Source organism: Pseudomonas sp. FP215 (assembly GCF_030687795.1).
In the GTDB taxonomy this organism is placed as follows: Bacteria; Pseudomonadota; Gammaproteobacteria; order Pseudomonadales; family Pseudomonadaceae; genus Aquipseudomonas; species Aquipseudomonas salmasensis.
In genome coordinates this window covers 2,521,760-2,579,430 of sequence record NZ_CP117447.1, presented here as the reverse complement: position 1 = coordinate 2,579,430, position 57,671 = coordinate 2,521,760, and the positions used below count along the sequence as shown (strand labels likewise).

Genomic DNA, 57,671 nt, shown 5'->3' with positions numbered 1-57,671 from the left:
CGGTATCGAGGATTTCATACTCGGTATCCGTCAACCCACGACGGGCGTTTTCGGCGATCAGGTCGGCGTACGGAAAGGCCGCATGGGGGTATTTGTAGAGCATGCGCATGTAGGCATGGCTCGGCACGCCATCGACGAAAAAGTACAGTTCCTTGACGTCTTCACCGTGGTTGCCTTCGGCGTTGTTGAGGCCGAACAGGCGCTCCTTGAGGATTGCGTCGCGCTCGTTCCACAACGCAAGGCCCAGGCACCAGCGTTGGGCCTTGTCACTGAAACCGGCCAAGCCGTCCTCGCCCCACCGATAGGCGCGGCTGCGTGCATGCTCATGGGGGAAGTAGGCCCAGGCGTCGCCGTCGGCGCTGTAGTCTTCGCGCACCGTGCCCCATTGGCGTTCACTCAAGTACGGGCCCCACTCGCGCCACCGCTCGGCGTGTTGCGTTGCCAGGCGCTGGCCTTCAATGGTGCCCAGCAGGTTGGTTGCGGGTTTGGCCGTCATCGGGTCCTCCTTCACCTACACAGTGAGGCGCAGTGTAGAGCGCAATGACGCCCGCTTGCACATGAAGACTTGGACGCAGGGTCAACTCATTCATTTGCAGAATGAAGTCCAGAGGAATCTTCGTTTGCAAGCCAGCCGGCGGCTCAACAAAATCAGGCAAAGGCCACGTTCATCGCTCCAGTCATCAGGAATTTTTCTATGCACGCCACCGCCCATGTCAGCCCCGATGAGATCCGCAAGGGCTTTTCAAAGGCCATGTCCGACATGTATCGAGATGAAGTGCCCTTGTATGGCGCGCTGCTGGAGTTGGTGGCCGAGACCAATGCCCGCGTGCTCGACAGCGAACCGGCCCTGGCGCACCACCTGCAACGTACCGGCGAAATCCAGCGCCTGGACATGGAACGCCACGGCGCCATCCGCCTGGGCACCGCTGCGGAACTGGCAACCATCAGCCGTTTATTCGCGGTGATGGGCATGCAACCGGTGGGCTACTACGACCTCACCCCCGCCGGCGTGCCCGTGCACTCCACCGCCTTTCGCGCCGTACATGAACACGCGCTGCAAACCAGCCCGTTTCGCGTGTTCACCTCATTGCTGCGCCTGGAACTGATCGAAAACCCCGACCTGCGCACCTTCGCCGAAAACGCCCTGGCCAAGCGCTCGGTCTTCACCGCCGAAGCCTTGGCCTTGATCGAACAAGCAGAGACCCAAGGCGGCTTGAATGCCAGCGACGCCGAGGCCTTTATCCGCCAGGCCTTGGAGACGTTCCGCTGGCACCACACTGCCACGGTCACCGGCGCCCAGTACCAGCAACTCAGCGACCAGCACCGCCTGATCGCCGACGTCGTCGCGTTCAAGGGCCCGCACATCAACCACCTCACCCCACGCACCCTGGACATCGACCAGGTACAGGCCGCCATGCCCGGCAAAGGCATCACCCCCAAAGCCGTGATCGAAGGCCCACCCCGGCGCCAGTGCCCGATCCTGCTGCGCCAGACCAGCTTCAAGGCCCTGGACGAACCCATCGCCTTCACCGACGCCCACGGCAGCCACAGCGCGCGTTTCGGCGAAATCGAACAACGCGGCGTCGCGCTCACGCCCAAAGGCCGCGCCCTGTACGACCAACTGCTGAACGCCGCCCGCGATGAACTCGGCGCGTTTCCCACTGAGGCCAACGCTGAGCGCTATGTGCAATTGATGGAACAGCACTTCCAGGCCTTCCCCGATAACTACCCGCAGATGCGCGAACAGGGCTTGGCGTATTTTCGCTACTTCGTCACCGACAAAGGCCTGGCAGCACGCGGCCAGGCCCGCACATTGGAGGCGATGGTCAATGCCGGCCATGTGGCGGTGGAACCGCTGGTGTACGAGGATTTCCTGCCGGTCAGTGCGGCGGGGATTTTCCAGTCAAACCTGGGGGATGGTGCGCAGAGTCACTACGCGGGCAACTCCAACCGAGCGGCCTTCGAACAGGCGCTGGGGCGCAGGACGATTGATGAGTTGCAGTTGTATCAGCAGACGCAGCAGCGCTCTATGGATATATGCGTTGAAACGCTGTTGAAATGACTGAACGCCAGGCGCCACGGCCTTAATGGTAACCACGATGCGAAGCGAGTCGCTCTTGATCTGGCTCTTGATCTGCTCGTGATCTTGATCTCAGGCGCCCCGTTAAACCACGCTGGCCGGAATTCGACAGGGATTTGGGGGGTAAACCGGCAGGGATGCCGGTTTAGCCGCCCCGCGCCATGGATGGCGCGTGGCGGCGGCCCCCCAAATCACTGGCGGATTACGGGCACACCGAGCCTAAGCGAGGTGCCGAGTGGTGGGGCAAGAGCGTTTTGCTTACTTTTGCGCTTTTCAAAAGTGAGCCGCCGTCAGGGCGGAACCCTAAGCGGCCGTTACCGCAGCAATGGATATACACACAATCCAACTGTGTCGCCTGTCAGGCCGCCTTCGCGAGCAAGCCCGCACACAGTTTGATTGTGGGGTGCCAGGTGGATAGGCGTTGGCTGGAAGGCCGCCATCGCAGGCAAGCCAGCTCCCACAGGCAGCATTTGCAGCCGACCGATTCAGCCCTGTGTTGCATGAATTCTGAGGATGCCCACCCGGCTCAACAACGCAATCCTTGCGTCGCAACAAGCCCCAGAGCCGAGTGGACGGGGCGCATCATAAGGAGTGAAACGGCACTTGTCCTCCAGACAATTCTGAACAAATATGCACATTCCAAATGTATGACGAGGGATTACTCAACCCAGCCGCCCCACAATTTCGTCTTTGACCAATAGCCGTTTCTTCTTCAGCTTTTCCACATCCTCATCGCTGGCACTGGCTTTTTCCGCTTTTAGCACCTCAGCGTCGGCGTCGTCGTATTGAGTGAGCAGCGCATCCAACCGTTTGTCCTGCGCCCTGCGTTCGTGAACAACTTCCTTGCTCAACCCCAAGTCCTGATACAGGTCGTGTTTCACTGGCATGGCGTACCTCCACAGATTGATCGATGGTCTACGCCCTTGAAGCTAGCCCATTCCAACCGGTCTTGTCATGTTCGGGGTCAATACATTCCCGTTCGTCGCAGCGCACACGATAGGATCAAACCTTTGCCCCACCCTGCCCTCCACTGTAGATCGCCATCCCAGGGAGAACGGTTTTATGAATCACGTTGCCACTGCTGCCGACACCCAATGCATCAATACCCTGCGCACCCTGGCCATGGATGCCGTGCAGAAGGCCAACTCGGGGCATCCGGGCACGCCCATGGGCCTGGCGCCGGTGGGTTATACGTTGTGGAGTCGCTTCCTGCGTTATCACCCCGAGCATCCCGACTGGCCCAACCGTGACCGTTTTGTGCTGTCGGTGGGGCATGCCTCGATGTTGCTGTATTCGCTGTTGCATTTGGCCGGCGTGGTGGAGATCGATGCCCACGGCCAGCGTTCGGGCCAGCCGGCCGTCAGCCTGGACGATATCAAGCAGTTCCGGCAGATCGGCTCCAAGACCCCAGGCCATCCCGAATACCGCATGACCACCGGCGTGGAAACCACCACCGGCCCGTTGGGCCAGGGCTGCGCCAACAGCGTAGGGATGGCCATGGCCGAGCGCTGGCTGGCTGAGCGCTTCAATCGCGACGGCCAGGTGCTGTTTGACTACGATGTCTACACCCTGTGCGGTGACGGCGACATGATGGAAGGCATCAGCAGCGAAGCCGCGTCCCTGGCCGGGCACTTGAAGCTCGATAACCTGTGCTGGATCTACGACAACAACACCATCAGCATCGAGGGCCACACCGAGCTGGCGTTCAGTGAAGACGTGATCCAACGCTTCCAGGCTTATGGCTGGCACACCGTACACGTCACCGATGCCAATGACTTGCAGGCGTTGAGCGTGGCGCTGGAAACCTTCAAGGCCAATACCGGCGCCCCCACCTTGATCGTGGTGGACAGCGTGATCGGCTACGGCTCACCGCACAAACACAACACCGCGGCGGCCCATGGCGAGCCACTGGGCGAGGACGAGATTCGCCTGACCAAGGCCGCCTATGGCTGGCCGCAGGATTCAAGTTTTCTGGTGCCCGAAGAGGCTCGCACAGTGTTGCGCGACGCCCTTTACGAACGCGCCGAGCCGCTGTACGCCGAATGGAACCAGACCCTGGCGGCCCTCGACCCGCAACGGGCCGATGAACTGCAACGCATGCGCGCCGGGAAAATGCCCGAACAATGGCAAACACACCTGCCAAGTTTTGCCGCCGATGCCAAAGGCGTCGCCAGCCGCGCTTCGGGCGGCGAGGTGTTGAATGCCTTCGCCCAACAGATCCCCTGGCTGCTGGGCGGTTCGGCAGACCTGTCGCCCTCGACCAAGACCAACCTCACCTTCGACGGTGCCGGGCGTTTCAGCGCCGATGACTACAGCGGGCGCAACCTGCACTTCGGTATCCGCGAACACGCCATGGGCGCGATTGCCAATGGCATGGCGCTGTCCTACCTACGCCCGTACACCTCGACCTTCCTGGTGTTCAGCGACTACATGAAACCGCCGATCCGCCTGGCGGCGATCATGGAGTTGCCGGTGATCTTCGTGTTTACCCATGACTCCATCGGCGTCGGCGAAGATGGGCCGACACACCAACCTATCGAACACCTGACCCAATTGCGCGCCACCCCGGGGCTGTTGACCCTGCGCCCAGGCGATGCCAATGAAACCCTGGAACTGTGGAAGGTGGCACTGGCACAAACCCATCGGCCCAGCTGTATGGTGTTATCGCGCCAGGCACTGCCGACCCTCGACCGCAACCACTATGCCGCTGCCTCCGGTGCGGCCAAAGGTGCCTATGTGTTGGCCGGCGCGGATCAACCGCAAGTCATCCTGATCGCCACCGGCAGCGAAGTCAGCCTGGCGGTGGCCGCGTATGAGCAGCTCAAAGACCAAGACATTGGCGCTCGCTTGGTGTCGATGCCCAGCTGGGAGCTGTTTGAAGACCAGGATCAAGCCTACCGCGACAGCGTCCTGCCACCGGCGGTGAAAGCCCGCGTAGTGGTGGAACAGGCAGGGCCCTTGGGGTGGGACCGCTACGTCGGGCAGACCGGCGCCAAAGTGGTGATGAACAGCTTCGGCGCCTCGGCCCCGTTGGCCAAGTTGCAGGAGAAGTTCGGGTTTACCGTGGAGAATGTGGTGAAGCTGGCCAAGGAGCAGATCCAGCACAACAAACGTATGTAAGGGGAACACCACAATCCCCTGTAGGAGCGAGCTTGCTCGCGAGGAACTCAAAGGCGCCGCGTTCATTCAGGCAGCGCGCGTTATCGTTGACGTTTTTCGCGAGCAAGCTCGCTCCTACAGGCTAGATAAGGCGCGGTGCGGCTGTGTGTGCTCTTGGCAACCTGGTGGGGCGTGCCACACGCCACCACCGTTCCGCCCAGGTCCCCGGCCCCCGGGCCGATATCAATCACCCAGTCACTCTGGGCCACCACGCGCATTTCATGCTCCACCACAACCACCGTATGCCCTGCCTCCACCAAGTGATTCAACTGGCTGAGCAAACGATCGACGTCCTTGGGGTGCAAGCCGGTGGTCGGTTCGTCCAAGACATACAAGGTGGCGCCCCGGGCGTTGCGTTGCAGCTCGGTAGCAAGCTTGATGCGTTGGGCTTCACCGCCGGACAGCTCGGTAGCCGGCTGCCCCAGGCGCAGATAACCCAGGCCGATATCGCGCAGCACGACTAACGAACGCAGAATGCCCGGTTGCTCGGCGAACACCTGCACCGCCTGCTCCACCGTCAGCCCCAGCACCTGGGCGATGTTCAAGCCCTGCCATTTGATCGCCAGGGTATCGGGGTTATAGCGCGCGCCGTGGCAGGTCGGGCATGGCGCGTACACGCTGGGCATGAACAGCAATTCAACGCTGACAAAACCTTCACCCTCACAGTTCGGGCAACGGCCCTTGGCGACGTTGAAGGAGAACTGCCCGGCATCGTAGTCGCGCTTCCTGGCCGCTGGCGTGGCGGCGAACAGTTTGCGCACGTTGTCGAACAGCCCGGTGTAGGTCGCCAGGTTGGAGCGCGGCGTGCGGCCGATGGGCTTCTGGTCCACCTGCACCAGGCGCTGGATGTGTTCCAGCCCGGCGCTGATGCGCCCGCCACTGGCTTGCGGTGCGGCATCCTCCAGGCTCGGTTCGTCGTCGCTTTCCAGCACGCCCCCCAGGCCCGTGCCCACCAACTCCAACAGCGCCTGGCTGACCAGGCTGGATTTGCCCGAGCCGGAAACTCCCGTCACCGCGGTGAAACAGCCCAGCGGGAAATCCACGTTCAAATTGTTCAGGTTGTTTCGCGTCACGCCCTCCAGCTTCAGCCACCCGGCCGGCTCGCGGCTTGGCGCATTGGTCGGGCCAGGTTGGGCAAACAGGTATTCGCGGGTCTGCGAGGCCTCGACATCCGCCAACCCTGCGGGCGGCCCGCTGTACAGCACTTGCCCGCCATGCTCGCCGGCAGCCGGGCCCACGTCGATCAGCCAGTCGGCGCGGCGCATGGTTTCCAGATCATGTTCCACCACAAACAGCGAATTGCCTGCGGCTTTCAAGCGATCAAGCGCAGTGAACAATGCCTCGCCATCGGCCGGGTGCAGACCCGCCGAAGGCTCATCGAGCACATAAATAACGCCGAACAACTGCGAACCCAATTGGGTGGCCAGGCGCAGACGCTGCAGCTCGCCGGACGACAAGGTCGGCGTGCTGCGCTCCAAGGACAGATAACCCAGGCCCAGCTCGATCAACGTATTGACCCGCTCGAGCAAGTCCTGGGCAATGCGTTGGGCCGCCAGGCGTTTTTCCTCCGACAGCTTCATGGTGTCTTGCCCCGCTGCCACCGGCCGCAGCAAGTCAGCCAATTGGGCCAGGGACAGTTGCGATAACTCGCCGATATCCACCCCGGCAAACTTCACCGACAGCGCCGCCTGGTTCAGGCGTTTGCCCTCGCACAATGGGCAAGCACTGCCTTGCATGAACTGCGATACACGCTTTTTCATCAGCGCGCTTTGGGTGTGGGCGAAGGTGTGCAGGATATAGCGCCGGGCGCCGCTGAAGGTGCCTTGGTAACTGGGCTCCAACTTGCGTTTCAACGCCTCGCGGGTCTGTTGCGGGGTGAAGCCGGCGTACACCGGTACGGTGGGGGTTTCTTCGGTGAACAGGATCCAGTCGCGCTGCTTTTTCGGCAAGTCGCGCCATGGGATGTCCACGTCATAGCCCAGGGTCACAAGGATGTCGCGCAGGTTCTGGCCCTGCCACGCCAACGGCCAGGACGCCACTGCACGCTGGCGGATGGTCAACGAAGGATCGGGCACCATCAGCGCCTCGGTCACTTCGTACACACGGCCCAGGCCATGGCATTGCGGGCACGCGCCTTGAGGCAGGTTCGGCGAGAAGTCCTCGGCGTACAACATGGCCTGCCCTTTCGGATAACGGCCGGCGCGGGAGTAGAGCATGCGGATCAAGCTCGACAAGGTTGTGACACTGCCCACCGACGAGCGCGCACTGGGTGTACCGCGTTGCTGTTGCAGGGCCACAGCAGGCGGCAAGCCTTCGATGCTGTCTACATCCGGCACGCCGACCTGGTCGATCAGGCGCCGCGCATAGGGCGCCACCGATTCGAAATAGCGGCGCTGGGCCTCGGCGTACACGGTAGAAAACGCCAGGGACGACTTGCCGGAGCCAGACACGCCGGTAAACACCACCAGGGCGTCCCGGGGAATATCCACATCGACATTACGCAAGTTATGTTCACGGGCGCCACGCACCCTGACGAAGCCCGTTTGCTGGGCGGTGAGCGGCGGGATGTTGCGCTGTGATGTCATGGGCAACCTTGTCTTGCGCTTAGCACCCTGCGCACGCGTTGGGTCAGGGCATCGGGGCTGTAGGGTTTGCTCAGCAGGTGGATATCGGCGCTGAGCAGATGATTGGAAGACAGAATGTCGCGGGTGTGGCCGGAGGTAAACAGCACCGGCACCGGCGGGTTCTGTGCGCGGGCCCAAGTGGCCAGGTCGGTGCTCTTGACCCGGCCGGGCATCACCACGTCGGTAAAGATCAGGTCCGGCGACACGCCGCGCTGCAACACTTGCATCGCGCGGTCACCATCCTCGGCGGTCAGTACGGTATAGCCCGACTGCTGCAGCAACTCGACCACCGTCAGGCGTACGCCTTCATTGTCCTCGACCACCAGGATGGTTTCCTGGCCGCTGCCTTGCGGATCCGCATCACTGTCGTCGTCGAAGCATTCAGGCTCCAGGCAGTGGGGAAAATACATCTGCACCACCGAGCCCTTGCCCTCCTCGCTCCACATGTCCACATGCCCGCCGCTTTGGCGCACAAAACCGAACACCATGCTCAGGCCCAGGCCGGTGCCGTGGCCTTCGCGCTTGGTGGTGAAGAAGGGTTCGAATGCACGCTTGAGGGTTGCCTCGGACATGCCCACGCCGGTGTCGGCCACTGCCAGGCGCACGTACTCGCCGGGCTTGATGCTTTTACCCACGCAATCGTCCGGGTTGAGGATGACGTTTTCCCCGGTGATACGAATCACGCCCTCGCCCTGCATGGCATCCCGGGCATTGATCGCCAGGTTGAGCAGCGCATTTTCCAGCTGGTTGCGGTCGACATTGATGCACCAGGAATCCTGGGGCAGTTGCACGTCGATATGAATGGTTTCCCCCAGCGCCCGTTGCAACAGCTCGCCCAGGCCGGCGTAGATGCGCTGCGGGTTGTACACCGCCGGCGACAAGGGCTGGCGACGGGCAAAGGCCAACAATTGCGAGGACAGCTTGGCCCCACGTTCCACGGCGGCGATGGCGGCGGTGACGCGACGTTGCACCTGGGGGTTGTCCGGTTCATGCCGGGCGAGCAAATGCAGGTTGCCGGCGATCACTTGCAGCAAGTTATTGAAGTCATGGGCCACGCCACCGGTCAGACCGCCAATCGCTTCCAGCTTCTGTGACTGGCGCAACTGGTCTTCGGCGGCCGACCGCGCCTGCACTTCAGCGGCCACGCGTTGCTCCAGATTATGGGTGAGCTCCTGGCGCACCCGCTCGGACTTCACCAGCTCGGTGGTTTCCACCACAATCGCCAGCACCCCGGCCGGCTGCTGGTTGTCCCCGGCCACGGGGCTGTAGTAGAGGTCCAGCCACGCGCTTTCCGGTTGGCCGTGACGCGATAACACCAGCTCCTTGTTATTGAACGACAAGGTGCCGCCCGCCAGGCACGTATCCACCACATGTCGATTGAACTCGGCCACTTCCGGCCAGCCCAGTTCTACCGGTGTGCCCAACAGGTAGGGATGGCGCCCGCCGGCAAATACCGAATAGCTGTCGTTGTAGATCATGTACCCCGCCCGCCCCCACAGCATCACCATCGGCACGGGTGAGGCCAGCATCATTTGCACGGTGCACGCCAGGCTCGTGGACCACTGATCCAAGGGGCCAAGGTCGGTACTGGACCAGTCAAACGTGCGAATCCGCTGGGCCATTTCGCCGGCCCAGCCTTCACAGCCGTGGGGGTTGGATAAAAATTGCATGATTGGGCTCTGTGCGGGGACAAGACAGTCGCAAGTTTTGGAGCGCGCCAGCGGTGGATGGTTTCATCTTGAATACACAGGAATACAGAAACTACTGAACTCAATGAAAATCCCGGCTGCGCACCACAATCCCCTCCAGCAGCGGCGTCAAATCGGTGAGGCGCCCCGCGATCAAATGCCGCACCTCGCCCACCGCCTCCCAACGGCCGTCCACCTTGAGCAAACGCGAGCCCACCAGCGCCTGGCGCTGACGCTCGGCCAGGTCGCGCCAGACCACCACATTGAGGTTACCGAACTCATCTTCCAGAGTGACAAAGGTCACGCCGCTCGCGGTGCCTGGGCGCTGGCGGCCGGCGACCAGCCCGGCGACGCTCACGTTGCGCCCATGTTCCACCATCAGCAACTCCTGGGAACTGCGGCAGCGGCGCCGGCGTAACTCGGCGCGCAACAACGCCAGGGGATGGGGCCCCAGGGTGGTACCGAGGCTAGCGTAATCGGCGTGCAAGTCCTCGCCTACCGTGGGCTCGGGTAATGCCACCCGCGTTTCATCGGGGCTCGGCAGGCCGGCAAACAAGCCCAGTTGCTGATGCACACCGGCCACGTCCCAGCGTGCCTGATGGCGGTTGCCGGCCAGGGCGCGCAAGGCCCCGGCGTCCGCCAGCAGCGCCTGGGCACGTGCATCCAGGCCGGCGCGGGCGTCCAGGTCAGCGATGTCGCTGAACTGTCGACGCTGACGCACCGCTTCGATACGCCGCCCATCCTCCTCGCGAAACCCCGAGATCATGCGCAGGCCCAGGCGAATCGCCGGTTGCTGGCCGTCAATGGGCTCCAGGCTGCAGTCCCAGTCACTGGCCTGCACATCCACGGGGCGGATCTGCAAGCGATGGCGCCGCGCGTCCTGCAGGATCTGGTCCGGGCTGTAGAAACCCATGGGCCAGCTGTTGATCAGGGCGCAGGCGAAGGCCGCCGGTTCATGGCATTTGAGCCAGCAACTGGCATAGGTCAGCAAGGCGAAACTGGCGGCGTGGGACTCAGGGAAACCATAGCTGCCAAAGCCCTTGATCTGCTCGAAAATCTGCGCGGCAAAGGCCTCGGTATAGCCGTTTTTGAGCATGCCGGTGCGCAGGCGCTGCTGATGGGGTTCCAGGCCGCCATGGCGTTTCCAGGCGGCCATGGAACGGCGCAACTGGTCGGCCTCGCCGGGGCTGTAGTCGGCGGCGACCATGGCGATTTGCATCACCTGTTCCTGGAACAGCGGGATGCCCAGAGTGCGCTCCAGCACGGCTTTCAATTGCGGCGACGGATAGATCGTGGGTTCTTCATTGTTCCGCCGCCGCAAGTACGGATGCACCATGCCGCCCTGGATCGGCCCGGGGCGCACAATGGCAACCTCGATCACCAGGTCATAAAACGTCTGCGGCTTGAGCCTGGGCAACATCGACATCTGCGCCCGCGACTCGATCTGGAACACACCGATGGTGTCGGCCTTGCTGATCATGGCGTAGGTGGCCGGGTCTTCCTTGGGAATCGTGGCCAGGCTCAAGTCCCGGTGACGATGCCGGCGCAGCAAATCGAAGCAGCGGCGGATCGCGCTGAGCATGCCCAGGGCGAGGATGTCCACCTTGAGCAAACCGACGGCGTCGAGGTCGTCCTTGTCCCACTGGATAATGGTGCGCTCGGCCATGGCCGCATTTTCCACCGGCACCAGGGTGTCCAGCGGGTATTCGCTGATCACAAAGCCGCCAGGGTGCTGGGACAGGTGCCGGGGAAAACCGATCAGTTGCTGGGTGAGCGTCAAGACCCGGCGCAGCAGTGGGCTGTCCGGGTCGAAGCCGCTTTCACGCAGGCGCTCCAACGGTGGCGCTTCATCGCTCCAGCGCCCGCAGCAATCGGCCAAGGCGTTGATCTGGTCTGCCGGCAGCCCGAGTGCCTTGGCCACATCACGTACTGCGCCTGTGGCGTGGTAACTGCTGACCACCGCCGTCAAGGCTGCACGGGTGCGGCCATAGCGCTGGAACACGTATTGCAGCACCTCTTCGCGGCGTTCGTGCTCAAAGTCCACGTCGATATCCGGCGGCTCGTTGCGCTCTTTGGACAGGAAACGCTCGAATAGCAGGTTGGTCAGGCTCGGGTTGATTTCGGTGATGCCCAGGGCAAAACACACCGCCGAGTTAGCCGCCGAACCACGGCCCTGGCACAGGATCGAACGGCTGCGGGCGAAGCGCACAATGTCATGCACGGTGAGGAAATAGCTTTCGTAACCCAGCTCGCTGATCAGCTGCAGTTCACGCTGGATTTGCTGCAAGGTCTTGTCGTCGATGCCTTCGGGCCAGCGCTGGGCGATGCCCTCTTCGGTGAGGGTGCGCAGCCAGGATTGGGCGTCATGACCCGCGGGCACCAGCTCGCGTGGGTAGTGATAGCGCAACTGGCCGAGGTCGAAGGTACAGCGCCGCGCGATGACGAGGGTTTCGTCCAGCAAGGCCTGGGGGTACAGCGCCGCCAACGCGTCGAGGCTACGCAGGTGGCGTTCGCCATTGGGGTGCAGGCGCGTGCCGGCTTCGGCCACCGGCACATGGTGGCGGATGGCGGTCATGGTGTCTTGCAGGGCCCGACGGCCCCGCGCATGCATATGCACATCGCCACAGGCCACGGCAGGGATTTGCAGGCTGTGGGCCAGTTGCAAGCGCTGTTGCAGATGGCGCGCATCGTCCTGGCCACAGTGCAGGTGCACCGCCAGCCACAGGCGCTGGTCGAAGGTACGGCGCAGCCAGTCGAGGCTGGCCTGGGTGTCGCTGTCTTGCGCCACCCACAACGCCAACAGGCCGGGCAGCGGTTGCTCGAAATCTTCCTGTAGCAGGCGATAGCTGCCCTTTTCAGCCCGCCGCCGCGCCAGGGTGATCAGCCGGCACAGGTGCTGGTAACCGCTCAGGTTCTCCACCAGCAGCACCAGTTTCGGGCCGTTTTCGATGTGCATTTCACTGCCGATAATCAGCGGCAAGTCCACGGCCTTGGCGGCTTGCCAGGCGCGCACGATGCCCGACAGCGTGCATTCATCGGTGATCGCCAGGGCGCTGTAGCCTTGGCCCTTGGCGCGCTCGAAGAGCTCCAGCGCACTGGAGGCGCCACGCTGGAAGCTGAAATTGGACAGGCAGTGCAGCTCGGCATAACTCATGCGTCACCCCTCCCCTGTAGGAGCGAGCTTGCTCGCGAAAAACCCGAGGGCACCGCGTTCATCCAGGTTTCCCGCGTTATCGTTGACGGCCTTCGCGAGCAAGCTCGCTCCTACAGAAGGTGGCGGCCTAAGGGGGCTCATGCAAACCAGCCTTGCAACCACAGCCCATCGCCTTGCCCCACCGTGCGATAGGCCCAACCCTGCTGGCCGGCGCGGGTCTGGATCAGGTAATAGTCGCGGCGCACATCGGCGCCATCCCACCAGCCGGATTCAATGCGCTCCGGGCCCATCAGGATCTGTACGCCGTGTTCGGCCAGCAAGGTCGGTTGTGGCAATAACCAGCCTGGGCGCCGGACCTTGTTCAAGCTCGGGCACGGCTGGCTGTCAGTCGCGGCCTGCCAGGCACATTCGGGGCGGTGGTCGGCCTGAAAACGCAGGCCCTGCACCGCCTCATCCCCCAGGCGCGCACGCAGGCGTTCGCGCAATTGCTCCCACGGCAGGGTTTGTTGCGGGCGGTCGTCGAACAGGTCCTGGCGTTGCGGCACGAACACCGGCAAGTCCTCGGCCACCAGGCGCACACCCCGCACCGGCGCGGTGACCTGTACCTGTTCCAGGCGCCCACGGGCCAGTTCGAACAGCATCGAAGGTTCGCGCTCGGCGCTGAGCAGGCCCACCTTGATCACACTGTCGTGTGCCTGGGCATGTTCCAGGTGCAGGTCAAAGCGCTGCACGCCACTGTCGCGGCCGCACAGGAACGCCGACAGGTCGCCGGTCAAGCGCCGCAAGGGGAACAACAGCGCCTGGTGGGATTGCACGTCGAAATTCAACTCGATGCGTGCATCGAACTGGTCGGGCGGTTGATAAAAATCCAGGGCCAATGGCCGCTGCCCGCTCAGGGCGTCGAGGTGCTTGAGCAGGCTGGCGTCAAAGCGTCGCGCCAGGGTATGCCGGGGCAAGGCCTGCACCTGGGCCAGGGCGCGCAGGCCCATGCGCGACAAGGCGGTGGCGGCCTGGGGTTCAAGGCCCGCGCGGTCGATAGGCAACGACGCCAGGGCCTGCATCAAAGCGCTGTCATCGGCCACGGCCAGGCCGTCGTAGCCGTTTGCCAATACCCGCGCCGCCGCCGGGTTGGGCGCAGCGACGATGCGATGACGAAAGCCAAGCTCGGTCAGCTCTTTGCGCAAACGCGCTTCGAGTTGCGGCCAGGGCCCGAACAGGCCCAGGCTCGATTCGATCTCGAACAACAAGGCCCGTGGGTAATACAGGCTGACCTGGGAACTGAAACGATAGGCCCAGGCGGCCAGAAACTGCTGCAGGCGCTCGATCTCCAACGGGTCGTATTCGACACAGGCAAACTGCTTGGCCAGGGCATGGGCTGCCGTCAACGATTGCCCGGGGCGCAGGCCCAAGGCGCGGGCGGCGGCGTTGACGGTTTGCAACACGCGCCGCTGCGGCGTGCCGGCCAGCAGCGCCAGCGGCTGCTCGGGTTCGGGGTGCACACGCTGTGCCCCGTCCAGCGCCAATTGCGGGAAGACAATACACACCCAACGCATGGCAACCTCAATGCCCCGCCAGGGCAATCGGCGCCGGATGGGCCAGCCCGCCACGGCACTTGAGCACCCGCACTTGCGCGGGCCTGGCCTCGACCGCCAGGCGCAGGGCGGCGGGCGAGGCATTGATCGCCTCGCTCAGGGAGCGCCAGGCAAACGCCAGGGTCTGCCCGGTTTCCGCCGCCACCTGCAAACGCCGCAAGGCACGATCATCGGCCTTGCGCGGCCAGCACAACACCGCACCGCAACTGCCCGAACGCAGGCATTGCTCCACCGCCCACAGCGCGTCGCGCTCCTCGGCCCGGATAATGGACAACTGACGCACATCCACCCCGGCGTTCTGCCACGCATGTGGATAGGGGGTATAGGGCGGCGCCACCAGCACAATGCGCTCGCCCAGGGCCGACAAGCGCGCCAGTGTGGGCAGCACCAGTTGCAGCTCGCCCACCCCGTCCTGGGCCATCAGGATTTCACTCAAGGCCGATTCCGGCCAGCCGCCACTGGGCAGCACCGCATCCAGCGCCGCCAGCCCCGTGGGATGTACGCTGGCCGGTGGCGCGGCGGGCCGGCCCTTCCAGACTCGCCCGCCATTGAACAGCGAGTCCAGGGCAACCACGGCGCCCATCAGCCTTGCCTCACCAGGCCGCAGAACACACCTTCGATGGCCAGGTCCTGCTCGGGCCCGACCACGATGGGTTGATACGCCGGGTTGCGCGGCAACAGGCGAACCCTGTCGCCGTGGCGCTCGAAACGCTTGATGGTGACGTCGCCGTCCAGGCGCGCCACCACAATCTGTCCGTTCAAGGCTTCGGCACTGCGGCGCACGCCCACCAGGTCGCCATCGAGAATGCCATCTTCAATCATCGAATCGCCCTGCACCCGCAGCAGGTAGTCGGGGGTTTTGGCGAAGGTGGCGGGGTCCAGTTGCAAGCGGCTGTGCACCTCGGCATCGGCGCCAATCGGCCGACCGGCCGCCACACGGCCAAGCACCGGCACATCCAGCCACTCGGGACGCGCCGGTTGGTTGAGCAAGCGAATGCCACGGGCCTGGTTGGGGTTGACCTCGATAAAGCCGGCTTCAGTCAGCGCCACCACATGCTTGCGGGCGACGCTGCGCGAGGCGAAGCCGAACGCCTCGGCGATCTCGGCGAGGCTGGGAGGCTGGCCTTGTTGCGCGATGCGCTCGCGAATGAAGGTCAGGATGGCAGTGCGGCGGGGAGTCAGGTTAGTCATGGAGTACATTTGTACTCCTGTGGGAAATTTCTGACAATAACCGTCAGTCTGCTCGTTACCACATACCTGTGGGAGCGGGCTTGCTCGCGAAGGCGGTGTATCTGCTAGCACATGTGAAAACTGACCCACCGCTTTCGCGAGCAAGCCCGCTCCCACATGAAGGCATAGGTATCTACATAACTCTGTAGGTTGTAGCCGACGACGGTAACCACGATGCGAAGCGAGCCGCTCTTGCTCTTGATCTGCTTGTGATCTTGATCTCAGGCGCCCCGTCAAACCACGCTGGCCGGAATTCGACAGGGATTTGGGGGGTAAACCGGCAGGGATGCCGGTTTAGCCGCCCCGCGCCATGGATGGCGCGTGGCGGCGGCCCCCCAAATCGCTGTCGGATTACGGGCACACCGAGCCTAAGCGAGGTGCCGAGTGGTGGGGCAAGAGCGTTTTGCTTACTTTGCCGCTTTTGCAAAGTGAGCCGCCGTCAGGGCGGAACCCTAAGCGGCCGTTACCGCAGCAATGGATATGTACCCAATCCAACTGTGTTGACTGCCAAGCCGCCTTCGCGAGCAAGCCCGCTCCCACAGTTGGATTGTGGGGTGTCAGGTGGACAGGTGTCGGCTGGGAGGCTGTCATCGCAGGCAAGCCAGCTCCCACAGAGGGATCGTTGGGGTGTCAGGTAGACAGGCGTCGGCTGGCAGGCCGTCATCGCAGGCAAGCCCACAGTTTGATTGCGGGGTGTCAGGTAGATCTGGGTCGGCTGCCAGGCCGTCACGGGAGCAAGCTCCCTCGCCACAGATTTAGCGTCGTGCCGAAGTTGTGTAGATCTATGCACATAAAGGCATACCTCACCACCCCTCTTTCAACATCCGCAACTCCAGATGCTGCAACAACATAATCGTCTTGCCATCCACAATCTCCCCACTCTGCACCATCGCCAGTGCCTGCTCGAAGCCCAGCTCCAGCACCTCGATATCCTCGCCCTCTTCTTCCAGGCCACCACCCGCCCCCACTCGGTCACCTGGCTGATATTCGCCGATAAAAAAGTGAATCCGCTCGGTTACCGATCCCGGGCTCATGAACGCCGCGTAGATTTTTTCCACATGCCCCACGCGATAGCCGGTCTCTTCCTCGGCCTCCAGGCGGATGCGCTCTTCGGCGCTGGCGTTGTCGAGCAAACCGGCTGCCGCTTCAATCAGGTAGCCGGGGTAATCGTTGACGAACGTAGGCATGCGGAACTGGCGAATCAGCAACACCGTGCGTTGTGCGCGGTTGTACAACAGGATGGTCGCCCCGTTGCCCCGGTCATACACCTCGCGGGTCTGGGCTTGCCAACTACCGTCGCGACGGCGCAGGTCGAAGCTGTATTTCTTCAGCAGGTACCAGTTGTCCGAAAGGGTTTCTTCGGCGGTGATGCGCACGGGGCTATCGTTCATAGTCGAGCCTTGGTAGGTGGAAACAGATTCAGGTGGTGGCTTGGGTGGGCGGCTGTTTGATATGCGACCACGCGGCGGCAACTTCTTCAGCGCTGCCTGCTTTGATCCGGGCAAGATTGCGTGGGTAATCCACGCCAGGTTTTTCGCTGAAACGCGTGGCGGTGAATTGGCCATTGCTGGCGCGCAGGATATAGCCGGTATCGGTGCACTGCCGGGAAGCCAGGAACAACACGCCCGGCGTCACCCAATCCGGCTTGAGTTCGTCCGGCTCTTGGGTCACGCCCCACATGCGCGTCTTGGCCACCGGCGAGATCGCGTTGACGAGCACCCCGGCCTCAGCGCCTTCGTGACTCAAGGCATTCATGATCCCCACTTGCGCCATCTTGCCAGCGCTGTAGGCCACCAGCCCGGTCTGTTCGTATTGCGCATACATGGCGCGGTCGGAGGTGGTGAGGATGATGCGCGGCGCCGAAGAGCGCAGCAGATGTGGCCAGGCATGTTTGCACAACCACAGCGGTGCGTAGAGGTTGATGTCCATGGCGCGTTGCAGGAACGTGGCGTCGAGTTCTGCGATGGGCTGGTAGCCCACCCAGCCGGCGTTGTGAATCAAAATATCGAGTTGGCCGAACGTTTCGAGGGTATAGGTGATCAGTTGGCGACACCCCTCGTCCGTGGACAAGTCACCGCCGTGGCCTACCACCCTCAACCCTTCGGCGCGCAGCGCCTCGGCGGCCTGTTGCACCACCGACGCATCGGTGCCGGCGCCCACGTTGTCGGCGCCGATATCACTGATGACGACGCGGGCCCCGGCCTGGGCCAGTCCTCGCGCATAACTGAGCCCCAAGCCACGCGCGCCCCCGGTGACGATTGCGGTTTTACCGGTGAAGTCCATGTGTTTTTCCTCCTGTTCAGCTCTGTACCCTAACAACCCGCACAAGGGTTGTTCAATGCTGTAACACTTTCATCGGTCACGGCCGTCGCATTAATGCCTGCCCACCCAGGCCATCTGGTAAAACCCGTGCTTCACCTTTGCTCTGGAACCTTCATGTCTTCTGCTTCCATACCTCGCCGGGGCCTGCGCTGGTTTGTCTGGCTATGCATGGCGTTGTTGATCGTCGGCCTGCCGGTCGGCTGCGCCGTGCTGCAACACAAGGAGCGCGAACTTGTGTTTCGCATCGAGCCGGGCACCGCCGGCTGGTACACCGGCTTGCCCAAGGCGGTGCAGGAATTTGAACTCAAGCCCGCCAGTTTCAAAGCAGGGCAAAACATTCATGGCTGGTGGTACCCGGCAACCAACAAAGACGCGCCCGCCATCCTCTACTTGCACGGGGTACGCTGGAACCTCACGGGCCAATTGTTTCGCATCGAGCAATTGCATGCCCTGGGCTTTTCCGTCCTGGCCATCGACTATCGTGGCTTTGGCCAAAGCCAGGGCGACCTGCCCTCGGAAGCCACGGTGTACGAGGACGCGCGCATTGCCTGGGAGCGTTTCCAGACCCTGCAACCAGACCCCAGCAAGCGCCTGATCTACGGGCACTCCCTGGGTGGCGCGGTCGCCATCGACCTCGCCGCCGAGCTGGGCAAGCAGGTGCCGCTGCCGGTGCGTGGGCTGGTGATCGAGTCCACCTTCACCTCCCTGGCGGATGTCGCCACGGCCGTTGCCAACACCTCATTGCCGGTGCGCTGGTTGCTGTCGCAGAAGTTCGATTCCATCGATAAGATTGCCGACATCCACATGCCGCTGCTGGTGGTCCACGGCCTCGACGACCGCTACGTACCGCCGCGTTTCAGCCAGCAGTTGTTCGAAGCCGCCCAGCAGCCCAAGCACCTGTTGCTGGTGCCAGGCGCCAGCCACAACAACAGCATGAACCTGGCTGGGCGCAGTTATGGCCAGGCGCTGGAAAACCTGATGCGCACCAAGATGCCCGCCCAGGTGGTGACACACTCCACAGGCCGCGATAACGCCTCATAAATTCGCTTTTCGGCACTGGGTTCGCGCTTGGCTGTCAAGCGCAAACCCTGGCCATGTTGGCCCGAAATGCAAGTTGATCAAATAATGATCTTCGCGGAAATCGCCAACGCTGTCGGGCCTTCGCAAAGTTATCCACAGAGATACCCACGGTTTTCGTGGACAACTCTTTTTATATTTTTGCGTTTCTTTTGCTCAAGCCGTGCTTCCAGGAAAGGTACCGGGCAACAGGATTTCGCGATTCACCTCGCGTATATCCTTATAGCCACAGAGCGCCATGGACACGTCCAGTTCGCGGGCGATGATATCAAGCGCCTTGGTCACGCCCGCCTCGCCCATCGCCCCCAACCCATACAAATGCGGGCGGCCGATCATGGTGCCCTTGGCGCCCAGTGCCATGGCCTTGAGCACGTCCTGGCCGGAACGGATCCCCCCATCGAGCCACACTTCAATGCGGTTGCCCACGGCTTCGACAATCGCCGGCAATTGGCTGATGCTCGACGGCGCGCCATCAAGCTGGCGGCCACCGTGGTTGCTCACCACCAACGCATCGGCACCGCAATCGGCCGCCAAGCGTGCATCCTCCACATCGAGAATGCCCTTGATGATCAGCTTGCCGCCCCAACACTTTTTGATCCACGCCACATCGTCCCAACTCAGGCGCGGGTCAAACTGCTGGGCGGTCCACGACGACAGCGAACTCATGTCGGCCACGCCCTTCACATGCCCGACAATATTGCCAAAGCCGCGCCGCTGAGTACCCAGCATGCCCATCACCCAGCGCGGCTTGGTCATCATGTTGAGGATATTCGGCAGGGTCAGCTTGGGTGGCGCGGACAGGCCGTTGATCAAGTCTTTGTGGCGCTGCCCCAGAATCTGCAAATCCAGGGTCAGCACCAATGCATCCACCCCGGCAGCCTTGGCGCGCTCGATCAACTGCTCGATAAAACTGCGGTCGCGCATCACATACAGCTGGAACCAGAACGGCTGGCCGACATGCTCGGCGATGTCTTCCAGCGAACAGATACTCATGGTCGACAAGGTGTAGCGCAGCCCGAATGCGGCAGCGGCACGGGCAGTGAGGATTTCACCATCGGCATGCTGCATGCCCGCCAGGCCAGTCGGCGCCAGCGCCACGGGCATGGCCATGTCCTGGCCGATCATGCTGGCGCGGATCGAACGCTCGTCGATATTGCGCGCCACCCGTTGGCGGAACTTGATACGTGCAAAATCCGTTTCGTTGGCGCGGTAGGTGCTCTCAGTCCAGGAGCCGGAATCGGCGTAGTCGTAGAACATGCGGGGCACACGCTTTTGCGCCAGCTTGCGTAAGTCTTCGATGGTTGTGATCAACGGCATCGGGTCACCTCTCCCTGAACTGAACACAGAGAGTAACCGGCAGGAGCGTAGGCAACCAGCCGTTGCGTTTAGAGGGTCTGGCGATTAATCTCGCACAAACCCGCAATAAAGCGCACAAACATGCACAACACCCATCAAGCCATCGACCTGCCTTCCCTGCGCAAGCAGAAGATTCTGTTGTTGCTGGAACGCGACGGCAAGGTCACCGCCTCCGAGTTGGTCGAGCATTTTGCCGTGTCCCAGGACACCATCCGCCGCGACCTCGGCGAACTCGCCGCCGCCGGCCTGTTGCAACGCGTACACGGCGGCGCCCTGCCCCGGCCCAAGGATACCGGCAAGGATTTCTTTACCCGTGTCGGCGAGACCAACGAGGTCAAGCGCCACCTCGCACGCGTAGCGGCGGACCGGGTTGAAGACGGCCAGATTGTGCTGTTCGATTCCGGCTCCACCACCTTGCAGATCGCGCAGTGCTTGCCCCCTGCACTGCACCTGACCGTGGTCACCCCCTCACCGATGATCGCCATCGCCCTGGCCGACCATCCGCACGTGAAGATCATCCTGGCCGGCGGCCCACTCAACCCAGCCACCCTCTCCACCGGCGGCCATGAAGCGGTGCGCCTGATCCAGAGCGTCAAGGCCGACTTGTTGTTCACAGGGGTTTGCGCACTGCACCCGCAAGTGGGCATCACCTCGCTGCACTTTGGTGAAGTGGCCGTCAAGCAAGCCTTGCTCGACAGCGCGTCCCACGTCATCGCCGTGACCACCTCAGACAAACTCGGCGCAGTGGAACCCTTTGTGGTTGCGCCGTGCAGCCGTATTCATACGCTGATTACCGAGCGGGACGCGCCGGATGTGCAGGCGTATGAACAGCTGGGGCTGCAGGTGCAGCGAGTGGACGTGCAGTGATGCAACCCTTGCTCGCGAAAAACTCACAGGCACCGCGTTCATTCAGGAAGCCCGCGTTATCGTTGACGTTTTTCGCGAGCAAGCTCGCTCCTACAAAAAGGGCAAGCCAGCCATCTAGGAACGGTAACCACGATGCGAAGCGAGCCGCTTGTGATCTTGATCTCAGGCGCCCCGTCAAACCACGCTGGCCGGAATTCGACGGGGATTTGGGGGGTAAACCGGCAGGGATGCCGGTTTAGCCGCCCCGCGCCATGGATGGCGCGTGGCGGCGGCCCCCCAAATCACTGGCGGATTACGGGCACACCGAGCCCAAGCGAGGTGCCGAGTGGTGGGGCAAGAGCGTTTTGCTTACTTTTGCGCTGTGTTCAAAAGTGAGCCGCCGTCAGGGCGGAACCCTAAGTGGCCGTTACCGCAGCAATGGATATGTACACCATCCAACTGTGTTGACTGTCAGTCCGCATTCGCGAGCAAGCCCGCTCCCACAGTTGGATTGTGGGGCGTCAGGTAGATAGGTGTCGGCTGGGAGGCCGTCATCGCAGGCAAGCCAGCTCCCACAGTTGGATCGTGGGGTGTCAGGTGGATAGGCGTCGGCTGGCAGGACGTCAGGCAGCGCTGCGAATCTTGTGCAAAGCATCCGCCACCCATTGACCAAACGCATCCACCGGCCCTTGCAAGTTGCCGAGAAAATGCGGATAGATCAGCCACAAATCCATCACCGGCTTGAAATCCTTGAGAGGCATCGCCGCCAAGTGCTCGCGATGAGCACTACGTTCCAGCAACGGACGTGGCACCAGGCCAAGGCCCAGGCCATCAGCCACCAGCCCCAGTTGCAGTTCAGTGCCAAAGGTTTCCAGGTTCACCCGCAGCGCCAGGCCCTGGTCAGACAAGGTGCGCTGCAACCCCGCACGGAACCCGCAGCCGTCCGGGTTGAGAATCCAACCGCTCTGGTACACGTCCGCCAGCTTGCAAGGTTTCTTCGGCAACTGCGCCTTGGCACAGACCACCACCAACTCCATCTTGCCGATGGACTCACCCACCAGGTTGTCCGGGAAGATCTTGCCCGCGGGGAACAACGCCACCGCCGCGTCCAGTTCGCCGCGTTCGATCTTGCCCACCAATTGGCTGCCCCAGCCGGTGGCAACCTGGGCGCGCAAGTCGGCGTATTCGCTGCGCAGGTGCTTGAGCGCGTCCAGCAGCACCACATCGCCGATGGTCTGCGGTACACCCAAGCGCAGCACGCCGGTGGGCGGAGCATCGGTGGCCACCAGTTCGCGCAGGGCATCCATCTCGCGCAGGATCAACCGGCATTGTTCATAAACGCGGGTACCGATCAGCGTCGGCTTGAGCGGCTTGGTGTTGCGGTCGAACAGCTCCACCCCCAGGGCCTGCTCGAAGTTCTGCACGCGGCGGGTGATGGCTGGCTGGGTCAGCTGCAACGACGCGGCGGCATGGCTGATGGACTGGCAACGAATCACTTCGACAAAGGCATCGATATCGTCAATTTTCATTTGGGCCGCACATACAGATCAGTCATTAAGATGTGCGTGAAGCATAGTGGCCGCACACAGGTCTGGATAGCCCACCCTGCGATCAATAACGTCTAACACTATTCAAACCGGTTCTAAATTACCTTCGGCTATAAGCTAATCATTAAAAAATAGCATATTAAAAATAAACATTATGCTTAGATAAAAGCACACCAACAGCCCGATGGAATGGTCATGACCCAGGCCCGACACCCCGAGAGACTCAGAGCCTTCATAGGCGCCCTGGCGGAATTGATCGACGGCAACCCGCGTGAAGGCGACCTGCTGCACCGTGGCGGCAAGCTGCTGGCGCAACTGGTCAGCCACGATGATTGGCTGCCCGACGAATTCGCCCAGCCCGACCCGGAGCGCTACCAGCAATTCTTGCTGCATGCCGATTCGCGCCAGCGCTTCAGCGTGGTCAGCTTTGTGTGGGGGCCAGGGCAACGCACGCCGATTCATGACCACAGGGTGTGGGGGCTGATCGGCATGTTGCGCGGGGCGGAGTTTTCCCAGGGATTTGCCCGGGCGTCGGGCGGCAGCCTGGTAGCGCAAGGCGAACCCGTGCAATTGCTGCCCGGCCAGGTCGAGGCGGTGTCGCCCAAGGTCGGCGATATCCATCAGGTCAGCAATGCCCACGACGACCAGGTGTCCATCAGCATCCACGTATACGGCGCCAATATCGGCGCGGTGCGCCGGGCGGTGTATCAACCCGACGGCAGCGAAAAACTGTTTATCTCCGGTTATTCCAACGCCTATCTCCCGAACATCTGGGACCTGTCCAAAGAAAAGAGCCCTGCCCTATGACCACCCTATCGACCCGCAGCTTTGCGCAGATTCGCCAGGCCCTGTTGGCACGCGAAGAAGTCGCGCTGATCGACGTACGCGAAGAAGCGCCCTTTGCCGAGGCCCATCCGCTGTTCGCCGCGAACATCCCCTTGTCCAAGCTGGAACTGGAGGTGTTCGCGCGCATTCCCCGCCGCGATACCCAGGTCACCCTGTACGACAACGGCGAAGGGCTGGCCCAGCGCGCCGCCGAACGCCTGGTTGCACTGGGCTACACCCAGGTCAGCCTGCTGGAGGGTGGGCTGGACGGTTGGCGCCGGGCCGGTGGCGAGCTGTTTATCGACGTCAATGTACCGAGCAAGGCGTTTGGCGAACTGGTGGAGAGCCAGCGCCACACGCCGTCCCTGGCCGCCGAAGAGGTCCAGGCCTTGCTCGACAGCCAGGCCGATGTGGTGGTGCTCGATGCACGGCGTTTCGACGAATACCAGACCATGAGCATCCCCACGGGCATCAGCGTGCCGGGGGCCGAGTTGGTGTTGCGCGCCCGTGAGCTGGCGCCCGATCCGGCCACGCGCATCATCGTCAATTGCGCCGGGCGCACTCGCAGCATTATCGGCACCCAGTCGTTGATCAATGCCGGCCTCCCCAACCCGGTGGCGGCCCTACGCAACGGCACCATCGGTTGGACCTTGGCCGGGCAGACCCTCGCCCATGGGCAGACGCGCCGCTTTGCACCGACCTCGGAAAACCATCGCCAGCTGGCCGCCCAAGAGGCCCGTGGTGTTGCCGACAAAGCCTCGGTAAAACGTGCCACCCTCAATGATCTGCAGCGCTGGCAACAGGACGCGACACGCACCACTTACCTGTTCGATGTGCGCACCATAGAAGAATTCGAAGCCGGCCACCTGCCGGGCGCCCGCGCCACCCCGGGCGGGCAACTGGTGCAGGAAACCGACCACGTTGCCAGTGTGCGCGGTGCGCGCCTGGTACTGGTGGACGACGACGGCGTGCGCGCCAATATGTCCGCGTCGTGGCTGGCCCAGTTGGGCTGGCAGGTGTACGTATTGGATGACCTGCAAGCGGAGCACTTCAGCGAGCGCGGCGCATGGGTCGCGCCAGTACCGCCAGCGCCCCAGGCCGAACTGATCAGCCCCCACACCCTTGCCGACTGGCTCGGCCATGGCGACACCCTGGTGCTGGACTTCACCGCCAGCGCCAACTACGTGAAACGTCATATCCCCGGCGCCTGGTGGGTGCTGCGCGCGCAACTGCCAGAGGCTCTGGCCAAGGTACCGAGCGCCCAGCGCTATGTGTTGACCTGCGGCAGCAGCCAACTGGCGCGCCTGGCGGTGCCGGAAGTCGAGGCGCTCACCGGCAAGCCGGTCTTTTTGCTGCAGGACGGCACGGCCGGCTGGATCCAGGCGCAACTGCCTCTTGAGTCAGGCGAAAGCCACCTGGCGTCCCCGCGTATTGACCGCTACCGCCGCCCTTACGAAGGCACCGACAACCCACGGGAAGCCATGCAGGCTTACCTGGATTGGGAGTTCGGCCTCGTGGAACAACTGGCCCGCGACGGCACCCATGGTTTCTACGTGATCTGATTCACCGCAGCACCGTTTCGCTCAACCGACCCCTTCTCCAGGCGGAGGTACTTTCCTTTACCTAACGCCTGGAGTTTTGCCCATGCTGTACGCCATTGCATTCAAACGCCTGTTGCTGGGCACTGCCCTCGCCTTCGGCCTGCTTTCCACCGTCCAGGCTGGCGACCTGCAACCGCTGCGCGTGGCCAACCAGAAATCCACGATCAAGGCGCTGCTGGAAGCCTCGGGCGAAAGCCAGAACGTGCCCTACGAGATCAAATGGTCGGAATTCCCCTCGGCCTCGCCCCTGGGCGAAGCGCTGAATGCCGGTGCCGTGGATGTCGGCGCCCTGGGCGATGCCCCTTATGTGTTCGCCCTTGGCGCCGGCGCCTCGATCAAGGTGATCAGCATCATCCATGCCGAAGGCCGTAACACCACCGCGCTGCTGGTGCCCAAGGACTCACCGATCAAGACCGCGGCCGACCTCAAGGGCAAGAAAATCGTCACCGGGCGCGGCTCCATCGGGCATTACCTGGCGATCAAGGCCCTGAACGATGCCGGGCTGACCACCCAGGATGTGCAGTTCATCTTCCTGCTGCCTGCCGAATCCCGGCTGGTGCTCGACAACGGCACCGCCGATGCCTGGGCGACATGGGACCCTTACACCACCGTGGTCACCTCACAAAGCAAGGCTCGCGTGTTGGTCAGCGGCAAGCACCTGCTGAGCAATCACCTGTACTTCGCCGCCACCGGCCAGGCCATTGCCGACAAGCGCGTGCAACTGGACGACTTTGTCGCCCGCATTGATCGCGCCTACGCCTGGGCCAATACCCATCCCGAGCAATACGCCGCTGCCCAGGCCACGATCACTGGCCTGCCACTGGCCGTGCATATCGAAGTGGCCAAAGACACCCATCTGTCCCCCGTCACGATTGACGCTACGGTGATCCACGGCCTGCAGGCCACCGCCGACACCTATGTCAAAGAAGGCCTGCTGAGCAAACACATCGACGTCTCCCAGGGCTTCGATTCCAGCTTCAACGCCCAGCGTATCCCCCTCGAACAAGCCTCGCGCTAAGGAGCAGAACATGAGCAAGCCACGTCAATTGAAACTCGGTGCCATGGTGCACGGCGTCGGCCACGGTTGGGGCGAATGGCGCCACCCGCAGGCACAACCGGACGCCAGCACCAATTTCGGCTTCTACAAGCAGCAGACCGCACTGGCCGAAGCCGCCCGGTTCGACTTCGTGTTCATCGCCGACAGCCTGCATATCCACCCCAAGTCCAGCCCCCATTACCTCAACCGTTTCGAGCCGCTGACGATCCTCTCGGCCCTGGCCGCGCTGACCACTCACATCGGCCTGGTCGCCACCGTGACCGTCAGCTACACCGAGCCTTACCAAGTGGCACGCCAGTTCGCCTCGCTGGACCATATAAGCGGCGGCCGCGCCGGCTGGAACGTGGTCACCTCATGGCTGAGTGGCACCGCCGATAACTTCGGCAAGGCCGAGCACCCGCCCCACGCCGTGCGTTATCGCATCGCCAAGGAGCATTTGAATGTGGTCAAGGGTCTGTGGGATTCCTGGGAGGACGACGCCTTTGCCTATAACAAGCACAGCGGCGAATTCTTCACCCCGGGTAAGTTGCATGCGCTTAACCACAAGGGCGAATTCTTCTCGGTCAAAGGCCCGCTGAACATCGCGCGCTCGCGCCAGGGCCAACCGGCGATTTTCCAGGCGGGCACTTCGGAGGATGGGCGTAACTTTGCCGCTGAAAACGCTGATGCGATTTTCGTGCATGTGGAAACTATCGACGAGGGCAAGGCCTACAGCGCCGACTTGAAACGCCGCGCCAAGGGCTTTGGCCGTGACCCGGACAGCCTGTCGATTTTGCCGGGTATTCGCCCGATTGTCGGGCGTGATGCCGCCGAAGTGGAAAGCCGCTACCAGCAAGCCGTGGCGTTGGTCACCGTGGAAGACGCCATCGTCGCCCTCGGCCGGCCGTTCAACGACCATGATTTCAGCCAGTACCCGCTGGATGCGCCCTTCCCCGAACTGGGCGACCTGGGCGCCAACAGCCAGAAAGGTGGCTCCGAGCGTATCAAGCAACTGGCCCGTGACGAAGGCCTGACCCTGCGCGAAGTGGCCCTGCGTTTCTCGCGGCCCCAGCGCGACTTTGTCGGCACCCCGGAACAGGTCGCGGACGCGATCCAGACCTGGTTCGAGAGCGGCGCCAGCGATGGTTTCATCATCAATTCGGTGCTGCCGGATGGCTTGCAGTATTTCACTGAGCTGGTGGTGCCGGTGCTTCAACAGCGGGGGTTGTTCCGTACCGATTACAGCGGCCATACGTTGCGCGACAACTTGGGTCTCAAGGTACCAGCGAACCGCTACAGCGTGATCGAAGCCACCGAACAAGCCCTGGCCTGAAGGCTCTCCCCTGTAGGAGCGAGCTTGCTCGCGAAAAACTCAAAGGCGCCGCGTTTATTCAGGAAGTACGCGTTATCGTTGACGTTTTTCGCGAGCAAGCTCGCTCCTACAGGTGTTCAGGGCTTGCCACCCTGCCACACTTTTGCCCGAGTACAGACCTATGACTCAACCGTCTCTCAAGGCTGTGGAAGCCGTCGATTTCGACGCCCTGCTTGACCACCTCAGCGCCGAGCTGGCCAGTACCGCGCCCCTGTATGACGAAAGCGGCGCCTTCCCCCACGCCAATTTCAGGCTGTTGCACCAACACCACCTCATCGCCCTGACCGTGCCGAAAAAACTCGGCGGCGGTGGCGCCAGCCTGGCCCAGGCGCGCAAGGTCATCAGCGCCATCGCCAAGGGCGAACCGTCCACGGCATTGATCCTGGTGATGCAGTACCTGCAACACGCACGCCTGCAAGACAACCAGAGTTGGCCCGCACACCTGCGCGTGCAGGTCGCGCAAGAGGCGGTGCAAAACGGCGCGCTGATCAATGCCCTGCGTGTCGAACCCGACCTGGGCACCCCGGCCCGTGGAGGTTTGCCGGCCACCACCGCGGTGCGCACCGCCGAGGGCTGGCGGATCAGCGGGCGCAAGCTCTACTCCACCGGCAGCCATGGCCTGAGCTGGTTCAGCGTGTGGGCGCGCAGCGACGACGCCGACCCACTGGTAGGCGCCTGGCTGGTGCCCAAGGCCAGCCCCGGTGTCAGCATCATCGACACCTGGGACCACTTGGGCATGCGCGCCACCTGCAGCCATGAGGTGGTGCTCGACAACGTTCTGGTGCCCCTGGACTATGCGGTTAGCGTCAGCCCCTGGAGCGCCCCGCAAGCGGAGCTGGATGGCGAAGGCTTCCTGTGGATGTCGGTGTTGCTGTCGTCGGTGTACGACGCCGTGGCTCAGGCGGCACGGGACTGGCTGGTGCACTGGCTGGACGAGCGCAAGCCGTCAAATCTCGGCGCGGCATTGTCTACCCTGCCGCGTTTTCAGGAGACCGTCGGCCATATCGACACGCTGCTGTTTGCCAACCGCAGCCTGCTCGACACTGCCGCTGCGGGCCACACGCCAACGGCCAATGCCGCACAGGTGAAGTACCTGGTGACCGGCAATGCAATCCGTGCGGTCGAGCTGGCCATCGAAGCCTCGGGCAATCCTGGCCTGTCACGCCATAGCCCACTGCAACGGCATTACCGCGATGTGCTGTGCAGCCGCGTCCACACTCCGCAAAATGACGCCGTGCTGCAAGGCGTCGGCAAAGCGGTGTTCAACCAGCGCCAAAAGGAACGCACATGAGCCAGGTAATTGTTGCCAGCCAACTGGACGAAGACTTCAACCAGGTGATTCGTGAGCGTCTTGCGCCACTGCACCCCCAAGCCCAGGTAATCGGCGTGCCGGTCGGTGTGCCCAGTGACTTGCCGCCCCACGCCAATATCCTGCTGCTGCGCCCGATCAATGTGCGTGGCTACACCGCCCCCGACACCCCGCCACCGGGCTGGCCCTACGGCGCACGGTGGGTGCACCTGGTGTCGTCGGGTATCGACTTCTACCCCCAGTGGCTGTTCAACGGCCCCCCCGTGACCACTTCCCGCGGCAGCGCCGCCGATAACCTGGCCGAGTTCGCCCTGGCGGCGATCTTTGCCGCGTCCAAGCATTTGCCGGATATCTGGGTAAAGGATGCCCAATGGCAGTTCACCGCGCTGCGCCCGCTCAAAGGCACCACGCTGGGCCTTTTGGGCTTTGGCGCGATTGGCGCAAGCCTGGCGCAAAAGGCCCTGGCACTGGGGCTCAAGGTCGTGGCGCTGCGTCAAAGCACAACGCCGTTCGGCCTCGATGGCGTGGAAGCGGCCAACGACATCCACGACCTGTTTGCCCGCGCCGATCACCTGGTGGTGGCGGCCCCCTTGACCGAAGCGACGCGGCATATCATCGACCGTAATGTACTGGCCAGCGCCAAGCCGGGGCTGCACCTGATCAACATTGCCCGCGGTGGCCTGCTCGATCAGCAAGCGCTGTTGCACGCGTTGGATAACGGCCAGATCGGCCTGGCTTCCCTCGACGTCACCGAGCCAGAGCCACTGCCCGACGGGCACCCGCTGTACAGCCATCCGAGGGTAAGGCTGTCGCCGCATACTTCGGCTATTTCGACCAACAGCAAGGAAGAAATTGCGGATACGTTCCTGGCAAATCTGGAACGGTATGTGGCGGGCCTTGAGTTAAGGAACCTCGCGAATGCTTGACGGCTTGCTCGCGAAGGCGGCGTGTCTGTCACTGAATCTTCAACTGAACCACCGCTTTCGCAGGCAAGCCAGCTCCCACATTGGTTATGTATTGCCCACAGAATCAGCGCCTGGCGCAGATCCCCTGTGGGAGCGGGGTTGCCCGCGATGGCGGCGTGTCTGTCACTGAATCTTCAACTGAACCACCGCCAGGAGAAACTCATTTGATGCGGTAGTGGAAGGTATTGCGCACCGCCGGCACGGCAACAGCCTTGCCATCGACGATTCTCGGCTGGTAGCGAAAAGTATTGGCCGCCGCCAATGAGGGCCGAATGAACAACGGGTGGCAGCCGTCGAGCACCTTGGGGTTTTCCACGTGACCCTGGGTGTTGACGGTGTACTCCACTGAGCAGTCGCCTTCGATGTTCTTGTCCAGGGCGCGTTCGGGGTAGTCGGGGGCGGCCTTGCTCAAAGGCTGGTATTGGCGACTGTCGAATGCAGGGGCAGGCGCAGGCACGGGGGCTTGGGCTTTTTCCGCAGCGGCACGCGCCTGGCTCAGGCGTTGCTGTTCCAACTCACGATTGCGCTGCTCGGTCGCCAGGCGCTGCTGTTGTTGCTCCAGTTTCTTTTCTTCCACCCGCTTGCGCGCCAGGGCTGCTTTCTCGAGCTTTTGCGCCTGGAGCTGGGGATCGACCGTCGGTTTGGTCGGTACCGGGATAACAACAGGTTCTGGCAGCGCGGCAGCGACGGGCTCAGGTGTCGGCGCCGGCGTTGGCGTCGGCGCTGGTAAAACCACCAACTGCGTGTGCATCACCCGTGGCGCATCCGCCCCTGGTCGCTCCGTTGACCAGCCCAGCATCAACGCCACTGCCACCGCACCATGCAGCGCCACGGCCAGACTCGCTGCCAGGCTTTTGCGCCAGAAACCATCGCTGTTAGGCGCCAAGGCCAGTGCCGGACTGTGCATGCTCATCGCCGTCATTGTGGGGCCTCGGTGACGAGCCCAAGATGACTGACGCCGCCCTTCTGCAGCACTGCCATGGCCGCCACCACACGGCCGTAGCCGGCATTGTCATCAGCGCGGATATACACCTGGGTATCGCTGCGCGCCGCCACCACCTGCATGACCTTGGCGCTCATTTCTTCCAGGGTCACCGCGCTGTCGGTCTGCTGGCGGGTATCCAGCTCGTCACCCAGGTTCCAGTAGTAACCACCGTCGGCCTTCACCGATAACGTCAGGATCTGCTGGCGCGTATCGGTAGCCAGCGCCTCGGCGGCGACCTTGGGCAGTTCGATCTTCACACCCTGGGTGAGCATGGGCGCGGTGACCATGAAGATCACCAGCAGCACCAGCATCACGTCGATGTAGGGCACCACGTTCATCTCGGCCTTGGGCCCGTGCTTGCGTTGCGGCCTGGTCAACATCGCTTTGCTCCTTGTTCAGGCGGCCACGGCCAGGTTGTTCGAGGTACCGCGCAGCGTGCGGTGCAGGTGCACTTGCAGCTCATTGCCAAAAGCGTAGTAGCGCGTAAGCAAGGTCTGGCTGCGTGCCGCGAAACGGTTATAAGCGACCACTGCCGGAATCGCCGCAAACAGGCCAATGGCGGTGGCAATCAAGGCTTCGGCAATACCCGGTGCCACGGTCGATAGCGTGGCCTGCTGCACCTGCGACAAGCCGAGGAACGAATTCATGATGCCCCACACAGTCCCGAACAGACCGATATAGGGGCTGACCGACCCCACCGTCGCCAGAAATTGCAGGCCCTTTTCCAGCTCCAGTTCCTGCTCGGTGATCGCTACCTGCAAGGCGCGCTCCACACCCTCGAGCACGGCCGGATCGTGGTGGTGCAGGTGCTGGTATTCCTGCATGCCGGCAATAAAGATCGGCGCGACACCGCTCTCGCCTGCCTGCACGGTTTCGCGATACAAGGGCTGCAGGTCCGACGCCACGCGAAAGCGCGACAGGAAGCCGTTAAGCTGCCGTTCCAGGCCACGCAGCACACCGCTGCGCTGAATGATCAGGTACCAGCTGAGCAAGGACGCCAACAGCAAAGTGATCATCACGGCCTTGACCAACAGGCTGGCGTCGCTGATCAAACTCCAGATCGTCATATGTTCCATCGTCGCGTGCATGGTGAAGCTCCTATTCGATTAAAAACGGATGACTGCGTGATGACAGCTCAAGGCAATTTCAACGCGCGGCTCACCTCGGCCCAGGGCACGAACTTGAAGTTCTGGGCTTGCTCGGGCATGCGCTTGCGCCCGTCCTGCACCACCAGCATGCCCTGGCTCCATGGCCCACCGAGGTTGACGGCAGTGACCTCCAGGCCATCGGTTTCCGAGGCGCCATCAATGCCGGCGGCCGCATTGAGGCCAACGCGCAAGGCGCCGCGCACAGCGAATGGCGGCTCGGCGTCCAGCACCAGGTAGCTGTCATTGCCTTGGCTGGAGACCACCAGGTAATCCCGTGCGGGGCTTTGATACAGCGCCAGGCCTTCGACGTCCGCGTGCAGTTGCGCGCCGACTTTGATCACCGAAGTAAGCGTGGCCGGTTGCTCGGCACGGGCATCTATCGCCCACACGCCGACATCTTCCTCACCGATGAATAAGCGTTGGCGCTGGTCATCGGCCACACAGCCCTCGGGTTGGCTGTCGACCTTGAACTGGCGCACCAACTCGCCCTGCACACGGCCAGCCGGGGCACTCAGGCGGTATTGCAGGAAGGTGCCATCCTTGTCATTGGCAAACGCGTAAAGCTCGCCGCTGGCGGGCTGGTACAGGCAGATGCCGTAGATGTCTTTGAGTGGCGTGGGGACCTCACCGGCTTCACGCAGCTCGCCGCTTTGACGGTCGATGCTGAACAGGCTCAGGCTGTTGCGGTCGCGGTTACTCGCCACGGCCAGGTCGATGGTGTGCGTACCCAGTTTGAAGCCTGGGCGTAGGTCGACATTGTTCAGGCGCCCCACTGCCAGCTCTTGCAGCAACTTGCCGTCGAGATCGTAGGCGAGCAGGCCCTGTTTCTTGTTGGTCCCCAGCACACGACTCTTGGCTGGCGTGTCCGGGTGAATCCAGATGGCCGGATCATCCGCCGCGTCGCCTTGGCGCCCCACGGGTTCGGTCTGGCGCAGGGCGGCGACTTGCGCAAGTATCGGCGCAACCGGCACCGGCGTGGCTTGCCAGTCAAGGCGGCCCTGATAGAGCTGCTCGCTGTCGTCGTCCCGCACCAGCACCTGCCGGCCCTGTGTCACCAACTGCTCCGGCTCCTTGAGGCCCGGCAAGGCCAGGCTGGGTTGCTCAACCCAACGTTCCCCGACTTGCTGGAACAGGTGCAATTGCGCGGTTTTCGGGTCCAACGCGAGCATCCCGCCCGGCACCAGCGCCATGGTGCCTGCTTCCCGCGCGGGGTCGTCGAACAGCGCCACGGGCGTGCGTTTCACCTCAGCTTCCGGGTACGCCGGGTAGGCCCACCAGCCGACGTTTTGCTCGTTCACCACCAATCGCTCGGCCGCATCATCCACTTGGCAGTACTGCGCCGATGGCGGCAGTGGCAGGCTGCGAACACGCTGCGCCTGGGCCAGCAGGGTCGAACCATTGCCCACCAGCCACTGCTCGCCCTTGCCCTCTTCACCGACCAGGAACACAAACAGGTTGGCCGCCGAATCGCGATAGAGGCACAGGCTATTTACCGCAAAGTCGCGGGTCGGCAGGTACAGCGGCGTACCCCAGGTTTTGCCGGCGCCATCCAGACCGATCAGCAAGGCCTGCTGGCGGTCGTTGTCGAGGCTGGTGATCAGCGATTGAGTGCCGGCAGCACGGGTGTCGAGGCTGCTGAAACGGCCCTTGAACCGGGCCAGTTCGGCGCCTTTATCGTCGAGCAACAACAGGCCGTCGCGGGCACTGGCGGCCACGCGCTGGGTACCGCCGGGCAGGAAGGCCACGGCTTGGGCATTCAGGCTGGGTGCCCAAGGGGTCAACGGCAGCTCGGTCGCGAACGCATTGCCGCTGGTTATCAGTGCAACCAACAGGCACAGCTTGGAAATTCTCATGAACAGACAATCCTTCGAAAACAATAGAGATCCCGTTTGGGACGGCTTGCCCTGATGCCCTGTAGGAGCGAGCTTGCTCGCGAAAAACGCACAGGCGCCGCGTTCATTCAGGCAGCACGCGTTATCGTTGAGGTTTTTCGCGAGCGAGCTCGCTCCTACAGGGTGGCAACAGTTAGAAATGGGTGAAGGTCAGGCCCAGCTTGTAGGTGGGGCCGTACTCTTCGTACTGGCCGTTGTAGCTATGGTGGCCGGTGTAGACGAAGTACGACTCGTCGGTGAGGTTCTGCGCCTCGAAGCTGACCTGCAGGTTTTTGGTCAGTGAGTAGCGCGCGCTGAAATCGACGAAGGTTTGCGCGTCGACGTGCAGGTCATGGGCCTTGTCATTGATCGACGCCAGCTCGTACAAATAAGCCGATTTGTAGTTGGCCGAGAGGCGCAGGCTGAGTGTGTCGTCTTCCCAACCGAGCATCAGGTTGCCGACCGTGTCGGACTGGTTGGGCAGGCTGATGTTGCGCTTGCGATTGCGCCCGCTGGCACTGTCGAAGCCCTCGATGTCCGCGCTGGAACGGCTGAAAGTGCTGTTGGCGCCGATCATCAAGCCGTTCCACGGCGCAGGCAGCCAGTCGAACTTCTGTGAATAGGCCAGTTCCAGGCCATAGAGTTTGGCGCTGTCGCCGTTGGCAAAGGTGTGCGCCTCGGCGAAGTTGGCCCAGGCACCGGTACCGGCCACGTCGGTGTTGTAGACGAAGTTCTGGATGTCTTTGTAGAACACGAAGGCTGACACGGTACCGGCGCGGCCCATGAAATGTTCGATGCCCAGGTCCAGGTTGCTCGACTCCAGCGGCTTGAGGTCGGGGTTGCCGAAGGTGGCCTCGTCATCGTCGATCACAAAACCAGGGGCCAGTTGGCCAAAGGTCGGACGCACCACCGATTTGGTCCAGGCAGCGCGTACCTGGGTGTTCTTGTCAATCTGGTAGCGCGCATGCAGGCCCGGTAGCCAATGGTGATAACGGCGCTTGGTCTCGGTGGCGCTGAACTGGCCGTCCGTGGCGCCGGTGCCCTTGGCTTCGAACTCAGTACCCTCGTAACGCATGCCGGCGATGAAGCGCCAGTCGTCAATATCGACGGTGTTCATCAGGTAGCCGGCGTTGATGTCTTCGCGAATGGTGAAGTCGTTGACCGTGGATTCGGTGGGGTCATAGAAGTCATCGCGATTGAGGCCACCGATCAACTGGCGGATATTGCCAGCGCTGATGCCTGGGCCAAAGCGGCCGAGGCGGTAGTCGACGTTGCCCTTCTGGAACTGTGTGAGGTTGAGTTGGTCGTCGCTCAAGCCCTGTTCATCCAGGTCCTTGTAGACCCAGGCCTCCAGGTCATTGTCCTTGTGGCGCCGGCTGACCTTGCCGCCGAACTTGAACTGGGATGCGTAACCGCGCAGGTCATAGTCGCGGGCCAGGTCCAGGCGCAGGTTTTTCTCGGTGTCCTGGGTGTGCTGTTTTTCCCAGTCGACTTTGTCGAGGCTGAAATTAGCGGGGTCGTAGAAACCGCTACCCACGATCGGGCGCGGCTTGGACTTGTCGTAGAAGCCGCTGTCGGCAAAGTCACCGCCGTCGAAGGTCGCACCGGCAATATGCCCCGGGCTGTCTTCGCTGGAACGGCTGTAACCAGCCTGGCCGCTCAGGGTCCACAGGCCGAGCATGCGTTCACCGCCCACTACGTAGGATTGGATTTCTTGGGTTTCCTCGCGGTTCTTGAGCTTGCGTTTACCCTCGGCTTCGCCCAATTCACCGGGCGCCTGCGGGTCAGCGAACTCGAGGCTGGCGGCGTTGCGGGTTTCGGTGTCTTTGTAGCGACTGTAGAGCGTGCGCAGGTAGTAGCTGCTCACGTCATCGGGCTTGTAATCGAAGTTAAGGCCGCCACCGGCGCGTTCACGACTGATGTCGTAGTCGCGCTGCTCGAATTCGTTGAGCCGGGCGCCGTTGCTGAAGTCCCAGGCGCCGCCGGTTTCGACGTTGTCCGAGCCAAAATCACGCTTCTGCCAACTGAGCGCCGCGGCCACGCCAAAATTGTCGATACCGTCGCCGAGACTGAACCGGTTACTGGCGGCGCCGGAGAATTTCGGGCTGGTCTGGTGCGTGTTCTTGTCGTAACTGGCCTCGGTGCTGCCGGTGTAGAACAGGCCTTTGTGATCGAACGCCGACAGGCTCTTCACATCAACGGTGCCGCCCAGGGAGTTGGCGTCCATGTCCGGTGTGAGCGTCTTGATCACCGACAACGACTGCACCAGTTCCGAAGGCAGAACATCCAGGGCCACGGCACGGCGCTCGCTCTCGGGGGATGGCACCAGCGTGCCGTTGATGGTCACGCTGTTGAGGTCCGGGCCCAGGCCACGCACGCTCACAAAGCGACCTTCGCCCTGGTCACGCTCAACGCTGATGCCCGGCAAGCGCTGCACCGCCTCGGCAACGTTCTCATCCGGCAACTGCGCGACGCCGTCGGCATGCACCACACTCTTGATGCTGTCGGACGAGCGTTGCTCCTTGAGGGCGCTGTCGATCGCAGCGGCTTGGCCGACCACATCGACATGCTCGGTAGTGGCCGCTTCGGCGGCATTGACCCGCTCGCAGGCTATCGCCAGGGCCAAGGCGGTAAGCGTAAAGCTGACGAGCCCAGTGCGCTTGTACATGAAACCCTCCCCAAGAATCCGTTGGCGCCAGGCAAGAGGCCCGGCAACTGGGAGGGCACGCTAGGGATGGGGCGTGACGGTTCTGTGACAGGGTTACGGGCAGAGCCTGTCAAAGCGGGGTTTACAAGCTTGTGGAGGGCTCAAATGAGCTGAAATGACCTCGGTCATAGGTGGGAGCTGGCTTGCCTGCGAAGGCGGTCGACGGTAACTACGATGCGAAGCGAGCCGCTCTTGATCTTGCTCTTGATCTGCTTTTGATCTGAAGCGCCCCGTTAAACCCCGCTGGCCGGAATTCGACAGGGATTTGGGGGGTAAACCGGCAGGGATGCCGGTTTAGCCGCCCCGCGCCATGGATGGCGCGTGGCGGCGGCCCCCCAAATCACTGGCGGATTACGGGCACACCGAGCCTAAGCGAGGTGCCGAGGGGTGGGGCAAGGACCTTTTGGTTACTTTTGGGTCCTTCCAAAAGTGACCCGCCGTCAGGGCGGAACCCTAAGTAGCCGTTACCGCAGCAATGGATATGTACACAATCCAACCGTGTTGACTGCCAAGCCGCCTTCGCGAGCAAGCCCGCTCCCACAGTTGGCTGGTGGGGTGTCAGGTGGCTAGGTGTCGGCTGAGAGGCCGTCATCGCAGGCAAGCCAGCTCCCACATGGGGTCCATGTTCAGCATGAAAAATGCACCGAGTGCATGAGCTGATTCGACCCTCCCACCCCGTCATCCAACCGTCACATCCATCTGCTGTGCTGGCGCCCATTACTCATTCGCCCAAGGACCCGTGGCCATGTTTTCCGTGCTCAAACCCCACCGCTGGAAACTCGCGTTACTGCTGATCGCCGCCAACCTCGGACTGATCCTGCACCTGGCCTGCGGCGAGCTCAAAAGCATCAGCGAATGGGTATGGCTGGATATCATCGGCGAAGGCGGTTCGGCGCTGCTCGCGCTGATCTGGCTGGGCCTGGTATTGAAAAGCCGCCCCGCCGGACGAGTCACCCAATACCTGGCACTGGGGCTGTCGTGCATCTTTTTTTCCTGGTGGATCGACAGCCTCGACGAATTCATCCGCCTGCCTGACAGCATCTCCTGGGATCACTGGCTGGAGTCAGGGCCCATGCCGGTGGGCATGATCCTGCTGACAATTGGCATCTACCACTGGCACCACGAACAACTGGCGATCAGCGCACAGATGGAAAAACGCGAGCGGTTGTTTCGCGAGCATCGGCTGTTCGACAAACTCACGCCCCTGGCCGGTGCCGACTACCTCAAGCGCCAACTCGCCGACAGCCTGCGCGACAGCCAAGAGCAGCAACAACCGCTGTCGCTGCTGGCCCTGGACCTGGATAACTTCGCCGCCATCAACCAGGCCTACGGGCATGCCGAGGGTGATGCGGTGCTACAGGCGGTCAGCCATGTGCTGTTGCTGAACCTGCGCCGCCAGGACCTGTTGTGCCGCCTGGCAGGCGATCGTTTTGTGGTGCTGCTGCCCAACACCGGCGAGCGCCAGGCCCAGGGCCTGGCGCTGGAGTTGCAACACGCGGTGCAGAGCCTCGCCCACAAGACCCGGCAACAGGGCGAACGCCTGCAACTGACGGCCACCACAGCGGTGGTGATGGCCTTGCAAGAGTCACCCCTTGAGCTGCTCAAGCGGCTGAATATGGGCCTGGCCCGGGCCAAGCAACCCCTTGCGAAAAGCGCCTGAAATGGCCGTGAAAACCAGCTGGTATGAAAACGACAGCCGCTTCATCCCCGGTCATTATCAACCCGCCACGTTGATCGACCTGGGCTTGTCCCGGGACATCGACAGCCATCGCCTGCTGCGCGGCACCGGCATGTTCCACGAGGACATCCTGGCCGGCAACGCGCGGTTAAGCCCGCAGCAGTTCCTGGGTTTGATCGGCAACAGCCGCAAATTACTGGATGCCGATGACAGCAGTTTCCTGTTTGGCCAGCGCCTGCTGCCCGGCTACTACGGCGCCGCGAGCCATGCGCTGGGGCATGCACAAAACCTGCATCAGGCGCTGGATATCCTGGTCCAGCAACAAGTGCTGCTCAGCCCGCTGGTCACGCTGCAACTGGAGCTGGATGAGCACCACGCCTACCTGTACTGGTTGGACAGTTGCGGCGCTGGCGAACATTGGCGCTTTCTGCTCGAAGCCAGCATGACTTCGCTGGTCGCCATGAGCCAATGGCTCAGCGGCCAGCGCTTGCCGTGGGTGTGCAGTTTCAGCCATGCCGAACCTCGGTATGTCGAGCAATACTGGGTGCATCTGGGCGAACACACGCGCTTCGAACGCCCGCTGGATATGATGTGCCTCCCCCGTGAATACCTCACCCACAACTGGCCGGGGGCTTCGGCCACGGCGGGCCAGGTCGCGCGCCAGCAAGCCGTTGAACAAATCGAGCAACTGGGCTTTGCCACAAGTTTTCTGGACTGCCTCTACGGCTACCTGCGCGAACACGTGCGCCAGCCACCGAGCCTGGAACAGGCCGCGCACACCTTCGCCATGAGCCCGGCCACGCTAAAGCGCAAGTTGCAACGGCACGACACGGGTTATCAGCAACAGGTCGACCGGGTGCGCAAGCACGTGGCGTTGCACCTGTACCAGGCAAAGGGCTTGAGTAACGAGGAAGTGGCGGCGTACCTGAACTTCAACGATGCGGCGAATTTTCGGCGCTCGTTCAAGCGGTGGACGGGCAGCACGCCCAACCTGATCCGCCAACTGTTCAGCAGCCGCTAGCCAGGCGTTCGCGCAGGAACTCCACCAGCGCTTGCACCGGGCGTGAACGCTGGCGGTGCTGCGGGTACACCGCCGACAGGGTCAAGGCCTCAGGGGCGAAGTCTTCCAATACCTTGACCAAACGGCCGTCCTTCAAGGCCTCGCTGACAATGAACGTCGGTAGATAGGTAACGCCCAAACCGGCAATCGCGGTATCGCGCAGCAGGTCACCGTTATTGACACGCATGCGCCCGCTGACGCTCAAGGCTTGCACCTTGCCTTTGAAACGCCATTGCACCTGGCGGCCGTGGCCGTAAGGCAGGCAGTCGTGCGTGGTTAAATCTTCGGGTTTCAATGGCGTGCCCCGCAGTGCCAGGTAGTCGGGGCTGGCGCAATATACCCGCTCGATAGCGGCAATCCGCCGAGCGATCAGGGTGGAGTCCTCAAGGGTGCCGATGCGCAGCACCAGGTCATAGCCCTCGCCGATCAAGTCCACCGGGCGGTCGCTCAGGTCGACTTCAACGCAAACCTGCGGGTGCTGGCGCAAAAACAACGGCAGCAGGCAACCCAGGTGCGCCATGGCGAACGACAAGGGCGCACTGAGGCGAATGGTGCCGCGCGGTTCGCTGTTCTGGCCGGCGATGCCCTGCTCCACCTGCTCCACCTCTGCGAGCAGGCGCAAGGCCGACTCGTAGTAACTCTGGCCCAGCGGCGTGACGTCCAGGCGCCGTGTGGAGCGGTTGAGCAAGCGCACGCCCAGGCGCTCTTCCAGTTGGATCAGGCGGCGGCTGACGAATTGCTTGGACAAGCCCAATTGCTCGGCGGCGGCGGTAAAACTGCCGGATTCCATGACCTGGCAGAACAGGCGCATGTCTTCGAAGGGGTTCATTGTCGCTTCTCAGGGGACGATGGGCTGTTTTATAGCCTGTCAGTGGTCACACCACAAACCAAATGTGAACCCAATCAAATGTGGGAGCTGGCTTGCCTGCGATAGCGGTGCATCAGCCAGCAATGCTGTTGACTGATACACCGCTATCGCAGGCAAGCCAGCTCCCACAGGGTTTTGCGGTGTTTTACAGAGCAGGTTACTTGGCAGCGAACGCCGAGTAGCTGTTCATCAGGTTGCGGTAGTTGGGAATGCGCGGCGAGAGCAGGTTGGCCAGGCCTTCCATGTCGTTGCGCCAGTCCACTTGCAGCTCGCAAGCCACGGAGAACCAATTCACCAATTGCGCACCGGCGGCAGTCATGCGAGCCCAGGCGGCTTGTTGCACGGTTTCGTTGAAGGTACCGGAAGCATCGGTGACCACGAAAACCTCAAAGCCTTCGTCAAGGGCACACAGGGTCGGGAATGCCACGCACACGTCGGTCACTACACCGGCAATGATGATCTGCTTGCGGCCGGTCGCCTTGACGGCCTTAACGAAATCTTCGTTGTCCCATGCGTTGATCTGGCCAGGGCGCGGGATGTATGGCGCGTCGGGGAACAGTTCCTTGAGCTCAGGCACCAGCGGGCCGTTGGGGCCGCTTTCAAAGCTGGTGGTCAGGATGGTCGGCAGGTTGAAGAACTTCGCCACGTCGGCCAGGGCCAGCACGTTGTTCTTGAACTCGTTGGGGGAGAAATCCTGCACCAGGGAGATCAGGCCGGTCTGGTGATCAACCAACAGCACAACAGCATCGTCTTTGTTCAAGCGCTTGTAAGTCATGGGTAACTCCTTTGGGGATGGGGTGTTTTTCAAAAAGCAAAGCAGGAGCAGCCGAACGCACCCCAGAAACCCTGGAAGTCGCTGACCGGCACGCTGGAAAGGCGCGCTTTTTCATGGCTGTGGGCATGCACACCACAAGGGCCGCTGCACTGGTGAACCTGGGCCTGCATCGGCGACGTCGGGCGCCAGTGCCCTGGCACCTTGGCCACCGGCGACCAGTCGGGCAGCACCGGTACCCGTGGCGGTGCGAAATCTTCGAAGTCGCCAGCGCCGTACACGACCTTGCCGCCGACCACTGTCAGCACCGACTCGATCCACTTGATGGCTTCTTCCTCGACACTGAAAAAGTCCGCCGACAACGCGGCGACATCCGCCAGTTGACCGACCTTGATCTGGCCTTTCTTGCCCTGCTCGGACGAGAACCAGGCGCTGCCGTGGGTGAACAACTCCAACGCGGTAAGGCGCGGCAAGCCCTCGGCGTGCAGCTCCAGGCCGCCGACGGTACGGCCGCTGACCATCCAGTACAGCGAGGTCCAGGGGTTGTAGCTCGACACGCGGGTGGCATCGGTGCCCGCCCCTACCGGCACGCCTTCGGCCAGCATGCGCTTGATCGGCGGCGTGGCTTCGGCGGCCTTGGCGCCGTAGCGCTCGACAAAGTATTCGCCCTGGAACGCCATGCGATCCTGGATCGCAATACCGCCACCGAGGGCACGCACACGCTCAATGTTTTTCGGGGTGATGGTTTCGGCGTGGTCAAAGAACCACGGCAAGCCATTGAACGGGATGTCGCGGTTGACCTTCTCGAACACGTCGAGCATGCGCGAGATGGACTCGTCGTAAGTAGCATGCAGACGGAACGGCCAGCGCTGTTCCACCAGATGGCGTACCACCGGCTCCAGCTCCTGTTCCATGGTCAGCGGCAGGTCCGGGCGGGGTTCGAGGAAGTCTTCGAAATCCGCCGCCGAGAACACCAGCATCTCGCCGGCACCGTTGTGGCGCAGGTAGTCATCGCCCTGGTGCAGGGTGACGCTGCCGGTCCAGTTCTTGAAGTCGCTGAGTTCTTCCTTGGGCTTCTGGGTGAACAGGTTGTAGGCGATGCGCACCGTCAACTGTTGGTCCTTGGCCAGTTGCTCGATCACCGCGTAGTCATCGGGGTAGTTCTGGAAACCGCCGCCGGCATCGATGGCACTGGTCAGGCCCAGCCGATTGAGTTCACGCATGAACTGGCGGGTGGAGTTGACCTGGTATTCCAAAGGCAATTTCGGCCCTTTGGCCAAGGTCGAGTACAAAATCATCGCGTTAGGCCGTGCCACCAGCATGCCGGTGGGGTTGCCGTTGCTGTCGCGCACGATCTCACCGCCCGGCGGGTTCGGCGTGTCCTTGGTGTAGCCCGCCACCCGCAGGGCTGCGCGGTTGAGCAAGGCGCGGTCGTACAGGTGCAGCACGAACACCGGGGTGTCCGGGGCGGCCTGGTTGAGTTCTTCCAAGGTGGGCATGCGCTTTTCAGCGAACTGGAATTCGTTCCAGCCGCCCACCACGCGTACCCATTGCGGCGTGGGCGTGCGGTCGGCCTGGTCCTTGAGCATGCGCAAGGCATCGGCCAGGGACGGCACGCCTTCCCAGCGCAGTTCAAGGTTGTAGTTCAACCCGCCACGAATCAGGTGCAAGTGCGAGTCGTTGAGGCCGGGAATCACGGTGCGGCCCTTGAGGTCGATGACCTGGGTGCCGCTGCCGCGCAGGGCCATGGCTTCGCCGTCGGTCCCCACGGCGACAAAGTGCCCTTGGTGGATGGCCACGGCGGTGGCGCGTGGGTTTTCCCGGTCCACGGTGTGGAACTGGCCATTGAACAGAATCAGATCGGCGTTCATAGGGTTTCCTTTACAGAGGCTTCAAGCCAGGGAGCGAACAGGCGGGTGGCCGCCGGCATCAGCAGGTACACCACCAGCAACACGATGGTCAGGGTGACCAGGAAGGTGGAGACCACGTAATTGGACAGAAACGGGTGCAATCGCAGGATCGGCCCCCAGATAAACGGCAACAGCAAGGTCTGCGGCAGGATCACAAACAGGCTGACCACCGCCTGCTTCCAGCGCGGCGGCTTGGCACCGCCCTCGGCCTGGGGCGCGAACCAGAATTCATTGGCCGCGCCGATTTCGGTCTGGTCGCCGTCCGCAAGCATGGGCGCGGCTTCATCGATCAGGGCCTGGCGTTGCGGGGAGCCGAGCCACAGCTCAAGGGCGTTGGTGGAGCTATAGCGCAGTACGCAAGTGAACAGCGCCATGCCGTTTTGCTGGCTGCGCACCACGTCAACACCCAGATGCCCAGGGCGTTCGCCCGCGATGCGCACGATGCGGCGCAGCCAGGCTTCGTACTCAACTTCAAAGCCGGGTTTGACCCGGTGCTTGACGACCAGGGTGACGACTTCGTCGGGGCTGGTGTTGACGGTTGAATCCATGGCTGAGTGCTTCCCCGGGGTATTGAACGATGGGGAGAGTCTGGCCCGTTGAGCGGTGGGGAGAATTGGATGTATGTGCTGTTTGGCTTTCAGTGAGCGCTGGCATGCCACAAGGGCCTGAAAACAAAACAGTAACGGCCTCCCCCGGTACCGCCGGTGACCCCGTGCGCCCTACCAACAGGCTGACAGATCGCGGGGCGAATTTTTATTCGGTTGGCATTTGGGTTTTCCCCAGTGCAAGGTTTACCGATAGCCACCCATTCACGGCCGTCTCTCCGGCCTCGGCGAACACGTGCTCCAGTAACTTCACTTGCTCGCGACGCAATGACTGTTCAAGACGCAGCCCAGCATCGGTCAGTTCGAGCAACCGTTTACGCTTGTCGCTCTGCGACTCGATACTGTTTACCAGGCGCATTTCGATCACCTGGCGCAGTGGCGTGTTCAGCGCTTGCTTGGTCACTCCGAGCAATGCGAGCAACTCCTTGACGCTCAAGTTCGGATAGCGAGAGATAAAAAACACAATGCGCTGGTGCACGCGACTCAAGCCGCGGCGCTCAAGCATACCGTCGGCCTTGGCAGTAAAGGCGCGGTAGCCGAAGAAGAACGCTTCCATGGCCTGCTGCTGGGAATCGCGATTTTTAAGGTCAAGCATGTTGACTTATCCTTTCCAGTCGTCGTAATTTCGGTCAAGCAGTTTGACTAATTCTAATAAACCTTTCCAGCGGTGACCTTCATGGCTTTTTCCGAACGTGTTTCGCGCCTTAAAAGTTCTTTGATCCGTGAAATCCTTGCCGCTGCCCAGCGTCCGGAAGTGATGTCGTTCGCGGGAGGTCTTCCGGCTGAGGTCATGTTGCCAAAAGTCGATTGGGCTCAGATGCCCGTCTCGATGGGCCAGTATGGTACGAGTGAAGGTGAGCCAGCTTTGCGTGAAAGTTTGGCCACTCAAGCGCGAGCGCTAGGTGTGCCATGCGAGACAAGTCAGGTCCTGGTCGTCAGTGGTTCCCAGCAAACTCTCGATCTGGCTGCAAAGCTCTATCTCGACAAGGGCACCGAGATTCTGCTCGAAGCGCCAACCTACTTGGCCGCGCTCCAGATTTTTCAGCTCTTCGGTGCGGATTGCATCACCGTCCCGCTGGAGGCTGATGGCCCGAACCTGGAGACACTGCGCTCTCGCCTGGAAAAACACCGGCCGGCATTTATCTACTTGATCCCGACTTTTCAAAACCCATCTGCCGTACGCTACAGTGAGGCTAAACGCGACGCCGTGGCGGCTTTGCTTGATGAATTCGGTGTGACGCTGATCGAAGATGAACCCTACCGGGACCTGACTTTCGACGGCGGCAGTGCCACGCCGATTGTAGGTCGCCTGAAAAAGGCCAGCTGGATTTACACCGGTACTGTATCGAAAACACTGCTGCCTGGTTTGCGGGTCGGTTACCTGATTGCCAGCCCTGATCTATTCCCGCATTTGCTACGGCTCAAACAGTCTGCCGACCTGCACACCAACCGCGTGGGTCAATGGCAAGCGTTGCAATGGATCGGAACAGAACGCCTTGCGCACCACTTGGCTGAATTACGGGACTTCTACCGGCTTCGGCGGAACGCTTTTCAGATAGCACTGGAAACCCATTTTTCCGATCTGGCCGATTGGAATGTGCCACAGGGCGGGCTATTTTTCTGGCTGACCTTAAAGCGGCCCCTGGATACCCGCACGCTGCTCAAGGCCGCGCTTGCAGCAGATGTGGCGTTCATGCCAGGCGAACCATTCTTTCCAGATCCGGACAATAACCCAGGGTATTTGCGGCTGAACTTCAGTCACATCGATCCAGCACGACTGGATGAAGGCCTCAAACGCCTGGCCGCTGTGGTGCACAATGCCCAGCAAGAGCAAACACAACGCGCGTAACTGTATCGACTACACCTTATAAAAATGTAATGGATAGCCCACAGCTCGCTGGAGCACTCTAGCGCTGTGAGCGCGTTGGCTGGCAGGCCGCCGCCGGAGGAAGCTCTCCCGCCATATGCTCCGCAATCCTGCCCCTCAGCCATCGCTCCGCCGGGTCGTTGTCATGCACCCCGCTCCACACCATCGACAGCTCCGCCGCATCAATCGCAAACGGCGGGTCCTCGGCGCGCAGGCGTGTGCCTTCGGTCAACGCGCACGCGGCGTAATCGGGCACGGTCGCGATAATTTGCGTGCCCGCCAGCAACGCCCGTAACCCGCTGAACTGCGGCACCGCCAGCACCACCCGGCGCGAGCGGCCGATGCGGGCCAGGTCCAGGTCGATATTGCCGCTTAGGTCGCCGGAGAACGACACCATTGCGTGGGGCCTGGCGCAGTAGTCATCCAGGGTCAGCGGCGCCTCGCCGTCATCGCCGCGCAGGACCTTGCAGGGGATATCCCGCAGTTTCTTGCGCTTGGCATTGGCCGGCAGATCGGTGGTGTAGCTGACCCCCACGGAGATTTCACCGCTGGCCAGCAGCGAGGGCATTAACAGGTAATTGGCGCGGCGCACCACCACGATGATGCCCGGCGCTTCTTCGCGCAGTCGGCTGAGTAACGACGGAAACAGCCCGAACTCCGCATCATCGGACAGGCCGATTCGAAACACCGCGCAGCTGGTGGAGGGGTCGAAATCCTTGGCGCGGCTGACGGCGCCCGAGATGGTGTCCATGGCCGGTTGCAGCTCCTTGAGTATCGCCAGTGCACGCGCGGTGGGTTCCATGGCCCGGCCGTTGCGCAGCAGCAACGGGTCGTCGAACAAATCGCGCAAGCGGCCCAACGCGGCGCTCACGGCCGGTTGGCCGATAAACAGCTTTTCGGCGACCCGGGTCAGGTTTTTCTCGAACATCAAGGCTTCGAAAATCACCAGCAGGTTCATATCGACGCGGCGCAGATCGTTGCGGTTCATGGGCGCTATCCAAACGTTTTCCAGAGGGCCAGGGAAGCATGCACTGCACGCCTGGGATTGCATAGCTGTGCTGTCTTTTCCAGCACCGCACCTGGCGAAATTAACAACGATTAACTCGTCAGCCAGGCGGCCCGGCAACAAGATGAAGCGCGTCTACACTGCACCCATCCACCGGGAACGTTCCCATCGACTGCGGATATTTGTCATGGCCCGACTCGAGCAATATGCCCCCCGGTTGCCCGCCACCGGTGGCCTGTGCCCCCGGCGTGAGCGCATCGCCAAGCAACTGATCCTTGCCAACCTCGGCGAAAGCCTGGCGATCGCCGACCTGGCCCAGGCCTGCGCCTTGTCGCGCAGCCATTTTTCCCGCGCCTTCAAGTGCACCACCGGGCTGTCGCCCCAGGAATGGATTCGCCAGCAACGCATCCAGCGCGCCAAGGAATTGATTACCGGCTCGTCCCTGAGCCTCACGCAGATCAGCCTGGAATGCGGCTTTTGCGACCAGGCGCACTTTTGCCATATGTTCACCCGCAGCGAAGGCGTCAACCCGATGACCTGGCGAAACCACCACTCGCGCAGCAAACCTGATGTGATCGCTGCCTAGTGGTCTGCGCGCACCTGGAATATGCTGGCCGCTCTCTTCCTCCAGAACCTGGGCAGCCATGAATGACTTGAGCGACCAGGCCGTGCATTTCGGCCCCTACCGCATCCACCCGCACCAGCGCCTGGTGCTGGAGGCCGGCCGCCCGCTGCGCCTGGGGCGGCGGGCGGTGGACATTTTGCTGATCCTGCTGGAGCACGCCGGCAATGTGGTGAGCAAGCAGGAGTTGATCGCACGGGTCTGGCCTAAAAGCGTGGTGGAAGACGGCAACCTGCGGGTGCACATGGCCGCGTTGCGCAAGGCACTGGGTGACGGCCAGGCCGGGCAGCGCTATATCGTCACGGTCGCCCAGCGCGGCTACAGTTTTGTTGCGCCACTGAGCATCGAACCCATGACGCTGCCCACCGACGGTGCGCCCCAACGCCCCAGCCATAACCTGCCGTTGCGGCGCACGCGCATGATCGGCCGCCAAGCGCTGATCGACGCCCTGGTACAACAACTGCCGCAGCAACGCTTTATCACCCTGACCGGCGCCGGTGGCATCGGCAAGACTACCGTGGCCTTGCGCGTCGCCGAATTGCTGATCGGGCATTACCGCGACGGTATTCACCTGCTGGACCTGGCGCCGCTCAGTGCGGCGTCCATGATCCTGTCCAACCTGGTCGCCCTGCTCGGCCTGACACCGGGCGAAAATACGGCCCTGGCCAGCCTCGCTCGCAGCCTGCAGGCACGCCAGATGCTGCTGGTGATCGACAACTGCGAGCACCTGCTCGACGACATCGCCCTGATCAGTGAAACCCTGCTGCGCCATGCACCGCACCTGCACATCCTCACCACCAGCCGCGAAGCCCTGCGCGCCGAAGGTGAATATGTGCAGCGCCTTGAACCGCTGGCCTGCCCGCCAGCCACCGGCAACCGCGCCCAGGCCCTGGGTTACCCGGCCATGCAATTGCTGATCGAGCGCGCCATGTCCCACCAGGAGAGCTTTGCCCTCAGCGACGCTGAACTGCCCCTGGCGATTGATATCTGCCAGCGCCTGGACGGCATTCCCTTGGCCATCGAACTGGTGGCCGCGCAAATCGAACGGTTTGGCTTGCCGGGCCTGTTGGTGCAGATGGAAGACAACTTTCGCCTGCTGACCCGCGGGCGACGCACTGCCCTGCCCCGCCAGCAGACCCTGCGCGCCACGCTCGACTGGAGCTTTGACCTGCTCACCGAGTGCGAACAAATCTGCCTGCGCCGCCTGGCGGTCTTCCGGGGCGGCTTTAGCCTGGTCAGTGCAGCGGCAGTGATCGCCGGGGAGCAAGTGGCCCCCGCCGAAGTGCTGGGCTCCATCACGCAACTGGTGGCCAAGTCGTTGTTGAATGTGGAGGTCAGCGATGACGAAATGGTCTATCGCCTGCTGGACATCACACGCACCTACGCCCTGGAAAAGCTCAGCCTGGCCAGCGAGCTGCATGCCACGCGAGAGCGCCACGCTGCACGCTGCCTGGCGCTGATGGAACAGGCCCAGGCCGACTGGGACTTGATCGCCACACAGCCATGGATCGACCGCTATGCACCGCTGCGCGAAGACGTGCGCGCCGCTCTCGACTGGGGCTTTGCCCATAGCGGTGCGCAGTTGCTGGCTATCCGCCTGACGGTCAGCGCAATGCCCCTGTGGCAAGAACTGTCGTTGCTGCGTGAACACGGCGGCTATGTGGATCAGGCGCTGGCGCTGATCGATCAGGTCACCGCGCCTTGCACCCAATTGACCCTGCAACTGCAATTGGCCCTGGGCAGCCTTTCCTATCACGCCATGGGCGCTGCGCCTCGGACCATTGCAGCATTCGAAGGGGCCGCGCGCCTGGCCGAGGCGCGCCAGGATCGTGCCGGCCAGTTGCGTGCGGTCTCCGGGCTGATGGCGGTGAACCTGTGTGCCGGGCGCTACGGCCCAGCGCAGGAGCTGAGTGTGCAGTTCGAACGCCTCGACCCACGCAACGAGCCGTTGCTGGATCTGAGCGCCCAGCGGCTGCGTGCGCTGGGCCAGCATTACACCGGTAACCAGGCCCTTGCGCGGCACCACGCCGAGCAGGTGCTGCAGCGTATGTCCCAAAGCGGTCACGTGAACCGCTTTGCCCTTGGGGTTGGCGTGCAATACGACCAGAGCGTCGCCTCCTTGACCGTGCTGGCGCGAATCCTGTGGTTGCAAGGCTTTGCCGATCGCGCCTGGCGCACCGCCAGCCAGGCACTGGAGTTGGCGCTGCAGATCAACCACGGCACCTCGATCTGCTACACCCTGGCCCTGGCCGGGGTGGTGATCGCCCGCTACAACGGCGCCGAAGACGATGCCCAAGCCCTGCAAAGCCTACTGCTGGAGCAGTCGCACCAGCATTCGGTGCAGTTGTTCCAGACCTGGGCCGGGCATTACGCCGGTATTCTTGGCCACCCGGATTGGCAAGGCCTGGGCCTGATCCAAGACACCTTGATCACCTTCGGTACCCATGCGGTGGATGCGCCCACCCTGGAGCGCGCGCGCAGTGGTGCGGCGGGCTGGTGCGCCCCGGAGATTCTGCGGGTGTACGCCTTGCAGCTAGAGGATGAGCACGCCGCCGAAGCCCTGCTGCTGGAAGCGCTGGGCCTGGCGCACCAGCAAGGTGCCCTGGCCTGGGAGCTGCGCTGCGGCGAATCCCTGGCGCAATTGTGGCAACAGCAGGGGCGCATTCAGCTCGCCAGGGATTTGCTCGGTTCAATCCATGCACGCTTCAGCGAAGGCTTTGACACCCAGGATCTACTGCGCGTGCGCTGCCTGCTCGACGAGTTGCAGGACAAACGGCCGGCCTGAGAACGCGCCCAGGCAAGGCGCGTAGCCTTGCTGCAAACGCTCGACCTGACGCGGGTCGCGCAGTTGCCCCAAAGCGTAGCTGCGCACACAGTTGAGCAGCCGATAGCGCGCTGGGCCCAGGCCGGGCTCGACGCTCAGCAACGAGACGTTGACCAGGCGTGCCAGCAGGTAAGACAGGTCGGCATGTTCAAGCTCGGTACCGGCCACCATGTCACTCAGGCCAGGTAAGGTGACCGCCATCTTGAACAGGCTCAGTTGCAGAAACAGCCAGCACTCCGGCAGGCTCAGGCGCTCGTAGCTCCAATCCAGGGCCGCGGTGAGTGAGCGATGGCGCTCCACCGCCGTGCGCCGCCCGCGGGCCAGCACTTGCAAGCCCGTGCGTACTTGCATCTGCACACCGCCGATGCCCAACGCATCCACCTGGGCGGCCGCCAATTCCAGGGCCAGCGGCAGGCCGTCCAGGCGCCGACACAGGTCGCGCAGCGGCGCCAAATCCTGGGGCCGCAAATTAAACCCCTGCTGATTGGCACGCGCACGGGCAACGAACAGCTGCACCGCAGGACAGGCCATCGCCTGTTCGACATTGGCCGACGGCGACGGCACCGCCAGCCCAGGCACGCGTACCACCCACTCGCCAGGGGCCAGCAAGGCTTCGCGACTGGTGATCAGCACGCTGATGCCAGGCGCCGTCTCGCGCAGCGCACGCAGCAGCTGTCGACAGGCGCCCAGCAGCAGGTCGGCGCCGTCGAGTATCAGCAGCAACTGGCGCGAGGCCAGGCGCCGGCCCAGTTCGTTGAAACTGTCGGGCGTGGAATGCAACTGCAGTACCCTGGCGAGGCTGCCGAGCAATTCGCTCGGCGCTTGCACAACGGCCATGTCGAGCCACCATACGCCGTCGCGATAACGCGGCAATCCCCGCTCGGCCAGGGCCAGGGCCAGTGTGCTCTTGCCAATGCCGGCCACGCCGGTGAGGGTCAACAAGCGCTGCACGGCCAAACGCCGCGCCAGCACGCCCACCAATTCATCGCGCCCCCACACCGGGCTCAGCCGCGCCGCCAGGTTGTGCTGAGGCAACGGCGTCGGCAGCGCGTCCTGCGCAGGCGCAGCGAAGCAGTAACCGCGCTGGGGGTGATTGAGGATCCAGCGTTGGCCGTCCAGGGCGCGACGCAATGCGGCAATGTGCACGCGCAGGTTGCTCTCTTCGACGACGCTGTTGGGCCACACCCGCTCGATCAAGGTCGCCTTGCTGATGAAATGCCCGGGGGCTTCGAGCAGTACCGCAAGAATATCCAAGGCTCGCCCGCCCAGTGGTACCGGCCAGCCCGCCTTACTGACCAGGCGCTGCTGCCGATGAAAGGTGTAGGGGCCAAAGCTCACCGCCGTAGCATTTTGCATGTCCGTCACAGCGCTGAAACACCCGTGCTTGAGTGCCTGCGCATCCTTTTTCCATGGGCTCGACGCTATCTTGCCAGTTGGCGATGACAGGACAATGCTGGCACGGGGAGCGATACGGACAATCGGGTGCCTGAGACGGACATGCTGTCGTTAACTGAACTGTTGTCGGTATTGGGTAGGGTTCAAACCGAGCTTTTCGCTGAACAGAAAGCGCATATGCCGCACGCTGCCAAAACCTGCGTGGAAGGCCACGGTCTTGAGCGGCAGGTCGGTGGTTTCCAGCAGGTGCCGGGCCCGGTCGATACGCGCGCCTTGCAGAAACGCCATGGGCGTCATCTGCACGTCCTTGGCGAACAGCCGCGCAAAGTGGCGCGCGCTCATGCCTGCCAGCTCGGCCATGGACTCGATGGTAAAGGGCTGATCCAGATGCGCCAGCACGTGGTTCTGCACACGGGTGATCGGGGTCTCTTGCGGCGCCACGGCAGCAGTCATCGGGCTGAACTGGGCCTGGCCGCCCTGGCGCTTCATCACCACCAGCAGCACCTTGGCCACGTCCACCGCCACTTGCTTGCCATGGTCCTGGGCCACGACCGACAGGGCCAGGTCGATACCTGCGGTGACGCCGCCAGAGGTGATCAGGCGCCCGTCTTGCAAATAGATGCGATCGGTCTCGACGATGGCGTTGGGAAACGCCTTGATCAACCGCTCGGTGTAGTGCCAATGGGTGGTCACGCAGTGCCCGTCGAGCAAGCCTGCGTGGCCGAGCACAAAAGCGCCGGTGCAGATCGAGCCAAAACGCCGAGCCCGTGGCGCCGCCGCTTTGAGCCAAGGCAACAACGCGGGGTGGCATTCGTTATAGGCGCCGGGGCCGCCGGGCACCAGCAGCAGGTCATAGGCCGCCTGGGCCTGTTCCAACAGCAGATCGGTCTGCACGCTCACGCCGTTGGACGCCCGTAACGGGCCGGGCTCGGTGCCGATGGTCAGGATCTGGTAGTGATCGGCCGCCGGCAAGTAGCGGTTAGCAATCGAAAACACTTCCAGCGGCCCGGCCATGTCGAGCAGCAGGAAGTCCGGGAACAGCGCCATGGCCACGGTTTTCATAAGCGGGAAATGTCCATCGAGAAGGAGTGCGGCGAGCATTATGGCACGACTTTAACTGTCAACCTGAAAGCGACAGTTATTCTATTTTCATCTTCTTAATCAATCATCTGTTAACCATTAACCTTCTTCTCAACGCAAGCGCCCTGCATCTCGCAGCCCGCGCTCACTTGAGGACTGGACCATGCTGACCCTTCGCAAAGCTTCCGAACGCGGCGCCGCCAATCACGGTTGGTTGAAGTCGTTCCACACCTTCTCTTTCGCCAACTACTGGAACCCCAAGGAGCAGGGTTTTTCCGACCTGCTGGTGATCAACGATGACCGCGTCGCCGCAGGCAAAGGCTTCGGCCAGCACCCGCACCGCGACATGGAGATCTTCTCCTACGTGCTTGAAGGTGCGCTGGAACACAAGGACACCCTGGGCACCGGCTCAGTGATCCGCCCCGGCGATGTGCAACTGATGAGCGCGGGCAGCGGCGTGGCCCACAGCGAGTTCAACCACAGTCAGCGTCATGGCGTGCACTTCCTGCAAATCTGGATCGTGCCCAACGAAGCCGGCGCCAAACCGCGCTATCAGCAAGAGCATTTCACTGAAGCGCAAAAACGTGGACGCTTGCAGTTGATCATCTCGCCGGAGGGCGCCAACGGTTCGCTGAAAGTGCGCCAGGACGCACGGGTGTATGCCGGCCTGTTCGACGGTGACGAAAGTGCCCGCCTGGAACTGGCACCGGATCGCTACGCCTACATCCATGTGGCGCGCGGCAGCGTGGAACTTAACGGCCAGCGCTTGCAGGAAGGCGACGGTGTACGCGTACGGGACGAACGCCAGATCCGCCTGAGCCATGGTGAAGACGCCGAAGTGCTGGTGTTTGACCTGCGCCCCAACGAACTGCCGCAAATGCCATGACGGCCGCAGTGATGGTCCCGCCAGCGGGACCATCGTTGGCGTCGATAGTCACCATCAGCGCAATGAAGTTCTCTTAAAAAATGCAACGCGTAACATCAAACCCATGCCAAACGGCACCCAACTAAAACACTCGGAGCACACCGTCATGAAACGCCAACTCTTGCTTAGCCTCGCTTTCTCGGTACTCGCTGCAAACGCTTTTGCCCACCCGGTTGTCGCTGAAGGCGGCGCGGATCGCCTGATAGAAACCCGCGTTGCCGAAGGTGGCGCGGATCGCCTGCAAGAACGTGGCCTGGCTGAAGGCGGTGCCGATCGCCTGCAAGAACGTGGCCTGGCTGAAGGCGGTGCCGATCGCTTGCAAGAACGTGGCCTGGCTGAAGGCGGTGCCGATCGCCTGCAAGAACGTGGCCTGGCTGAAGGCGGTGCGGATCGCTTGCAAGAACGCGGTCTGGCTGAAGGCGGTGCGGATCGCCTGCAAGAACGTGGTCTGGCTGAAGGCGGTGCCGAGCGCTTGCTGAGCACCCACGTATAACCCCGCACTGTTGGCGGGACACCCCAAACCGGCCTGATCAGCCGGTTTTTTTTTCGTCTTCAATTTCTACATCACACTCCCCCCCCGCAACCACGATGCGAAGCGAGCCGCTCTTGATCTTGATCTGCTTTTGATCTCAAGCGCCCCGTCAAACCACGCTGGCCGGAATTCGCCAGGGATTTGGGGGGTAAACCGGCAGGGATGCCGGTTTAGCCGCCCCGCGCCATGGATGGCGCGTGGCGGCGGCCCCCCAAATCACTGGCGGATTACGGGCACACCGAGCCTAGGCGAGGTGCCGAGTGGTGGGGCAAGAGCGCTTTGCTTACTTTCGCGCTTTTCGAAAGTGAGCCGCCGTCAGAGCGGAACCCTAAGTGGCCGTTACCGCAGCAATGGATATGTACACAATCCAACTGTGTTGACTGCCAGTCCGCCTTCGCGAGCAAGCCCGCTCCCACAGTTGGAGTGCGGGGTGTCAGGTAGAGAGGCGTCGACTGGCAGGCCGTCATCGCAGGCAAGCCAGCTCCCACAGTTGGATCGTGGGGTGTCAGATAGAGAGGTGTCGGCTGACAGGCTCCCACAGTTGAATCACGGGGCAGTCAGAAACTTCTTGCGATACGCCGCCGGCAGCATCCCCACCCGTTGCTGAAACAACCGCCTAAACGAATTACTGTCCTCATAACCCACCGCATACGTGATGCTGTCGAGCGTCATCCGTGTCGACTCAAGCATCTGCTTGGCACGCTCCAGACGCAGGCTCTGCAGATAACCAATCGGCGTACACCCCGTGGCTTCCTTGAAGCGCCGCTTGAAATTACGCACCCCAAAGCCAAAGCGCTGGGCAACCTCGTCGATCACCAATGACTGCGCAAAGTGCTGCTCCAACCAATGCTGCACACGCAGGATCTGCGCATCACCGTGGCTCTTGGGCAGCGACCACATCGCGTAGGCCGACTGCTCAGTGCGCCCAGCATCGATCAGCAAATACTTGCCACAGGTATGAGCCAGCTCCGGCGAACCGAAACGGCGGATCAGGTGCAGCATCAAATCCATTGCCGCCGTAGCGCCGCCGCAGGTGATCAGGCGATTGTCTTCGCAGAGGATCTGCCCCTCATCCAGGCTGACCTGGGCATACCGACGCCGGAAGAACCCGGCAAATGCCCAGTGAGTCGTCGCACGCAAGCCATGCAATAACCCGGTCTCGGCCAGCATGAAGGCCGCCGTGCACATCGAAGCCAACACAGCGCCCTGCCCATGCTGCTCACGCAACCAGGGGCCGTAGGCGGCGAACGTCGGCAGGGCTTCCTTGAGGGTAAAGAGAAACCCGGGAATCAGCACCAGATCGGTGTGCGCGATCTGCGCCAGTGAACCGTGCACCTGCAGGCATTGCCCACCCCATAGCGTCACCGGCTGGCCGTCCAGGGACGCGAGCGTCACCTCGAAGGGTGGGCTTTGCGCGAACAGATTGGCCGCACTGAGCATTTCCATGGCCAGGGTGGCACTGGCAGCGGAACACTGATCGGCCAGGAGCAAGGTGACGTGCATGTAAAAACTCCAGCTTGCACTTTTCGCATGTAATAAGTCATTTACGCATCTACCTTAGCCGATTCCGCCCCCGTACAGTGCGGCCATTGATCAACTGTCTGGCGTCTTTATGAATCTCTGGTTTCGATTACTGCACATGCTGTTGCGCCGCCCCTGGCGCAAACCGGTTCACGGCCTGGCCACCACGGTGGTGCGCATGCGCGTCTGGCCGCTGGACCTGGACCTGAACCGGCATGTCACCAATGGCCGGTATTTCACCCTGGCCGATGTGGCACGCATGGATTTTGTGCTGCGCACGGGCGCTTTTCGCGTGGCGCTGCGTCACAAGGCTATGCCGATAGTTGGCGATACCTGGGGCAAGTTCCGTCGGGAATTGAAGCTGTTCGAGGCATTCGACGTGCACACCCGCATTCTCGGCTGGGACCACAAGTGGAACCTGATGGAGCACCGCTTCGTCAGCAATGGGCGGGTGGTCGGCGTGGTGGTGATGCGCGGGCTGTTTCGCTCCGCCAAGGGCACCCTGCCCCCGGCTGAATTTATCCGCGAGCTGGGCTTGGACGACACTTCACCGCCGATGCCGCAATGGTTGTGCGACTGGGCACGCAGTTGCGATGAGATGAGTGCGCAATTGCGCGAGGAAGAGCAGGTTTAAAAACCCCGGCTAAGCCTCGCGTTTGAGCTTCAAATGCCGCGCATACCATGGCCGCTGCGGTACACGTTTGAACAGGCCCTTGAGCAGCTCTTCATCGGCACCGAAGGTAATGCGCAGGGCCAGCTTCATGATCTCCGGATCCATTTCCATCGAGCGCCCCTGCTGCAGCCCCGGCGTGGTGCTGCAGCCGTGGGTGTCCGGGCCCAGCCACGGGTCGCCTATTTCGACCCAGCGGCCTGGCGCGAACCAGGCCACGCCGTTGACTTCCAGTCGGCTCACCTCGCCTGGGTTGAAGCGCTCGTGGGCACGAAACCAGTCTTCAATGCGGTCATCGATCCAGCCGTGGAAATGCCAGAACACCGGGTTTACATGGGATGAAAACGGGTCGCCCAGAAAGTCGTTCTCCGGCGCATACCAACGTGCGGCAAAGTCTGCGGGGTCACGGGCGAAGGGTACCGGGGCGCCGTTGGACGGGTCGCGGGGCACCGAGGCCCAGCGCATATGCAGCCAATCGTGCAGGCCCAGTTCCATTTCCGAGCCCAGTTGGCCCAGGCTCAACTTGGCCAGGTAGCGCGGATCGCGGTACTGGGATTCCCACACCTGGAAGTTGCTGTGGTAGGTCTCGGCCGCCTTGATATCGCTGACCCACTGGGTGTAGTCGGCGTCATCCGGCGCCGACCAACAGGGCGGCAGCGCGAAACCGTCGTGGTTGTCGAAGTAGCGCACAAACCCCAGGCGATCGCGCTCCAACGGCGGTTGCGGCTCGGGGAATTGCGGCCAGGACGGCAAGTCCTGCATGGAGCGTGCGGTGCCGAGCATATGGCGGTGCATGAAAAAGAAGTCGATGCCCGAGCCATTGCGGTCCTTGCGCTTGCCGCGAGCGTCGCGCTCCTGGCCACGGGGCCCGGGCTGCCAGCCGATGCCGCGCAGGGCTTCGCGTTTTTCTTCGGAGAGCTTGTGCCACTGGTCGCGGGTGGCGTGCCACAGTTGGTGGAACAGCCGGTGCTCCGGAGAAATCAGCCAGGCCAGCAAGGTCGGGTTGAGGCCGATGCGCTGGCGGGCTTCGGGGAACAGTTGTTTGTGGGCGATAAAACGGTTGTCGCGTTCGGTCAGCGCCAGGGGCCGCTCAAGGTCGAGGATGTACCCGCTGAGGGTGGCGCTGCCGGCATTGCCGAAATCGGCCCAGACTTCATCCAGGGTCATCTTGAATTCATAGGCCGGCGCGCCGCCGGCTGAATCGCGGTCGATCAAGCGCCAATAAAGCACGGCGCTCTCGCCCGTCAGTAGGTCGCCCAAGACGCGGTAACGCGGCTCGCCGTCGGCGCGCAATTGCTCGGCGGTGTCCAGGTAACCGCGCAGGCCACGCCCACGGGGGGCGATGTCGAGCAGCAACTCCAGGCCTTGCAGCGGCAGGCCCGCAAGGCCGGCATCGCGGCCTTCCAGGCGCAGGCTCCAAACGCCCCGCAGGGTGTTCGCCAGGTGCTGGCCCTGGGTGTCGGCGAGGTCGACCGTGGCTTCGCCGGGGGTGATGGGAAACGCTTCTTCCCGTGTCAACTCGCGATGGGCATAAAAGGCCGCGGGCACGGCTGCACCAGTCAGCGCCAGGCCTGCGATGAACCCACGTCGAGAGATTGTCATTGGCTACCTTAGGAAACGGCTTGATCAGAGCTAGAACGTTTGCAGCCCGACGAAATTTACCGCCCTGCCCCCGCCACCTAAATTTCCCCCGCCATCGCTCGTTCCTCCCTGATAGCAAAGGCCTCAACTGACTGAGATGGCAATGACAAAATCACGTTCGAAAAAGGCGCTGTATATCGGCCTGCCGCTGGCCCTGGCTATCGGCGCCGGGGCGGGCTTGCTGGTCTGGGATCAGTGGTT

General features: G+C 62.5%; 46 protein-coding genes (2 of these 46 running past the window's edge). 19 read left to right on the top strand and 27 right to left on the bottom strand.

Going from position 1 to position 57,671, the window contains the following annotated elements:
• Positions 1–496, bottom strand: the 5' portion of a protein-coding gene (locus tag PSH76_RS11775; RefSeq protein ID WP_305494128.1) for a glucosidase. Its footprint begins 2,141 nt before the window's first position; the window shows 496 of its 2,637 coding nt (coding positions 1–496); the start codon lies at positions 494–496; its stop codon lies beyond the left edge, outside the window.
• 198 nt (positions 497–694) lie between these two features.
• Here PSH76_RS11775 and PSH76_RS11770 point away from each other — a divergent pair, with 198 nt between their 5' ends.
• Entirely contained in the window at positions 695–2,062 is a 1,368-nt protein-coding gene (locus PSH76_RS11770) for a VOC family protein (protein WP_305494127.1), read from the top strand.
• Between the two features lie 680 nt (positions 2,063–2,742).
• Here PSH76_RS11770 and PSH76_RS11765 read toward each other — a convergent pair.
• Positions 2,743–2,967, bottom strand: a complete 225-nt coding sequence (locus tag PSH76_RS11765) for a DUF465 domain-containing protein (protein ID WP_014718181.1) — start codon at positions 2,965–2,967, stop codon at positions 2,743–2,745.
• Positions 2,968–3,142: 175 nt separating this feature from the next.
• Between PSH76_RS11765 and tkt the strand changes: the two genes are divergently transcribed.
• The gene (gene tkt / locus PSH76_RS11760) at positions 3,143–5,200 is read left to right on the top strand and encodes a transketolase (protein ID WP_305494126.1); all 2,058 of its coding nucleotides are present in this window, start codon (positions 3,143–3,145) and stop codon (positions 5,198–5,200) included.
• 80 nt (positions 5,201–5,280) lie between these two features.
• On the opposite strand, the gene uvrA is transcribed toward tkt, so the two are convergent.
• The 8 genes from uvrA to PSH76_RS11720 form a co-directional block, all read right to left on the bottom strand.
• Entirely contained in the window at positions 5,281–7,824 is a 2,544-nt protein-coding gene (gene uvrA, locus PSH76_RS11755; protein ID WP_305494125.1) for an excinuclease ABC subunit UvrA, read from the bottom strand.
• A complete protein-coding gene (locus PSH76_RS11750) occupies positions 7,821–9,533 on the bottom strand; it encodes an ATP-binding protein (RefSeq protein WP_098951154.1) in 1,713 nt (570 codons plus the stop codon). The genes uvrA and PSH76_RS11750 overlap by 4 nt, the downstream gene beginning before the upstream one ends.
• A gap of 100 nt (positions 9,534–9,633) precedes the next feature.
• Complete coding sequence (locus PSH76_RS11745) at positions 9,634–12,705, bottom strand: error-prone DNA polymerase (protein WP_305494124.1); 3,072 nt, start codon at positions 12,703–12,705, stop codon at positions 9,634–9,636.
• Positions 12,706–12,842: 137 nt separating this feature from the next.
• Positions 12,843–14,258: a DNA polymerase Y family protein gene (locus PSH76_RS11740; RefSeq protein WP_278918720.1), complete on the bottom strand. Its 1,416-nt coding sequence runs from the start codon at positions 14,256–14,258 to the stop codon at positions 12,843–12,845.
• 7 nt (positions 14,259–14,265) lie between these two features.
• On the bottom strand, positions 14,266–14,880 hold the full coding sequence (gene imuA, locus PSH76_RS11735; protein WP_003191873.1) for a translesion DNA synthesis-associated protein ImuA: 615 nt from the start codon (positions 14,878–14,880) through the stop codon (positions 14,266–14,268).
• Complete coding sequence (gene lexA, locus PSH76_RS11730; RefSeq protein WP_019817581.1) at positions 14,880–15,497, bottom strand: transcriptional repressor LexA; 618 nt, start codon at positions 15,495–15,497, stop codon at positions 14,880–14,882. Before lexA ends, imuA begins: the two co-directional genes overlap by 1 nt.
• A gap of 833 nt (positions 15,498–16,330) precedes the next feature.
• A complete protein-coding gene (locus PSH76_RS11725) occupies positions 16,331–16,918 on the bottom strand; it encodes an NUDIX domain-containing protein (RefSeq protein ID WP_305494123.1) in 588 nt (195 codons plus the stop codon).
• A 28-nt stretch (positions 16,919–16,946) separates the two neighbouring features.
• Positions 16,947–17,810, bottom strand: a complete 864-nt coding sequence (locus PSH76_RS11720; RefSeq protein ID WP_305494122.1) for an SDR family NAD(P)-dependent oxidoreductase — start codon at positions 17,808–17,810, stop codon at positions 16,947–16,949.
• A gap of 153 nt (positions 17,811–17,963) precedes the next feature.
• Between PSH76_RS11720 and PSH76_RS11715 the strand changes: the two genes are divergently transcribed.
• On the top strand, positions 17,964–18,890 hold the full coding sequence (locus PSH76_RS11715; RefSeq protein WP_305494121.1) for an alpha/beta hydrolase: 927 nt from the start codon (positions 17,964–17,966) through the stop codon (positions 18,888–18,890).
• Between the two features lie 192 nt (positions 18,891–19,082).
• On the opposite strand, the gene PSH76_RS11710 is transcribed toward PSH76_RS11715, so the two are convergent.
• Positions 19,083–20,243 carry an alpha-hydroxy acid oxidase gene (locus PSH76_RS11710; RefSeq protein ID WP_044270774.1) on the bottom strand — a complete coding sequence of 387 codons (1,161 nt, stop codon included), beginning with the start codon at positions 20,241–20,243 and terminating at the stop codon, positions 19,083–19,085.
• A 120-nt stretch (positions 20,244–20,363) separates the two neighbouring features.
• Here PSH76_RS11710 and PSH76_RS11705 point away from each other — a divergent pair, with 120 nt between their 5' ends.
• A complete protein-coding gene (locus PSH76_RS11705) occupies positions 20,364–21,149 on the top strand; it encodes a DeoR/GlpR family DNA-binding transcription regulator (RefSeq protein ID WP_305494120.1) in 786 nt (261 codons plus the stop codon).
• A gap of 602 nt (positions 21,150–21,751) precedes the next feature.
• Here the strand turns inward: PSH76_RS11705 and PSH76_RS11700 are convergent.
• Complete coding sequence (locus tag PSH76_RS11700; protein WP_032896831.1) at positions 21,752–22,657, bottom strand: LysR family transcriptional regulator; 906 nt, start codon at positions 22,655–22,657, stop codon at positions 21,752–21,754.
• Positions 22,658–22,870: 213 nt separating this feature from the next.
• Here PSH76_RS11700 and PSH76_RS11695 point away from each other — a divergent pair, with 213 nt between their 5' ends.
• From PSH76_RS11695 to PSH76_RS11670, 6 genes are all read left to right on the top strand, one after another.
• Entirely contained in the window at positions 22,871–23,482 is a 612-nt protein-coding gene (locus tag PSH76_RS11695) for a cysteine dioxygenase (RefSeq protein WP_044270771.1), read from the top strand.
• Entirely contained in the window at positions 23,479–25,062 is a 1,584-nt protein-coding gene (locus PSH76_RS11690; protein WP_305494119.1) for a rhodanese-related sulfurtransferase, read from the top strand. The genes PSH76_RS11695 and PSH76_RS11690 overlap by 4 nt, the downstream gene beginning before the upstream one ends.
• 82 nt (positions 25,063–25,144) lie before the next feature.
• Complete coding sequence (locus PSH76_RS11685) at positions 25,145–26,119, top strand: ABC transporter substrate-binding protein (protein ID WP_305494118.1); 975 nt, start codon at positions 25,145–25,147, stop codon at positions 26,117–26,119.
• Positions 26,120–26,129: 10 nt separating this feature from the next.
• On the top strand, positions 26,130–27,470 hold the full coding sequence (locus tag PSH76_RS11680) for an LLM class flavin-dependent oxidoreductase (RefSeq protein ID WP_305494117.1): 1,341 nt from the start codon (positions 26,130–26,132) through the stop codon (positions 27,468–27,470).
• A 160-nt stretch (positions 27,471–27,630) separates the two neighbouring features.
• Positions 27,631–28,800 carry an acyl-CoA dehydrogenase family protein gene (locus PSH76_RS11675; RefSeq protein WP_305494116.1) on the top strand — a complete coding sequence of 390 codons (1,170 nt, stop codon included), beginning with the start codon at positions 27,631–27,633 and terminating at the stop codon, positions 28,798–28,800.
• Positions 28,797–29,744 (top strand): D-isomer specific 2-hydroxyacid dehydrogenase family protein, encoded by a 948-nt coding sequence (locus PSH76_RS11670; protein ID WP_098951136.1) that lies wholly within the window; start codon positions 28,797–28,799, stop codon positions 29,742–29,744. The genes PSH76_RS11675 and PSH76_RS11670 overlap by 4 nt, the downstream gene beginning before the upstream one ends.
• Before the next feature lie 199 nt (positions 29,745–29,943).
• On the opposite strand, the gene PSH76_RS11665 is transcribed toward PSH76_RS11670, so the two are convergent.
• From PSH76_RS11665 to PSH76_RS11645, 5 genes are all read right to left on the bottom strand, one after another.
• Positions 29,944–30,705, bottom strand: coding sequence for an energy transducer TonB (locus tag PSH76_RS11665; protein WP_305494115.1), 762 nt, complete (start codon positions 30,703–30,705; stop codon positions 29,944–29,946).
• The gene (gene tolR, locus PSH76_RS11660) at positions 30,702–31,148 is read right to left on the bottom strand and encodes a protein TolR (protein ID WP_098951133.1); all 447 of its coding nucleotides are present in this window, start codon (positions 31,146–31,148) and stop codon (positions 30,702–30,704) included. The genes PSH76_RS11665 and tolR overlap by 4 nt, the downstream gene beginning before the upstream one ends.
• A gap of 15 nt (positions 31,149–31,163) precedes the next feature.
• Positions 31,164–31,856, bottom strand: coding sequence for a protein TolQ (gene tolQ, locus PSH76_RS11655; RefSeq protein WP_305494114.1), 693 nt, complete (start codon positions 31,854–31,856; stop codon positions 31,164–31,166).
• Between the two features lie 47 nt (positions 31,857–31,903).
• Positions 31,904–33,769: a phytase gene (locus PSH76_RS11650; protein WP_305494113.1), complete on the bottom strand. Its 1,866-nt coding sequence runs from the start codon at positions 33,767–33,769 to the stop codon at positions 31,904–31,906.
• Positions 33,770–33,941: 172 nt separating this feature from the next.
• Entirely contained in the window at positions 33,942–36,455 is a 2,514-nt protein-coding gene (locus PSH76_RS11645; RefSeq protein WP_032896816.1) for a TonB-dependent receptor, read from the bottom strand.
• Between the two features lie 784 nt (positions 36,456–37,239).
• Here PSH76_RS11645 and PSH76_RS11640 point away from each other — a divergent pair.
• Both PSH76_RS11640 and PSH76_RS11635 read left to right on the top strand, forming a co-directional pair.
• A complete protein-coding gene (locus PSH76_RS11640) occupies positions 37,240–38,154 on the top strand; it encodes a GGDEF domain-containing protein (protein WP_305494112.1) in 915 nt (304 codons plus the stop codon).
• A gap of 1 nt (position 38,155) precedes the next feature.
• Positions 38,156–39,193, top strand: a complete 1,038-nt coding sequence (locus PSH76_RS11635; protein ID WP_305494111.1) for an AraC family transcriptional regulator — start codon at positions 38,156–38,158, stop codon at positions 39,191–39,193.
• Here PSH76_RS11635 and PSH76_RS11630 read toward each other — a convergent pair.
• The 5 genes from PSH76_RS11630 to PSH76_RS11610 form a co-directional block, all read right to left on the bottom strand.
• The gene (locus tag PSH76_RS11630; protein WP_305494110.1) at positions 39,180–40,061 is read right to left on the bottom strand and encodes a LysR family transcriptional regulator; all 882 of its coding nucleotides are present in this window, start codon (positions 40,059–40,061) and stop codon (positions 39,180–39,182) included. The genes PSH76_RS11635 and PSH76_RS11630 overlap by 14 nt on opposite strands.
• Before the next feature lie 196 nt (positions 40,062–40,257).
• The gene (gene ycaC / locus PSH76_RS11625; protein ID WP_003191905.1) at positions 40,258–40,875 is read right to left on the bottom strand and encodes an isochorismate family cysteine hydrolase YcaC; all 618 of its coding nucleotides are present in this window, start codon (positions 40,873–40,875) and stop codon (positions 40,258–40,260) included.
• A gap of 29 nt (positions 40,876–40,904) precedes the next feature.
• Positions 40,905–42,743, bottom strand: coding sequence for an amidohydrolase (locus PSH76_RS11620; protein ID WP_278918288.1), 1,839 nt, complete (start codon positions 42,741–42,743; stop codon positions 40,905–40,907).
• The gene (locus PSH76_RS11615; RefSeq protein ID WP_098951123.1) at positions 42,740–43,330 is read right to left on the bottom strand and encodes an antibiotic biosynthesis monooxygenase; all 591 of its coding nucleotides are present in this window, start codon (positions 43,328–43,330) and stop codon (positions 42,740–42,742) included. Before PSH76_RS11615 ends, PSH76_RS11620 begins: the two co-directional genes overlap by 4 nt.
• Positions 43,331–43,535: 205 nt before the next feature.
• Complete coding sequence (locus PSH76_RS11610) at positions 43,536–43,982, bottom strand: MarR family winged helix-turn-helix transcriptional regulator (protein WP_032896805.1); 447 nt, start codon at positions 43,980–43,982, stop codon at positions 43,536–43,538.
• An 81-nt stretch (positions 43,983–44,063) separates the two neighbouring features.
• On the opposite strand from PSH76_RS11610, the gene PSH76_RS11605 reads away from it, so the two are divergent.
• On the top strand, positions 44,064–45,236 hold the full coding sequence (locus PSH76_RS11605) for a PLP-dependent aminotransferase family protein (RefSeq protein WP_032896804.1): 1,173 nt from the start codon (positions 44,064–44,066) through the stop codon (positions 45,234–45,236).
• Between the two features lie 58 nt (positions 45,237–45,294).
• Here the strand turns inward: PSH76_RS11605 and PSH76_RS11600 are convergent, their stop codons facing one another.
• Positions 45,295–46,242, bottom strand: coding sequence for a LysR family transcriptional regulator (locus PSH76_RS11600; RefSeq protein WP_050499506.1), 948 nt, complete (start codon positions 46,240–46,242; stop codon positions 45,295–45,297).
• 205 nt (positions 46,243–46,447) lie between these two features.
• On the opposite strand from PSH76_RS11600, the gene PSH76_RS11595 reads away from it, so the two are divergent.
• Together PSH76_RS11595 and PSH76_RS11590 are read left to right on the top strand one after the other, a co-directional pair.
• Positions 46,448–46,846 carry a helix-turn-helix domain-containing protein gene (locus PSH76_RS11595; protein ID WP_003191911.1) on the top strand — a complete coding sequence of 133 codons (399 nt, stop codon included), beginning with the start codon at positions 46,448–46,450 and terminating at the stop codon, positions 46,844–46,846.
• 58 nt (positions 46,847–46,904) lie between these two features.
• Positions 46,905–49,667 carry a winged helix-turn-helix domain-containing protein gene (locus tag PSH76_RS11590; protein ID WP_305494109.1) on the top strand — a complete coding sequence of 921 codons (2,763 nt, stop codon included), beginning with the start codon at positions 46,905–46,907 and terminating at the stop codon, positions 49,665–49,667.
• Here the strand turns inward: PSH76_RS11590 and PSH76_RS11585 are convergent.
• A complete protein-coding gene (locus PSH76_RS11585) occupies positions 49,614–51,062 on the bottom strand; it encodes a winged helix-turn-helix domain-containing protein (RefSeq protein ID WP_098951120.1) in 1,449 nt (482 codons plus the stop codon). The genes PSH76_RS11590 and PSH76_RS11585 overlap by 54 nt on opposite strands.
• Before the next feature lie 150 nt (positions 51,063–51,212).
• Positions 51,213–52,163: a GlxA family transcriptional regulator gene (locus PSH76_RS11580; RefSeq protein WP_032896801.1), complete on the bottom strand. Its 951-nt coding sequence runs from the start codon at positions 52,161–52,163 to the stop codon at positions 51,213–51,215.
• Between the two features lie 181 nt (positions 52,164–52,344).
• Between PSH76_RS11580 and PSH76_RS11575 the strand changes: the two genes are divergently transcribed.
• Together PSH76_RS11575 and PSH76_RS11570 are read left to right on the top strand one after the other, a co-directional pair.
• Positions 52,345–53,067 (top strand): pirin family protein, encoded by a 723-nt coding sequence (locus PSH76_RS11575; protein WP_138761560.1) that lies wholly within the window; start codon positions 52,345–52,347, stop codon positions 53,065–53,067.
• A 145-nt stretch (positions 53,068–53,212) separates the two neighbouring features.
• Entirely contained in the window at positions 53,213–53,599 is a 387-nt protein-coding gene (locus tag PSH76_RS11570; RefSeq protein ID WP_078467263.1) for a hypothetical protein, read from the top strand.
• A 585-nt stretch (positions 53,600–54,184) separates the two neighbouring features.
• On the opposite strand, the gene PSH76_RS11565 is transcribed toward PSH76_RS11570, so the two are convergent.
• Positions 54,185–55,141, bottom strand: a complete 957-nt coding sequence (locus PSH76_RS11565) for a GlxA family transcriptional regulator (protein ID WP_098951115.1) — start codon at positions 55,139–55,141, stop codon at positions 54,185–54,187.
• Between the two features lie 109 nt (positions 55,142–55,250).
• Between PSH76_RS11565 and PSH76_RS11560 the strand changes: the two genes are divergently transcribed.
• Positions 55,251–55,793: a thioesterase family protein gene (locus PSH76_RS11560; protein WP_032896798.1), complete on the top strand. Its 543-nt coding sequence runs from the start codon at positions 55,251–55,253 to the stop codon at positions 55,791–55,793.
• A 9-nt stretch (positions 55,794–55,802) separates the two neighbouring features.
• Here the strand turns inward: PSH76_RS11560 and PSH76_RS11555 are convergent, their stop codons facing one another.
• On the bottom strand, positions 55,803–57,431 hold the full coding sequence (locus tag PSH76_RS11555) for a PvdJ/PvdD/PvdP-like protein (protein ID WP_305494108.1): 1,629 nt from the start codon (positions 57,429–57,431) through the stop codon (positions 55,803–55,805).
• Between the two features lie 142 nt (positions 57,432–57,573).
• On the opposite strand from PSH76_RS11555, the gene pvdM reads away from it, so the two are divergent.
• A protein-coding gene (gene pvdM / locus PSH76_RS11550) for a pyoverdine-tailoring dipeptidase-like protein PvdM (RefSeq protein ID WP_305494107.1) crosses the window boundary here: on the top strand, positions 57,574–57,671 show its 5' end (the start). It continues 1,252 nt past the right edge of the window; 98 of the gene's 1,350 nt are visible here — the first part of the coding sequence; its start codon is at positions 57,574–57,576; the stop codon falls past the right edge of the window.

What these genes read in the sequence shown, in the direction of transcription:
- PSH76_RS11770 (WP_305494127.1), top strand. Translation starts at nt 695, where the DNA reads ATGCACGCCACCGCCCATGTCAGCCCCGATGAGATCCGCAAGGGCTTT.
- PSH76_RS11765 (WP_014718181.1), bottom strand. Translation starts at nt 2,967, where the DNA reads ATGCCAGTGAAACACGACCTGTATCAGGACTTGGGGTTGAGCAAGGAA.
- tkt (WP_305494126.1), top strand. Translation starts at nt 3,143, where the DNA reads ATGAATCACGTTGCCACTGCTGCCGACACCCAATGCATCAATACCCTG.
- uvrA (WP_305494125.1), bottom strand. Translation starts at nt 7,824, where the DNA reads ATGACATCACAGCGCAACATCCCGCCGCTCACCGCCCAGCAAACGGGC.
- PSH76_RS11750 (WP_098951154.1), bottom strand. Translation starts at nt 9,533, where the DNA reads ATGCAATTTTTATCCAACCCCCACGGCTGTGAAGGCTGGGCCGGCGAA.
- PSH76_RS11745 (WP_305494124.1), bottom strand. Translation starts at nt 12,705, where the DNA reads ATGAGTTATGCCGAGCTGCACTGCCTGTCCAATTTCAGCTTCCAGCGT.
- PSH76_RS11740 (WP_278918720.1), bottom strand. Translation starts at nt 14,258, where the DNA reads ATGCGTTGGGTGTGTATTGTCTTCCCGCAATTGGCGCTGGACGGGGCA.
- imuA (WP_003191873.1), bottom strand. Translation starts at nt 14,880, where the DNA reads ATGGGCGCCGTGGTTGCCCTGGACTCGCTGTTCAATGGCGGGCGAGTC.
- lexA (WP_019817581.1), bottom strand. Translation starts at nt 15,497, where the DNA reads ATGTACTCCATGACTAACCTGACTCCCCGCCGCACTGCCATCCTGACC.
- PSH76_RS11725 (WP_305494123.1), bottom strand. Translation starts at nt 16,918, where the DNA reads ATGAACGATAGCCCCGTGCGCATCACCGCCGAAGAAACCCTTTCGGAC.
- PSH76_RS11720 (WP_305494122.1), bottom strand. Translation starts at nt 17,810, where the DNA reads ATGGACTTCACCGGTAAAACCGCAATCGTCACCGGGGGCGCGCGTGGC.
- PSH76_RS11715 (WP_305494121.1), top strand. Translation starts at nt 17,964, where the DNA reads ATGTCTTCTGCTTCCATACCTCGCCGGGGCCTGCGCTGGTTTGTCTGG.
- PSH76_RS11710 (WP_044270774.1), bottom strand. Translation starts at nt 20,243, where the DNA reads ATGCCGTTGATCACAACCATCGAAGACTTACGCAAGCTGGCGCAAAAG.
- PSH76_RS11705 (WP_305494120.1), top strand. Translation starts at nt 20,364, where the DNA reads ATGCACAACACCCATCAAGCCATCGACCTGCCTTCCCTGCGCAAGCAG.
- PSH76_RS11700 (WP_032896831.1), bottom strand. Translation starts at nt 22,657, where the DNA reads ATGAAAATTGACGATATCGATGCCTTTGTCGAAGTGATTCGTTGCCAG.
- PSH76_RS11695 (WP_044270771.1), top strand. Translation starts at nt 22,871, where the DNA reads ATGACCCAGGCCCGACACCCCGAGAGACTCAGAGCCTTCATAGGCGCC.
- PSH76_RS11690 (WP_305494119.1), top strand. Translation starts at nt 23,479, where the DNA reads ATGACCACCCTATCGACCCGCAGCTTTGCGCAGATTCGCCAGGCCCTG.
- PSH76_RS11685 (WP_305494118.1), top strand. Translation starts at nt 25,145, where the DNA reads ATGCTGTACGCCATTGCATTCAAACGCCTGTTGCTGGGCACTGCCCTC.
- PSH76_RS11680 (WP_305494117.1), top strand. Translation starts at nt 26,130, where the DNA reads ATGAGCAAGCCACGTCAATTGAAACTCGGTGCCATGGTGCACGGCGTC.
- PSH76_RS11675 (WP_305494116.1), top strand. Translation starts at nt 27,631, where the DNA reads ATGACTCAACCGTCTCTCAAGGCTGTGGAAGCCGTCGATTTCGACGCC.
- PSH76_RS11670 (WP_098951136.1), top strand. Translation starts at nt 28,797, where the DNA reads ATGAGCCAGGTAATTGTTGCCAGCCAACTGGACGAAGACTTCAACCAG.
- PSH76_RS11665 (WP_305494115.1), bottom strand. Translation starts at nt 30,705, where the DNA reads ATGACGGCGATGAGCATGCACAGTCCGGCACTGGCCTTGGCGCCTAAC.
- tolR (WP_098951133.1), bottom strand. Translation starts at nt 31,148, where the DNA reads ATGTTGACCAGGCCGCAACGCAAGCACGGGCCCAAGGCCGAGATGAAC.
- tolQ (WP_305494114.1), bottom strand. Translation starts at nt 31,856, where the DNA reads ATGCACGCGACGATGGAACATATGACGATCTGGAGTTTGATCAGCGAC.
- PSH76_RS11650 (WP_305494113.1), bottom strand. Translation starts at nt 33,769, where the DNA reads ATGAGAATTTCCAAGCTGTGCCTGTTGGTTGCACTGATAACCAGCGGC.
- PSH76_RS11645 (WP_032896816.1), bottom strand. Translation starts at nt 36,455, where the DNA reads ATGTACAAGCGCACTGGGCTCGTCAGCTTTACGCTTACCGCCTTGGCC.
- PSH76_RS11640 (WP_305494112.1), top strand. Translation starts at nt 37,240, where the DNA reads ATGTTTTCCGTGCTCAAACCCCACCGCTGGAAACTCGCGTTACTGCTG.
- PSH76_RS11635 (WP_305494111.1), top strand. Translation starts at nt 38,156, where the DNA reads ATGGCCGTGAAAACCAGCTGGTATGAAAACGACAGCCGCTTCATCCCC.
- PSH76_RS11630 (WP_305494110.1), bottom strand. Translation starts at nt 40,061, where the DNA reads ATGAACCCCTTCGAAGACATGCGCCTGTTCTGCCAGGTCATGGAATCC.
- ycaC (WP_003191905.1), bottom strand. Translation starts at nt 40,875, where the DNA reads ATGACTTACAAGCGCTTGAACAAAGACGATGCTGTTGTGCTGTTGGTT.
- PSH76_RS11620 (WP_278918288.1), bottom strand. Translation starts at nt 42,743, where the DNA reads ATGAACGCCGATCTGATTCTGTTCAATGGCCAGTTCCACACCGTGGAC.
- PSH76_RS11615 (WP_098951123.1), bottom strand. Translation starts at nt 43,330, where the DNA reads ATGGATTCAACCGTCAACACCAGCCCCGACGAAGTCGTCACCCTGGTC.
- PSH76_RS11610 (WP_032896805.1), bottom strand. Translation starts at nt 43,982, where the DNA reads ATGCTTGACCTTAAAAATCGCGATTCCCAGCAGCAGGCCATGGAAGCG.
- PSH76_RS11605 (WP_032896804.1), top strand. Translation starts at nt 44,064, where the DNA reads ATGGCTTTTTCCGAACGTGTTTCGCGCCTTAAAAGTTCTTTGATCCGT.
- PSH76_RS11600 (WP_050499506.1), bottom strand. Translation starts at nt 46,242, where the DNA reads ATGAACCGCAACGATCTGCGCCGCGTCGATATGAACCTGCTGGTGATT.
- PSH76_RS11595 (WP_003191911.1), top strand. Translation starts at nt 46,448, where the DNA reads ATGGCCCGACTCGAGCAATATGCCCCCCGGTTGCCCGCCACCGGTGGC.
- PSH76_RS11590 (WP_305494109.1), top strand. Translation starts at nt 46,905, where the DNA reads ATGAATGACTTGAGCGACCAGGCCGTGCATTTCGGCCCCTACCGCATC.
- PSH76_RS11585 (WP_098951120.1), bottom strand. Translation starts at nt 51,062, where the DNA reads ATGCAAAATGCTACGGCGGTGAGCTTTGGCCCCTACACCTTTCATCGG.
- PSH76_RS11580 (WP_032896801.1), bottom strand. Translation starts at nt 52,163, where the DNA reads ATGAAAACCGTGGCCATGGCGCTGTTCCCGGACTTCCTGCTGCTCGAC.
- PSH76_RS11575 (WP_138761560.1), top strand. Translation starts at nt 52,345, where the DNA reads ATGCTGACCCTTCGCAAAGCTTCCGAACGCGGCGCCGCCAATCACGGT.
- PSH76_RS11570 (WP_078467263.1), top strand. Translation starts at nt 53,213, where the DNA reads ATGAAACGCCAACTCTTGCTTAGCCTCGCTTTCTCGGTACTCGCTGCA.
- PSH76_RS11565 (WP_098951115.1), bottom strand. Translation starts at nt 55,141, where the DNA reads ATGCACGTCACCTTGCTCCTGGCCGATCAGTGTTCCGCTGCCAGTGCC.
- PSH76_RS11560 (WP_032896798.1), top strand. Translation starts at nt 55,251, where the DNA reads ATGAATCTCTGGTTTCGATTACTGCACATGCTGTTGCGCCGCCCCTGG.
- PSH76_RS11555 (WP_305494108.1), bottom strand. Translation starts at nt 57,431, where the DNA reads ATGACAATCTCTCGACGTGGGTTCATCGCAGGCCTGGCGCTGACTGGT.